Raw genomic sequence first — 57,671 nt, 5'->3', positions numbered from 1 at the left:
TCAACGGTGACCGGTACGAGGAGATCGTCGATCTGGCCTACGGAGCGGACGACTCGAACTGGGTCGCCACGACGCTTCCGGCTCAGCGCCAGCAGTTGGCCGCCTTCATCGACTTCGAGCAGAACGCGTCGAAGATTCTCGAAGTGTCGCCGATGCTGATTCCCGGACTGCTCCAGACAAACGACTACATCCGCGCGGTCATGACGGACGCACGCGTTCCAGTCGGTGAGCTGGCCACGCGGATAGCCGTTCGGATCGGGCGCCGCGATGTGATAACGCGCGATCGACCCACTCAGTTCACCGCACTGGTCGGCGAAGCCGCCCTCCGGCAGGTGCTCGGCGGCCGAAAAGTGATGATCGAGCAGCTCAGGTACCTACTCGAGATGGCCCGACGACCCAACATCGAACTGCGGGTCTTCCGTTTCGGCACCGGCTGGCACCCGGCACTCGAAGGACAATTCCACCTCATAGAGACCGGTGATGGCACGGTCGTGCACCTGGAGAACCTCAAGTCCGCGTTGTTCTTGCATGAAGACTCCGACGTGCGCACCTACCAGCAAGCGGCAGAGAAGGTTCTTGACGTGGCTATGAACCAGGCCGAGTCTGCCAAGCTGATCAGGTACATCGCCAACAGCATGGAGAAGGGCAATGAACGCTAAAACGACCTGGCGCAAATCCAGCTACAGCGCCAACGCCGGTACCTGCGTCGAGCTCGCGAGCTCCTTAGACCGAATCCGCGACTCCAAGGACCCGCAGGGCCCCACGCTGCGGGTCGACGTCGCCGGATTCGTGCAGGCCGTCAAGGGCGGCCGGTTCGACCGCTGACGACTCGGGTCGGACCTAGTCGTAGCTGACCGTGAGTGGTTGGGGCGCCATAGCACCCCAACCACTCACGGAACGCCTTTACTCCTTCAGCTCGCAGAGCGTGGTGCCCTGGGACACCGAGTCGCCCGGCTGCGCCGACAGGCCCGTCACCGTGCCCGCCTTGTGGGCCGTCACCGGGTTCTCCATCTTCATCGCTTCCAGGACCGCGATCAGGTCGCCCGCCGCGACCTCCTGGCCGTCGGTCACCGCGACCTTCACGATCGTGCCCTGCATCGGCGCGGTCACCGCGTCGCCGGACACCGCCGCACCGGCCTTGCCCGCGGAACGCTTGCGCGGCTTCGCCTTCGCTGCCGGGGCCGCCGACGAGACCGCCAGCTCCGCTGGCAGCGAGACCTCCAGGCGGCGGCCGCCGACCTCGACGGTGATCGTCTGCCGCGCCTCCGGCTCCTCCGCCTCTACGCCGCCGGTGAACGGCTCGATGTTGTTGTCGAACTCCGTCTCGATCCACCGGGTGTGCACGGTGAAGCCGTCGGCCCCGACGAACGCCGGGTCGCGGACGATCTCGCGGTGGAACGGCAGCACCGTGGCCATGCCCTCCACGACCATCTCGTCCAGCACCCGCCGCGAGCGCTCCAGCGCCTGCTGCCGGTCCGCGCCGGTGACGATCACCTTCGCCAGCAGCGAGTCGAACTGGCCGCCGATCACGCTGCCCGACTCGACGCCGGCGTCCACCCGGACGCCCGGGCCGTGCGGCGCGACGAAGCTGGTCACGGTGCCAGGCGCGGGCAGGAAGTTGCGGCCCGCGTCCTCGCCGTTGATCCGGAACTCGATGGAGTGGCCGCGCGGCTCGGGGTCGGCCGTGACCCGCAGCTTCTCGCCGGCGGCGATGCGGAACTGCTCGCGCACCAGGTCCAGGCCCGTGGTCTCCTCCGACACCGGGTGCTCCACCTGCAGGCGGGTGTTGACCTCCAGGAACGAGATCGTCCCGTCCAGGCCCACCAGGAACTCCACGGTGCCCGCGCCGTAGTAGCCGGCCTCGGCGCAGATGGCGCGCGCCGCCTCGTGGATGGTGCGGTGCTGGTCGTCGCTGAGGAACGGCGCCGGGGCCTCCTCGACGAGCTTCTGGTGCCGCCGCTGCAGGGAGCAGTCGCGGGTGCCCACGACCACCACGTTGCCGTGCTGGTCGGCGAGGACCTGCGCCTCGACGTGCCGCGGCCGGTCCAGGTAGCGCTCCACGAAGCACTCGCCGCGGCCGAACGCCGTCTCGGCCTCGCGCACCGCCGAGGCGTACAGCTCGGGGATCTCCTCCAGCGTCCGGGCGACCTTCAGGCCCCGGCCGCCGCCGCCGAACGCGGCCTTGATGGCCACCGGCAGCCCGTGCTCCTCGGCGAAGGCGACGACCTCGTCGGCGCCGTTGACCGGGTCCTTAGTCCCCGGCACCAGCGGCGCGCCCGCGCGGGTCGCGATGTGCCGGGCGGTGACCTTGTCGCCGAGGTCGCGGATCGCCTGCGGCGACGGCCCGATCCAGATCAGGCCCGCGTCGAGCACCGCCTGGGCGAACTCGGCGTTCTCCGACAGGAAGCCGTAGCCGGGGTGCACGGCGTCGGCCTCGGCGCGCTTGGCGACGTCGATGATCTTGTCGATGTTCAGGTACGACTCGCCGGGCGTCGAGCCGCCCAGCGCGAAGGCCTCGTCGGCCAGCCGCACGAACACCGCGTCGGCGTCGGGCTCGGCGTACACGGCGACGGAGGCGATGCCCTCGTCCTTGCAGGCGCGGATCACCCGCACCGCGATCTCACCGCGGTTGGCGACCAGGACCTTGCTGATCGGCGTCACGTCCACAGTGGTCAACTCCTCATTTCCCGGCGCGACGCCGGACGGCTGGCGAAAATCTTGTTGGCGGGCAACGACATCAGCCCGGGAGGGCCGACGCGCGCCAAGCGTGCGGGCCGGGGCGCAGCGGCCGGCGGCCCGCCGGGTGGCGCAGCGCGGCGGCCCGGTCGCCCCACAGCGACATCGGCCGCTGCTCCGGCGCGGCCGCGGCGCTAGCGGCGGCCAGGCCGCTCAGCACCGCGGTCAGCGCGGCGATCTCGGCGTCGTCGGGATCGCCGCGCACGATGCGCAGCACCGGACGCTCCTCCGGCGTCACGTCCTGGCTCATCGGGCACCTCCTCGCGGGTGGGACGAAGTCACAGCGGGATGTTGCCGTGCTTCTTCGCGGGCAGGCTGGCGCGCTTGTCCTGCAGCATCCGCAGCGACCGCGCCACGTACCCGCGGGTGAAGGACGGCGGGATCACCGAGTCGACGTAGCCGCGTTCGGCGGCCACGTACGGGTTGCAGAGGGTGTCCTCGTACTCCTGCTGCAGCTGTGCCCGCGTGGCCTCGACGTCCTCGCCGTTCTCGGCCGCTTCGGCGAGCTGCCGCCGGTAGAGGATGTTCACCGCGCCCTGCGCGCCCATGACCGCGATCTGCGCGGTCGGCCACGCCAGGTTGACGTCCGCGCCCAGGTGCTTGGAGCCCATCACGTCGTAGGCGCCGCCGTAGGCCTTGCGGGTGATCACGGTGACCAGCGGGACGGTGGCCTCGGCGTAGGCGTACAGCAGCTTCGCGCCGCGCCGGATGATGCCGTTCCACTCCTGGTCGGTGCCCGGCAGGAAGCCCGGGACGTCCACGAAGGTCAGCACCGGGATGTTGAAGGCGTCGCAGGTGCGGACGAACCGCGCGGCCTTCTCGCTGGCGTCGATGTCCAGGGTGCCGGCGAACTGGGTGGGCTGGTTGGCGACCACGCCCACCGGGCGGCCCTCGATGCGCCCGTAGCCGGTGATGATGTTCGGCGCGAACAGCGCCCCGACCTCCAGGAACTCCTCGTCATCGACGACGCGGGAGATGACCTCGAGCATGTCGTAGGGCTGGTTCGGCGAGTCCGGGACCAGCACGTCCAGCTCGCGGTCGGCGTCGGTGATCGATTCGGCGATCGACCCGGCTCCTGTATCGGGGCCGTCGAACACCGGCGCCTCGGCCAGGTTGTTGCTGGGCAGGTACGACAGCAGCTCCTTGACGTAGGCGATGGCGTCCGCCTCGTCGGTGGCCAGGTAGTGCGCGTTGCCGGAGCGCGAGTTGTGGGTGCGCGCGCCGCCGAGCTCCTCGAAGGTCACGTCCTCGCCGGTGACCGTCTTGATGACGTCGGGGCCGGTGATGAACATGTGCGAGGTCTGGTCGACCATCACGGTGAAGTCGGTGATCGCCGGCGAGTACACCGCGCCGCCCGCGCACGGGCCCATGATCAGCGAGATCTGCGGGATCACGCCGGAGGCGTGGGTGTTGCGCTTGAAGATCTCGGCGTACAGGCCGAGCGCCGCCACACCCTCCTGGATGCGCGCGCCGCCGGAGTCGTTGATGCCGATCAGCGGGCAGCCGGTCTTCAGCGCCAGGTCCATGACCTTGACGATCTTCTCGCCGAACACCTCGCCCAGCGACCCGCCGAAGACGGTGAAGTCCTGCGAGAACACGCACACCTTGCGGCCGTCGACGGTGCCGTAGCCGGTCACCACGCCGTCGCCGTAGGGGCGGTTCGCGTCCATGCCGAAGTTCGTGGAGCGGTGCCGCGCGTGCTCGTCGAGCTCCACGAACGAACCCGGGTCCAGCAGCATGTCGATGCGCTCGCGGGCGGTGTTCTTGCCCTTCGCGTGCTGCTTGGCCACCGCGCGCGCCGAGCCGGCGTGCACCGCCTCGTCATTCCGCCGGTACAGATCCGCCAGCTTGCCGGCGGTCGTGTGGATGTCCGGCACGTCCACCGGCGGCTGACCGACCGGCTCCGTCGCGCTGCTCATGCAACCAACCTGTCCTCGTTACCTGCTCGGCTCCAGTGTCTGCCGCCCACCAGCGGCGTTCCAGGCCCGGAGCTGGTGACACACCTCGGCGCGTGCAGCCGGTTCGTCACTCTGATTCCGGGCGCGGCGTTCGTGCCAGCAGACCTGGTCATCGCGGAGCCTAATCCGGGGCGGCGACCGAAGTCAATTTCGAAGTGAGCTGCCCCTAGTTCACCCAAGGTAGGCAATCGAGCATTCTCCTGCGGGGATGACGCTTAAGTGAATATCTAGTAGTAGTCATCCACAGTCTGCTTGTGGCCTGTCACACGGTCTCCACGGGAGTGCCCAGCATCAGCGCCGAGCCGATCCGCGACAGCGCCTCGACGTCGCGAACCGAGCCGGTGCGCACCATGTCGTTGGCGACCGTCAACGCCGCCTGCACCAGGATCCGGGCGCGCACCGGGTCGAGCCCCGGCCGCGCCTCGCACAGCAGCCCGACCCACTCGGCCACGTAGGCGTGCTGGGTCTGCCGCGCCCGGTGCCGCTCCGCGTCCGGCAGGTGGTTGACCTCGCTGACCAGGATGTCGATGAACCGGCCGTGGTCGAAGGCGAAGCCGATGTAGGAGCCCAGCAGCTCGCGCAGCGCGTCGTCGGCGGCCGGCGTGCTGGCCAGAGTCCGTTCGAGCTCGACCTCCAGCCACGCGTTGCCGCGGGTGATCACGGCGCCGAGCAGCTCCTGCTTGCTGGCGAAGTAGTTGTACAGGCTGGGGCCGGCGATGCCGGCCGCCGCGCCGACGTCCTCGGTGGTCACCTCGGTGTAGCCAGCGTCGGAGAACAGCCGCATCGCCGCCGCCAGCAGCAGCCGCCGCCGGGAAGCGCGTCCAGCGAACAGCGCGGCCCGCTGGTCGGCGTCGGGCTCGTGGCGATCGGCGAACCGCTGCGGCGGCTGGCTCCCTATGACGACCACCATGGCCCGCAGCAGCTGCTCGAACTGGCGCCGCGACAGGTCCACCTGGTGGTAGGACGGGCTGGTCAGGACGCTGAACATGCACCAGGCGCGGAACCGGGCGTCCTCGCCGGTCAGCTCGGGCCGGAAGGCACGCGCCACCTCGGCGAGCCCGGTGGCCACACCGCGCAGCTCCTCGCGCAGCGCATCGCGCTGTTCCGCGGGCAGGTGCCGGGCTTCGCGCTGCCAGAGCACGCCGAGCTGGCGGTGGTCCAGCGCGGCGGCGGCGAGCTGCGCGACCACGTCGTCCAGGTCCCGGTCGGCCACCTGCGCGGCGATCGCGTTGAACGGCTGGAGCTCGTCGAGCACGACCCGGGTCAGCAGCTGCTGCTTGCCCGCGAAGTGCCGGTACAGCGCCGACGAGCCGACCCCGACCGCCTCGGCGATGTCGCTCATCCCGACCCGGGCGTAGCCGAGCCGGTAGAACAGGTCCGCGGCGGCGGCGGTGATCAGCGCCCGGCGGTTGCGCGGCCGCGTGTTGCGGGCAGGTGGATTCGTCACGTCAGCCATCGCCGCCTCCCCTGCTCACCCGGCACAGCGAGCATACTTGCGCGCCATGCCGGGCGACGTGGCCGAGGACCCTCCACATGAGATCGTCGGCAGCGATAGGTTCTACGCGCTCATCAGCGCCAGGTGGCCGTGACCAACCAACCGGAGGTCTTCACCACGACGAAGCCACCTCGCTCCAGGGTCCGCAGCGCGGCCGTGGCCTCCTCGCGCGCCCGGCCGACGGACGCGGAGTCGGCTTCGGACATCCAGAACCGGGTCGGGCCCCAGCCGAAGATGAACCCGACGGCGTCGGCCGCGTTCTCGCCCAGCACCATCTCGGACTCGACTTCCCGGAGGACGACGCCCTCGAAGCCGGCACCGGTCAAGATCTCGCGGATGCGTCCGGGATCGGTGAACGTGGCCGGGCCGGGCGCGGTGTCCTCGGCCGGATCGGGCAGGGCGACGTGCGCGCCGATCGCCGCCCACACCGCGCCGAAGTCGGCGTCGGAGGCGTCCCGGCCGCACCCGAAGACCAGCCGACCGCCCGGCTTCAGGGCCGCGCCGATGTTGGCGAACGCGGCCATCGGATCGGCGAAGTACATGATCCCGCCGCGGCTGATGGCCACGTCGAACCGGGCGGCGGGAAGGTCGTGGACCTGCGCGTCGCCCTGCTCGAACGACACGTTGTCGATGCCTTCGGCCACGGCCGTGCGCCGGGCGCGTTCGAGCATCGGCCCGGACAGGTCGATGCCGAGGACGTGCCCGCCGGTCGCCTTGCGCGCGGCGGTCCTGGTCGTCTGCCCGTTGCCGCACCCGATGTCGAGCACGTGGTGGTCGCGCTCGATGCCCGCCGCCTCGAACAGCGAAACGTCGTTGCGGCCGCCGCGCCCGCCGACCATCACTTCGTACCGCTCCTGGTTCTCCGCCCAGTGCGTGCCTTCGTAGCCGTTCCAGGCTTCCGCCTGATGAGTGTTGACGATCTTCATGTGGCCAACTCTGGCCCGCCGCGCTCACAACTCCCTCGCAGAACGCACACACCCCACCTGCCGGTGGCGGTCACCAGCACCAGCGGGTTCGGGCGGCGAGCTGCTCAGGCGTGGCGTCCGCGCATCGCTGCGCTTCGGCCCTGCGAACCGTGAGCATCGCGTCGTGCAGTTCCTTGCCCAGGGCGTCGGCCAGCACCTCGGATGCCTCCAGCGCATCAGCCGCCTCATCCGCGTTCGTGGGCAGTCGGCGGATTCCCGCCGCCGCGCGCTCGTCGTCGGTCAGCGCCGCCGGGTCGCCGGTGATCTCCGCGGGCAGCCGCAGCTCCTCGCGCACGCCCGCGAGGCCCGCCGCCAGCACCGCGCCGACCGCCAGGTACGGGTTCGCGGTGGCGTCGAAGCACTTCACCTCGGCGTTGGCGGCCCACCGCTCGGTGCCCGTCGTGCCGGTGATCAGCCGCATCGCGGCCTCCCGCGCTTCCCGGCCCCACACCTGCCACACCCCGGCCCACCGGGACGGCTCCAGCCGCAGGAAGCTCGCCGGGTTGCCGCCGCCGATCGCTTGCAGCGCGGGAAGTTCTCGCAACACACCGGCCAGGAAAGCCTCGCCGGGAGGCTGCAAGCCGTAGCGTCCCGGGCCGTCCGCGAACAGGTTTCCGCCAGAGTCGTGCACGGACAGGTGCAGGTGCCCACCCGAGCCCGCGCCGCCGGGCACGAGGCAGGGCGCGAAGCTGGCCCGGCAGCCGCGGCGGCGCGAGACCGCGCGCACGGTGTGCCGCACCAGCAGGGCGTCGTCGGCCGCGCCGAGCGGATCCTTCGCGGCCACCGACAGTTCGACCTGCCCGAGCGCGTATTCGGGGTGGAACTGCTGCACTTCGAGCCCCTGCTCGCGCAGCGCGGAGACGAGTTCGAGCGCGTAGTCCGCCGTCGCCTCCAGGCGCACCTGGCCGTAGGCGGGGCCGGTGAACGCCGGGACGAACTCGTCGGTACCGGGCTCTCCCAGCGCCCATTCGTGTTCGAAGGCGGCGAGGACGGTCAGCCCCGCGTCGGCGGCGGCCTGCGCCTGGCGCGCGGCGAACGCGCGCTGGCAGGCGACGAACCGCTGCCCGTCCTGGCCGAACTTGTCGGCGGGCGCCCACGCCCAGCCCGGCAGCGCCGCCAGGCGCACCAACCGGCCGAGGTCGGGCACCAGCCGCAGGTCGCCGTCCGGCCCGCCGAGGTAGCGGCCCGGCACCATCACGTCGTCGAAGGTGAACGTCTCGAAGCACGGCGAGGCCCCGACGCCGAACCGAGCCGCGGCCGGCAACCGCTCCAATGGAACCGTTTTCACCCGAACGATCCCAGCGTTGTCCACAAAGGACATCTCGACCAGCTCGACGCCCTCGTCGCGCAACCGTGCGATGACATCGACCGAACCGGCCGGATCGTCCCGGGGAATCCGCTCGCTCATACCCGCCACGCTATCCGGCGGCGCAAGCGGAAGCGCTTCACGTCGTTCAGCCGTACATGTGGGCGCGATGAGTTTCGGCCGCCCGGCGAGTCGGCCCACGGCGCAGTGGTCCCGCCTCGCCGCGGGCCGATCCGACGACCTCTCCGGCTAGTTCTCACCTCACCGGCATCCGGGACAGTGAGGGCCCCGACCGTTCTGCCGGTCGGGGTGCCCTACCACTCGGAAAGGTCAGTTCCGGTTCTGGGACAGGAGTTGTTCGAAGGGGACCGGTTCTTCGAACGCGTCGGCGCGGGCTGGTGCCGGACGGTGGTCGACGAGGGCCGCGAACTCGCCCGCCGCGCGGTCGACGCGGTCGGCCAGCGCCGCGCCGTCGCCCGCCGAACCCCAGTCCTCTGACGCCGCGTACACCGCGGTCGGCACCACTACCGCCCGCAGGTAGCTGAACATCGGGCGCATCGCGTGTTCCAACGCCAGCGAGTGGCGCGACGATCCGCCGGTGGCACCGATCAGCACCGGCTTGCCGACCAGCGAATCGGTCTCCACCACGTCGAAGAACGACTTGAACAGCCCGCTGTAGGACGCCTGGAAGATCGGCGTCACCGCGATCAGGCCGTCGGCCGCGGCCACCCGGTCGAGCACCTTCCGCAGCTCCGCGCCTGGGAAGCCGGTGACCAGGTTGTTCGCCACCTCCTTGGCGTGGTCGCGCAGCTCGACCACCTCGATGTTCGGCGACTGCGCCAACGCGCGGCCGGTCGCCGCGGCGAGCTGGTCGGCCAGCAGCCGGGTCGACGACGGCTGGCTCAGGCCCGCCGAGATCACGACCAGGTTCCGCTCGGTCACTTCGCCACCTCCGCCTTTTGCGCTTCCTTCGCTTCCTTCGCGGCCAGCAGCGACGCGTGCGTCGGGGCGTCCGGCACGTGCGCGGGCCGCATCGACTCGAACTCCTTGCGCAGCACCGGGACGACCTCCTCGCCGAGCAGGTCGAGCTGCTCCAGGACGGTCTTCAGCGGCAGCCCCGCGTGGTCCATCAGGAACAGCTGGCGCTGGTAGTCGCCGATGTAGTCGCGGAAGCCCAGCGTCCGGTCGATGACCTCCTGCGGGCTGCCGACCGTCAGCGGCGTCTGCTCGGTGAACTCCTCCAGCGTCGGCCCGCCGCCGTACACCGGCGCGTGGTCGAAGTACGGCCGGAACTCGCGCACCGCGTCCTGGGAGTTCTTGCGCATGAACACCTGCCCACCGAGGCCGACGATCGCCTGGTCCGCCGAGCCGTGCCCGTAGTGCTCGAACCGCCGCCGGTACAGGTCGACCATCCGCTGGGTGTGCTCCTTGGGCCAGAAGATGTGGTTGTGGAAGAAGCCGTCGCCGTAGTAGGCGGCCTGCTCGGCGATCTCCGGGCTGCGGATGGAGCCGTGCCAGACGAACGGCGGCACGTCGTCCAGCGGCCGCGGGGTCGAGGTGAACGACTGCAACGGCGTGCGGAACTTGCCCTCCCAGTCGACCACGTCCTCCCGCCACAGCCGGTGCAGCAGGTGGTAGTTCTCGATGGCCAGCGGGATGCCTTGCCGGATGTCCTGGCCGAACCACGGGTACACCGGGCCGGTGTTGCCGCGGCCCATCATCAGGTCGACACGGCCGTCGGCGATGTGCTGCAGCATCGCGAAGTCCTCGGCGATCTTCACCGGGTCGTTCGTGGTGATCAGCGTGGTCGAGGTGGACAGGATCAGCCGCTCGGTCCGGGCCGCGACATAGCCGAGCATCGTCGTCGGTGAGGACGGCACGAAGGGCGGGTTGTGGTGTTCGCCGGTGGCGAAGACGTCTAGTCCGACCTCCTCGGCCTTGAGCGCGATCCGCACCATGGCCTTGATCCGCTCGGCCTCGGAGGGCGTGCGGCCGTTGGTCGGGTCGGTGGTGACGTCACCGACCGAGAAGATCCCGAACTGCATGTGAACTCCCTCGCTGGCCAGATCCCGATCATTTAGTACGAGATTCAACTATTTCCACGAACGATTCTGCCCTGCGAATTGTTCCCGCCGAAGACCCGCCCGCTCCGACGGGACGCACATCACAGGCGGCCCGACACACCGCCGCATGTCGAAACGCAGGGGCCCGGGCCCCGTCGTGGGTGCTGCTAGAACTGGCTCGGCTTTGTCCTTGAAGCGGCGCAGCCGCTTAGGCCACCTACGCCGCTTGCACCGCCGCGGGTTCTCAGGGGTCTTCTCGCGAGGACAGCCCCGACGTGGTGAATTGGTCATTCATGAGGTCGGGGATCCCACAGCGAGAAGACGCCTGAGGTTCCGCCACCCGCACCGCCCAGCAAAACGAGTCGGAGACAGGATCTAAGATGCGCGCCGTGGCTTCCCCCGGTCTTGAGGTGTCCGACGCCCAGCAGGTTTTGCAGCGCGTTTTCGGTTACGACTCCTTCCGCGGTTCCCAGCAGGAGATCGTCGACCACGTGATCGGCGGCGGCGATGCGCTGGTGCTGATGCCCACCGGCGGCGGCAAGTCGCTCTGCTACCAGATCCCGTCGCTGGTGCGGCCGGGCGTGGGCGTCGTCGTGTCGCCGCTCATCGCGCTGATGCAGGACCAGGTGGACGCGCTCAACGAGCTCGGCGTGCGGGCGGGCTTCCTCAACTCGACGCAGAACTACGAGCAGCGCCGCCAGACCGAGGCCGCGTTCGTCTCCGGCGAGCTCGACCTGCTCTACCTGGCTCCGGAGCGGCTGCGGCTGGATTCGACGCTGGACCTGCTCGACCGCAGCGAGGTCTCGGTGTTCGCCATCGACGAGGCGCACTGCGTGGCGCAGTGGGGCCACGACTTCCGACCCGACTACCTGGCGCTTTCGGTGCTGCACGAGCGCTGGCCCGCGGTGCCGCGCATCGCGCTGACCGCCACCGCCACCCAGGCGACCCGCCGCGAGATCGCCACCCGGCTGCAGCTGACCGAGGCCCGGCACTTCGTCTCCGACTTCGACCGCCCGAACATCCAGTACCGGATCGCGCCGAAGAACGATCCGCGGAAGCAGCTGCTGCAGCTGCTGCGCACCGAGCACGCCGGGGACGCAGGCATCGTGTACCGGCTCTCCCGCGCCGAGGTGGAGCGGACCGCGGAGTTCCTGGTGGCCAACGGGATCGACGCGCTGCCCTACCACGCCGGCCTGGACAAGGAGGTCCGCGCCAGGCACCAGTCCCGGTTCCTGCGCGAGGACGGCCTGGTCATGGTCGCCACCATCGCCTTCGGCATGGGCATCGACAAGCCCGACGTGCGCTTCGTCGCGCACCTCGACCTGCCGAAGTCGGTCGAGGGCTACTACCAGGAGACCGGCCGCGCGGGCCGCGACGGGCAGCCGTCGACCGCCTGGATGGCCTACGGCCTGCAGGACGTGGTGCAGCAGCGCAAGCTGATCGAGCTCTCCGAGGGCGACGACGCACACCGGCGCACGCTGTCCCGGCACCTGGACGCGATGCTGGCGTTGTGCGAGACCGTCGAGTGCCGCCGCACGCAGCTGCTCGCCTACTTCGGCCAGGACGCCGCGATGGCCTGCCAGAACTGCGACACGTGCCTGGCCCCGCCGGAGTCGTGGGACGGCACGGTCGCCGCGCAGAAGCTGCTGTCGACCGTGGTGCGGCTGGACCGCGAGCGCAACCAGAAGTTCGGCGCGGGCCAGATCATCGACATCCTGCGCGGCAAGAAGACCGCGAAGATCGAGCAGTTCCGGCACGACTCGCTGAGCGTGTTCGGCGTCGGCGCCGACCTGAGCGACAACGAGTGGCGCGGCGTGATCCGCCAGCTGCTGGCCCAGCGCCTGCTCTCCGTGGAAGGCGACTACGGCACGCTGGTGCTCACCGAGTCCAGCGGCGAGGTCCTGCGCCGCGAGGACCCGCGGCAGGTGCTGCTGCGCACCGAGCCCAAGCGCGCCGCCGCGTCGACCACCAAGTCCAAAACCGCCAAGCAGGCCGCGCAGGACATGCCGCCGGAGGCGGAGCCGGTCTTCCAGCAGCTGCGGGCCTGGCGCGCGGTCACCGCCCGCGAGGAGAACAAAGCGCCGTTCATCATCTTCCACGACTCGACGCTCCGCCAGATCGCGGCGGCCCAACCGTCCACTCTGGACGAACTGGCCGGTATCAGCGGGGTCGGCGAGCAGAAGCTCGCCAAGTACGGCCAGGCCGTCCTCGACGCCCTGGCCGACGAGCAATCCTCAGGAAGCGAGATGCTCCAGGAGTAGGACCTGGGCTTCGCCGACCGCGAAGCCCAGGGCTGCTCCGGTGGCGCGACCGCCCGCTCCGTCACGGCCGTCCCGTCCTGGCCCGGTCGCGGAGGACGTTCTTCTGCAGCTTGCCGGTGGACGTCTTGGGGAGGTCGCCGAAGACGATCCGCTTCGGCGCCTTGAAGCGGGCGATGCGGGCGCGGACGAAGTCGATCAGGTCGGCCTCCGCGGCGGTCGCCGCGTCGCGCAGGGTCACGTAGGCGACGGGGACTTCGCCCCACTTCGGGTCCGGGGCGCCGACGACGGCCGCTTCGAGGACGTCCGGGTGCGCGGTGAGCGCGTTCTCCACCTCGATCGACGTGATGTTCTCGCCGCCGGAGATGATCACGTCCTTGATCCGGTCGCGCAGCTCGACGTAGCCGTCCGGGTGCCGGACGCCGAGGTCGCCGCTGCGGAACCAGCCGTCCAGCGCGGCCGCGGCGGTCGCCGCCTCGTCGCGGTAGTAGCCGAGCATGACATCGTTGCCACGCAACAGGATCTCGCCGGTCGTCAGCCCGTCGGCGGGCACGTCGCGCCCCTCGGCATCGACCACCCGCAGCGGCTCGGCGATCACGTTCGCGATGCCCTGCCGCGCGACCAGCCGGGCCCGTTCGTCGCCGGCCAGCCCCTCCCACTCCGGCTGCCACTCGCACACCACCGCCGGGCCGAAGGTCTCGGTCAGGCCGTAGAGGTGCCGGATGTCGATGCCGAGCTCGGTCATCCGCTCCAGCAGCCCGGGCCACGGCGGGGCGCCGCCGGCGAACACCCGCACCGGCCGGGGCGCCGGAAGCGCGGCCTCGGGATGGTCGGCCAGCATCGCCAGCACGGTCGGCGCGGCGCAGAAGTGCGTGACGCCGTCGGCTCGGATCGCGCGCCAGATCTCGGCGGCATCGGCCCTGCGCAGGCAGTGGTGCACGCCCCCGGCCGCCGTCACCGCCCACGGGAAGCACCAGCCGTTGGTGTGGAACATCGGCAGCGTCCACAGGTAGCGCGAGGACGTGTCGAGCTGCGCGTGGTAGGCCATTGCCAGCGCCTGCAGGTAGGCGCCGCGGTGGTGGTACATCACGCCCTTCGGGCGGCCGGTCGTCCCGCTGGTGTAGTTGATCGACAGCAGCGACCGCTCGTCGGCGACCTCGACCCGGTGCGGCTCGGCGGCGTCGCGGAGCTCGTCGTACCGATCGGAGTCGATCACCGCGAGGTCCGCGCCGGATTCGTCGAGCACCTGCCGGTACTCGGAGTCCACAATGGCCAGCCGCGCGCCGCTGTGCTCCAGGATGTAGCCGATCTCGGACGCGGCCAGGCGGGTGTTCAGCGCGACCAGCACCGCACCGGCCAGCGGCACCCCGTAGTGCGCCTCCAGCAGCACGTGCGTGTTGGGCGACAGGACCGCGACGCGGTCGCCCGGCCGAATTCCTTGCGCGGCAAGCATTCCCGCGAGCCGTTGGGCCCGGTCCCAGAACTGCGCGTAGGTGTAGCGCCGCGTTCCGTCGACGACCGCCGGGCGATCGGCGAACACCGCCGCCGCTCGCTCCAAAAAGGACACCGGTGACAGTTCCCGAAACGCGATACCGCCCACCACGCGCCCCTCCCGCCCCGTTCCCGGAACACTCGGCACCGGGCCATGATCCCGGCGCTGGGTGACCGGAGCATAACCACATCGCCCCGGCAAAAGCGAGAGTCCGCGCACCTCACCCGGCCCGCCGGGCGCCCGGTGGACTCAGAAGGCGAAGCCGCCGGGCTTGCCGTTGCGGTCGGCCAGCAGGCCCGCGAGGGTCGCGATGGCGATCTCCGGCGGCGTGCGGGAGCCGATGTTCAGGCCGATCGGCCGGTGCACCCGGTCGATCTCGGCATCCGGGACGCCGAGCTCCCGGAGCGCGGCCACGTGCGGCCCGGCGTGGCGCGGGTTGCCCATGATGCCCACCCAGCGGACGTCGTGCTTGAGCACGTCGCGCAGCAGCGGGCCGAGTTCCGGGCGGTGGTGGTCGGTCACCACGACGTCCGCCTCCGGGCCCAGCACCGGCACCGCCGGGACCGCGTCGGCCCCGGCCCGCCCGGTGTCCGGCTCGACCAGGATCGCCCGGAAGCCGAGGTCCCGGCCGTAGCGCAGCAGGAATTCCGCCACCGGCGAGGCGAACACCGCCACCAGCACGCGGCCACCGGACGACGCCGACGGGACTTCACCGTGCGCCACCGCGCACGCAGCATCCTCGGTCATCCGCCCAGTGTGCCAGCCGAACCCGGCCGGGACCACACCCCCAGTTAGTCCAATGTGGACTTCAGAGGCGGGTGGCGGTGGCCAGCCAGGCCGCCAGGTCGACGAGCGCGCCGTCCTCGACGCCGAGCGCCTCGGCCCGCTCGCCCAGCGCGACGCCGCGGTAGCGGCTCAGCCGGACCTCCTCCAACCGCCACCCCTCGGCCGCGAAGGCCTCGCGGATCGCGGACTCGGGGATGCGCGGGCCGAAGCCGGGCTCGACGTCGGCCAGCGCCAGGACGTGCACGGTCGCCCCCGGTCGGCACACGCCGTGCAGGCTGCGCACGTACTTCGCGCGGTCCTCCGGACCGAACACGTGGAACAGCGCGCTGTCCACGACGGTGTCGTACGGGCCGCCGGTCAGCTGCAGCGCATCGGCGACGTCGAAGCGGGCGGCGACGTGCTGCGCGGCGGCGTTGGCCCGGGCGTGCTCGATCGCCGGGCGCGAGAAGTCCACGCCGCGGACGTCGTAGCCCAGCTTGGCGAGCAGGATCGTGTGCTCACCCGCGCCGCATCCGGGATCGAGTACCGCGCCGCGGATGCGACCGGCCTGCTCCAGCCCGACGATGGCCGGCTGCGGCTCGCCGATCACCCACGGAGCGCTGTTCTCCTCGTAGGCGGAGTCGAACACAGTGCGTTCCACCGAAGTCTCCATTCCACACCCCTTCGAAGCCGTCGATCTGCTGAAGACAGCTTCGAACTTCGACGTAACTGGAAGTCAATCCCCCGTCGCGGGAACCCCACCACTGACGCCTTGCCAGGCGAGGCGAACGGACCGTTCACCTCGCCTAATGGAGCAAACAGACCGTTCACCTCAGACCAGCCTGCTCAGTCCGCCTCCGCGCTCTGGCGCTTGACGCCGGTCCCGGCGCGCCGCGAGGGCTCCGACGGCTCCGCGCGCGGCAGGGCGACGAGCAGCGCCGCGACCAGCAGCGTCGCCACGCCCGCGACCACCAGGCTCAGGTGCAGGCCGGCGGTGAAACCGGCGCCGAACAGGCCATCGGCGCCGCCACTGGCCATGACCCGCCGCGCGGCCGGCGCGCCGATGTCGTCGGCCAGCACTGCGGCGCCCCGGATGGTGACGAGCATGCCGAGCACCGCGATACCGAGGGCGGCGCCCACCTGGCGCAGCGCGTTGACCGTCGCCGCCGCGATGCCCGAGCGGTGCCGGGCCACGGCCGACATGGCGGCCGCGTTGGTCGCGGCGATCGCCAGGCCCATCCCGCTGCCCAGCACCGCGAACAGCAGCCCGACGACCAGGTACGACGTGTCCGGGCGGAAGAGCAGCATCGCCAGCAGCGCGGCCCCGGTCACGACGTAGCCGGCGATCATGGGAACCCGGTGCCCGCGCCGGCCGGCCCATCTGCCGGACACGACCGTGGCCAGCGCGATCGCCAGCGAGTACGGCACGAACTGCAGCCCGGCCTCGGCCGCGCCCGCACCGCGCACCTGCTGCAGGAACAGGGAGAAGAGGTAGAAGCAGCCGTAGGACCCGAAGCCCAGGACGAACGACGCGGCGGTGGTGGCTGCGAACTGCCGCTGCCGGAACAGTCCGACCGGCAGCATCGGATTCGGGCTGCGGAACTCCACGACGAGGAACACCGCGAGGCAGCCGAGCCCCAGCAGCAGCGGCAGCAGGACCCCGGCCGAACTCCAGGGCGCTTGCGCGCTCTCGATCACCGCATACGTCAGCCCCGCGAGGCCGAGCACGGCCAGGACCTGGCCGAGCGGATCGGTGGCCGCGTGCTCGGGACAGGCCGACTCCCGGATGCCGCGCAGGCCCAGCACCAGCGCGACCGCGCCCAGCGGCAGGTTGATCAGGAACAGCGCGGGCCAGCCGAAGCGCTCGGTGAGCAGCCCGCCCACCAGCGGACCCAGCACCGTCGCGGAACTGCCGAAACCGCCCCAGATCCCGATCATCCGCGCCCGCGCGGCCGGGTCCGGGTAGGCGTGGGTCAGCAGCGACAGCGCGCCCGGCGTCAGCACCGAGGCACCCGCGCCCTGCACCAGTCGGCCCGCGATCAGCAGCTCGACCGTCGGGGCGAGCGCGCACCAGGCCGAGCCGGCCGTGAAGACGGCCAAGCCGACGACGAAGACCTTCTTGCGACCGAACCTGTCCCCCAGCGAGCCGCCGGTGAGCATGAACGCCGACAGGCACAGGGTGTAGCCGTCGACGACCCACTGGGCGCCGCTCGCCGTCGCACCCAGGTCCGCCTGGATCGCGGGCAGCGCGACGTTGACGATGCTCATGTCGAGCAGGGCCATGAACGTCGCGAGGAAAACCGACCCGAGCACTCCGGAACCTCCCTCGATCGGCGGGCGCGCGCCCGCCTGGAAGATCACGATGCGTGCTCAAGTCGGCTTGAGGTCAAATGGTCGGGTGAGCGAGGACCTGATCCCCATCGGGGTGGCCGCGCAGCGGTGCGGGCTGGCGGTGTCGGCGCTGCGGTATTGGGAGGAGCGCGGCCTGATCCGGTCGGTGCGCAACGGTTCCGGGCACCGCTGCTACGACCCGGGCCAGCTGCGGCGCATCGCGCTGGTGCGGATCCTGCGGGACACCTGCATGTTCCGGCTCGACGAGATCGCGGTGGTCCTGCGCGGGGACGCGCCCGGGCAGCGCTGGATGGACGTCGTGGAGCAGCGGCTGGCCGCGATCCGCGCGGAGCAGGAGCGGCTGGCCAGGGCCGAGCGGTGCCTGGGGCCGTTCCTGACCTGCACCCGGGATCATCCGGCCGAGGAATGCCCGTGCCTGCGCGACGAGATCGACCGGCAGCTCGACGAGGGCGCCTGGACTTCCGATCCGCTGTGGACCGAGATCGCCTAGGCCTCCGTTCGCCGTCGGAAAGCCGACCAGCCAGCCCGAGCGCATATTTCTCTCTGTGAATATTACCCAAGAGACATGTTGGCGCGCCCAATGCGACAAGAGGTGACGTGCGCCACTTGTGGGGCTGGTTGGAATTACCCGGACCAGACTGACGTTGGTTGACAGCAACGGACTCAAGTAGCTGGCGGCGGATGCCAGCAACACCGTCGCGAGGAGGTTAGGAATGGCGACGTTCTTCGGACCGGCAGGCGGCCCGTTCGACGAGTACTTCGCGCGCTTCTTCGGTGCCGACGACGCTGCGCCCGGCTCGCGCCGGATCGACATCACCGAGCTGATGACCGAGCAGGCGCAACAGCTGGTCAGCGGGGCCGCGCGCTTCGCCCGCGACCGCGGGCAGACCGACCTGGACGCACTGCACCTGCTGTGGTCGGCCGCGCACGAGACCCCGACGCGCGAGCAGCTGGCGCAGCTCGGCGTGGACACCGACGCCTTCGCCGCGCAGATCGAGGAGCACCTGCCAGCGGCCGGCGAGGCGGCCGGTGACCGGCCGGTGACGCTGACGCTGGCGGCCCGGACGGTGCTCGCCGACTCGCACCGGGTGGCCCGCGCACTCGGCTCCACCTACATCGGCCCGCACCACGTCCTGCTCGCCATGTCGGCGAGCCCGGACTCCGAGACCGGGCGGCTGCTCGGTTCGGCAGGCGCCGGGCCCGAGCAGTTGCGCGCCGCGAGCCAGCGCCCCCGCGCCGAGCAGGAAGCGCCGCGCAAGGACAGCGACACGCCCACGCTCGACCAGTACGGCCGGGACCTCACCGCCCGCGCCCGCGACGGCGAGCTGGACCCGGTGATCGGCCGCGCCGACGAGATCGAGCAGACCGTCGAGATCCTGTCGCGGCGCACCAAGAACAACCCGGTCCTCATCGGCGAGGCAGGTGTCGGCAAGACCGCGATCGTGGAGGGCCTGGCCCAGCGCATCGCGGCCGGGAACGTGCCGCGGGTGCTGACCGGCAAGCGCGTAATCCAGCTGGACCTGTCCGGGATGCTGGCCGGCACCCGGTACCGCGGCGACTTCGAGGAGCGGATGACCAAGGTCATCGACGAGATCTCGGAGCACCGCGGCGAGCTGATCGTGTTCATCGACGAGCTGCACACCGTCGTCGGCGCCGGCGGCGCCGAGGGCGCGATGGACGCGGGCAACATGCTCAAGCCCCGGCTGGCCCGCGGCGAACTGCACGTGGTCGGCGCGACGACGCTGGACGAGTACCGCAAGCACATCGAGAAGGACCCGGCCCTGGAACGCCGCTTCCAGCCGGTCCAGGTGCCGGAGCCGAGCGTGCCGGACACCGTCTCGATCCTGCAGGGCCTGCGCGAGCACTACGAGGCGCACCACCAGGTCCGCTACACCGAGGACGCAGTGGAAGCCGCGGCCCGGCTGTCCGACCAGTACATCAACGACCGGTTCCTGCCGGACAAGGCGATCGACCTGATCGACCAGGCCGGCGCGCGCAAGCGGCTGTCGGCGGCGCCGGACGGCGCCGAGCTGCGCAGCCGCATCGAGCGGCTGGAGCAGGAGAAGGACGCGGCGGTCGCCGCGGAGGACTACGAGCGGGCGTCGGCGTTGCGCGACGAGATCGGCACGGTGCAGGGCGAGCTCGGCGACGCCGGCGAGGTCGCCGTCCTGGAGGTCACGGCCGAGGACATCGCCGAGGTCGTCGCGCGGGCGACCGGGGTGCCGGTCAGCCGCCTGACCGCCGCCGAGAAGGTCCGGCTGCAGGGGCTGGAGCAGGAGCTGCACCAGCGCGTGGTCGGCCAGGACGACGCGGTGCGGGCGCTGGCCCGCGCGGTGCGGCGGTCGCGCAGCGGGCTGGGCGACCCGAACCGCCCGGTCGGCAGCTTCCTGTTCCTCGGCCCGACCGGCGTCGGCAAGACCGAGCTGGCCAAGGCGCTGGCCGAATCGCTGTTCGGTGACGAGCAGCGGATGGTGCGGCTGGACATGAGCGAGTTCCAGGAGCGGCACACCGCCAGCCGGCTCGTCGGCGCGCCCCCCGGCTACGTCGGGCACGGCGAGGCCGGTGAGCTGACCGAGGCGGTGCGGCGGCACCCGTACTCGGTGATCCTGCTGGACGAGGTCGAGAAGGCGCACCCGGACGTGTTCAACACGCTGCTGCAGGTGCTCGACGACGGCCGGCTGACCGATGGCCAGGGCCGCACCGTCGACTTCACCAACACGGTGCTGATCATGACCAGCAACCTCGGCTCGGAGGTCGTCTCCAGCGCCGGCGGCAAGATCGGCTTCACCGCCGGGGACGCCGACCCGGCACTGGACGAGCGGATCATGCCGCGGCTGCGGGAGGCGTTCCGGCCGGAATTCCTCAACCGCATCAACGAGATCGTGGTCTTCAAGCGGCTCGACGGCGAGCAGCTGCACACGATCACCCGGATGCTGCTGGAGCAGACCGTGCGCCGGCTGCAGGCGATGGGCATCGGCGTCGAGTTCGACGAGGCGGCGGTGGCCTGGATCGCCGAGCGCGGCTACCGGCCCGAGTTCGGGGCCCGGCCGTTGCGGCGGGCGATCGAGCGGGAGGTCGACGACCGGATCAGCGACCTGATCCTGGACGGCGAACTGGCCGAGGGAGCCCGGCTGCGGGTGTCCGCGGCCGACGGCGAACTGGCCCTGCAGGTCGACGAGCCGGCCGCGACGGCGGCCTGATCGGGCGAAGCGGGGGCGGGCGCGACGAGCGCCCGCCCCCGCTTTCGTGTCCGCTGAAGGCGTCCGGCGGGAAGGACCAACGTCCTCCCCTGTCGGTCAGTGGTTTTCCGGCAGCACCGATCGCACGGCTTCCGGGGTCCGGCCGACGACCGTGGTGCCGTCGTCGGCCGTGATGATCGGGCGCTGAATGAGCTTCGGGTTCGCCACCAGCGCCTCGATCCACCGGTCCCGGTCCGCCGGCTCCCGGCCCCAGGTCTTCAGCCCGAGCTCCTTCGCCACCGGCTCGGCCGTCCGGGCGATGTCCCACGGCTCCAGCCCGAGCCGGTCCAGCACCTCGGCCAGCTCCGCGGCCGTCGGCGGCTCGTCGAGGTACCGGCGCACGGTGTACTCCGCGCCCGCCTCGTCCAGCAGCGACACCGCCGAACGACATTTCGAACATGCCGGGTTGACCCAGATTTCCATCGGAAGCTCCCTGCCGCGACGACTGCGGACACAGGCTAGCCGCCGGGACCGGCAACCGTGCCAATGGACCCTTCACAGCGGAGGGCATCGTTGCAATACTTGTTCAACGAGGCGGATGGACCGTGGGAGGTGGCCATGCTACCGAGGGACGAGCGGCGCCGCCTGAGGGAGATCGAGCAGCAGCTCATCGGCGACGACCCCAAGTTGGCCCGCCGCCTGACCGAGACCAGCACGTGGCGGCGGATCTGGGCCCTGATGTCGCCGCGGATGACGCTGGCGGTGTTCGCGGCGCTCGTCGCCGTGGTGTGCCTCTTCCTCGGCGAGGGCGGCGGCGTGCTCGCCGCCGGGACGCTGGCCGCGGTCGTGTTCTTCTCCCGCGACTGGCACATACGCCTCGAATGAGCGACTGACTCCGATAACCGTCCACAATGGTCGAATACTGATCTCCCGAGGACGCCCGCGCGAGCCGGGCGTTCTCGATCTGTGGGAGCCTCCCGCTCGCCGTTGACGCCTCCGCCTCGTGGCTGGAAGCATCGTTGCCATGCCCGGACGCTTCGCGTTGACCTGGCGCCTGCACGTCGATCTGCGACGGCAGGCCAGTTCCGCATGTCGTTCCTGCTGACCTCTTCGCGCTGATCCCCGCCCTCGCTGGGCTGCTTCGCGCTGCCCGCAGTCGGCGTGCCACTCCCCTCGCAACGATGGAGCAACCGACCGTGCGTCGTCGTGAATTCCTTGCTGCCCTTGCTCTTTCCGCCACCTCCGCCGGGCTGCTCAGCGCCTGCGCGAGCGGCCGCGGCGATCCGACCCAGGCGCCGGTGCCCGCGCCGGTCGACGCCGGGCAGCTGGCGCGGGTGACCCTGCGCGTCGGCGACCAGAAGGGCAATTCCCGTTCCCTGCTGCGGTCGGCCGGCCTGGACGACTTCCCGTACACCGTGCAGTGGGCGACCTTCCCGTCCGGCCCGCCGCTGCTGGAAGCCGTGTCCGCGGACGCCATCGACCTCGGCGGCGTCGGCAACACGCCGCCGCTGTTCGCCGCCGCGGCCGGGGCGAAGATCAAGATCATCGCCTCGTCGAAGGGCAACGTCGAGCGATGCCCTGGTGGTGCTGCCGGACTCGCCGCTGCGGGGCCGCGATCAGCTCCGCGGCCGCAAGATCGCGGTCGCCAAGGGAAGTTCCGCGCACGGCCAGATCCTCCTGACGCTGCGCACCGCCGGGCTCACGCCCGACGACGTCGAACTGGTCTTCCTGCAGCCCTCCGATGCGCTCGGTGCGTTCAAGCAGGGCGCCGTGGACGCGTGGGCGATCTGGGACCCGTACTTCTCGCAGATCCAGCTGGAATCGGGTGCCCGGGCGATCGCCGACGGGCAGGGCACCGCCAACGGCCTGAGCTTCCAGGTCGCCGGAACGGCCGCGCTGGCCGATGCGGGCCGCAACACCGCCATCGGCGACTACCTGGTGCGACTGGCCAAGGCGCAGCGCTTCGCCGACGGCAACCGGGAGCAGCGCGCGCAGTCCTGGTCCGCAGACACCGGGCTGCCGATCGAGGTGACGCGGCGCGCCACCGAGCTCGGCCCGGACCTACCGGTCGCGCTGGACGACGCGGTGATCCGCTCGGAACAGGAACTCGCGGACGCGTTCGTGGCGGCCAAGGAAATCCCGCGCCGCTTCGAATTCGCCGAATTCGTCGACCCCCGATTCGCCGCCCAGCTCGCCACCGCCTGACCCACCGGGAGAACAACGCATGAGTAGCCCTGTGTCAACCCGAGTCTCCTCAACCGCGCCTCAGGGGAACGTGACGCAAACCAGCCACAAGAAACTGCGAAACGCGAGACTGAGCCGGACACAGCCACAACTGTGAATCGCGGAGAGGCGGAACTGGCATGAGCGTCACCACGCACTGGTTCCTGCCCACCCACGGCGACGGCCGGTCCATCGTGGACCGTCCGCACGTCACCCCGACCGGGGCCGACACGCCGCGCCAGCCGGACATCGACTACCTGGCACAGGTCGCGCAGGCCGCCGAGCACCTCGGGTTCACCGGGATGCTCACCCCCACCGGCAGCTGGTGCCAGGACGCCTGGGTCACCACCGCGGCGCTGCTCGCCCGCACCCGGCGCATCAAGTTCCTGGTCGCGTTCCGGCCCGGCGCGCTGACCCCGACCCTGGCGGCCCAGCTCGCCACCACCTACCAGCGGGTCTCCGGCGGGCGGCTGCTGCTGAACATCGTGACCGGCGGCGAATCCGTCGAGCAGCAGCGCTTCGGCGACTGGCTGGACCACGACCAGCGGTACGCGCGCACCGACGAGTTCCTCGCCGTGCTGCGCGGCATCTTCGCCGGTGAGCCGTTCGACTTCGACGGCGAGCACTACCAGATCCGCGGCGCCGTCGCGTTCGAGAAGCCGGACCCACAGCCACCGCTGTACTTCGGCGGTTCCTCCGACGCCGCCCTTCCGGTGGCCGCACGCCGCGCGGACGTGCACCTGACCTGGGGCGAGCCGCCGGGTGCGGTGGCCCAGAAGGTGCGGCGGTTGCGCGAGCTCGCCGCCGAGGAGGGCCGAACCCTGCGCTTCGGCATCCGCGCGCACATCATCACCCGGGACACCAGCGCCGAGGCCTGGGCCACCGCACAGAAGTTCGTCGACCAGATGGACCCCGCCGACGTGGCCGCCTCGCAGGCGAAGTTCGCGGCCACCGAATCCACCGGCCAGCGCAACATGGCTGCGCTGCACGGCGGCGTGCTGCGCAGCGACGCGCGGGAACTGGAGATCCACCCGGGGCTGTGGGCGGGCGTGGGGCTGCTGCGCGGCGGCGCGGGCACCGCGTTCGTCGGCAGCCACGCCGAGGTCGCGGACCTGATCGAGGAGTACCACGCGGTGGGCATCGAGGAGTTCGTGCTCTCCGGCTACCCGCACCTGGAGGAGGCCTACTGGTTCGGCGAAGGGGTGCACCCGGAGCTGGCCCGCCGCGGCCTGCTCGCGCCGGTCGGAGCCCCGGCACCCGATCCGGTGGCCGCGGGCCGGTGGTGAGCGCCGCGCCGATCAGCGCCGATCACCGGCGGCCGGTGCCTTGCGCGGCCGGGGCGGGGCGGGTCATCATGGCCGGGTGATTTTGGACCGAAGCGGTCCGAAATGATCCGGGCGCCGCGCAGAGGAGGCAGCGTTGACGGGCTCCGCAGGACGCCGGCCGGTGATCGCCGGGCTGGGCATGACCGAACTGGGCAAGGTCTACGGCCGCACCGCGGGGCAGTTCGCCGCCGACGCCGTTCGCCTCGCGGTCGCCGACGCCGGCCTCGAACTGTCCGATGTGGACGGCATCCTCGCGAACTCCGGGGTCTCCGGCGGCGTCGACATCTGGACGCTGCAGCAGGAGCTCCAGGTCCGCGACCTCCGGCTGCTGACCGAGATGCAGGCGTTCGGCTCCTCGGCCGGCTCGATGCTCGCCTACGCCTCGATGGCCGTGCAGTCCGGCATGGCCGACAACGTGGTGTGCGTGTTCGCCGACGCGCCCCGCCGGCCCGACAAGGGCAGCGCCGCGGCCTACACCGGGCGGCGCAAGGCCACCGGCTTCGAAGGCCTCCTCGGCGCCAGCGGGCTGACCAGCGTGAACGCCATGTACGCGCAGGCCGCCCGGCGGCACATGAACGCCTACGGCACCACCTCCGAGCAGCTCGGCGCGATCGCCGTGGCGCAGCGGGCGTGGGCCGCCCGGAACCCGCTGGCGCAGCTGCGGGACCCGATCGCGCTCGCCGACCACCAGGAATCGCGGATGATCGCCGATCCGCTGCGGCTGCTGGACTGCTGCCTGGTCAGCAACGGCGGCATCGCGATCCTCGTGACCTCCGCCGACCGCGCCGCCGACCTGCGGCAACCGCCCGTGCACGTGCTCGGCTTCGCGCAGTCGCATCCCAACTACCCGGCCGCGCGCGGCAGCGAGTTCGGCCTGCGCAGCGGCGCGGCGCAGGCCGGCCCGGCCGCGCTGAAGATGGCCGGTGCGTCCATCGCCGACGTCGACGTCCTCGAGCTCTACGACTGCTACACCTTCACCGTGCTGATCACCTTGGAGGACTACGGTTTCTGCGCCAAGGGCGAGGGCGGCGAGTTCGTCGCCTCCGGCGCGCTGGCGCCCGGTGGCACGCTGCCCGTCAACACCGGCGGCGGCCAGCTGTCCGCCTACTACATGTGGGGCATGACGCCGCTGTCCGAGGCGGTGATCCAGGCGCGCGGCCACGGCGGCGAGCGGCAGGCGCCGCGCAACGACGTGATCATGGTCAGCGGCAACGGCGGCATCCTGGCGCACCACTCCACGACCGTGCTCAGCCCGAACGCCCCCAGCTGATCCATGGAGGAACCGTGATCTCCGTTGCCCGCAACGAGGCGTCCGCCGAGTTCTTCGACGGCACCGCCCGCGGCGAACTGCTCGTCCGGCGCTGCCCGCGGTGCTCGCCGCTCATCGCGCCGAACGTGCCGCAGTGCCCGGCCTGCGGCTCCACCGAACTCACCTGGGTACCGGCGAGCGGCCGCGCCACCCTGGTGACCTGGACCGTGGTGCCCGTTCCCGGCGGCGGCCACGTCGTCGCCGGTATCGTCGAGCTCGCCGAGGGCCCCTGGCTGCACGCGCGGATCCGCGGCGTCGCGCCCGAGGACCTCGCCGAAGGCATCGCCCTCGGCGTGGGCTTCGAGCGGCATGAGGACGGCGAAGCCGTGCCGGTTTTCCACGCCTGAAGGACGAGCATGCGCACCGAACTGCTGGCCGATCTGCGCGCCGAGAACGCCGACCTGGATTCGCTCGTCGCGGACCTGGACGCGGCGGGCTGGGCGACGCCCACCCCCGCGCCGGGCTGGACCATCGCCCACCAGATCGCGCACCTGGCCTGGACCGACGACCGGTCCAACCTGGCCATCGACGATCCCGACGAGTTCGTCCGGCAGCGCCGGGAATCCGAGGACATCGGGGTCGACGCCGGAGCCGCCGAAGGCGCGCGGGCGAAGCCCGGCGAGCTGCTCGCGCGCTGGCGCGCGGGCCGCGACCGGCTGCAGGCCGCGCTGGCCGCCGCCCCGGCCGACGGCCGCCTGGTCTGGTACGGGCCGCCGATGAAGCCCGCGTCGATGGCGACCGCGCGGATCATGGAGACCTGGGCGCACGGCCAGGACGTGGCCGACGCCCTCGGCGTCGAGCGCGAGCCCACCGCGCGGCTGCGCCACATCGCGCACCTGGGCGTGCGCACCTTCGGTTTCTCCTTCGCCGTCAACGAATTGCCCGTCCCGGACGTCCCGCTGCGCGTCGAGCTCCGTGCCCCGGACGGCGGGGAATGGGCCTGGGGACCGGAGAACGCCGCCGACCGGGTCAGCGGCCCGGCGCTGGACTTCTGCCTGCTGGTCACGCAGCGCCGGCACCGCGACGACCTGGCGATCACCGCCGTCGGCGACGACGCGCGCCGGTGGCTGACGATCGCGCAGGCCTTCGCCGGCGCTCCCGGCTCCGGGCGCAGCCCTCAGGCCTGAGCCGCCAGCGCGATGTCGTCCGGGCGCACCGGGACCCGGCCGAGAGCCAGGCCGGTCGCGTCGCGCAGGGCGTTGACGATCGCCGGGGTGGACGACAGGGTGGGCGGCTCGCCGACGCCGTTGAGGCCGTACGGCGAATCCGGGTGCGGGAACTCGAACACCGAGATCGGCATCGGCGGCACGTCCAGGATGGTCGGGATCAGGTAGTCGGTGAACGACGGGTTGCGCACCCGGCCCTGCTCGTCGAGCAGGATCTCCTCCATCAGCGCCAGGCCGAGGCCCTGCGCGCTGCCGCCCTCGATCTGCCCCTCGACCGACAGCGGGTTCATCGCCCTGCCGACGTCCTGCGCGGTGGCCAGCTCCACCACCTTGACCAGGCCGAGCTCGACGTCGACGTCCACCACGGCGCGGTGCGCGGCGAACGCGAAGGCGATGTGCGCGTCGCCCTGGCCGGTCTCGGGGTCGATGGTCTCGGTCTTGCGGTGGTGGTACTCGAAGACCCGCTCCAGCACGTCGTCCCCGACGAGGTCCGAAATGGACACCAGCGGCGAACCGCCGGGATCCACCACGTGGTCGTCCAGCAGCGCCAGGGATTCCGCCGGCCTGCCGGTGCGTTCGGCCGCACGGCGCCGCAGCTCCCGCGCGAGCTCGCGGCAGGCGCCCTGCACCGCGCCGCTGGACATCCACGTCAACCGGGATGCCGAGGCCGAGCCCGCGTCGCCGATCCTGGTGTCCGCGGGCAGCACCACCACCCGCGAGACGCCCAGCTCGGTGGCGGCGATCTGGGACTGCACCGTGGTGATGCCCTGCCCGCACTCGGCCGCCGCGGTGTGCACCGCCACCGAGGTCCGGCCCCCGGTGACCGACACCGCCACCCGCGCCGTCGAGATGTCGTCCACGCCGCCGGAGTAGCCGATCGCCTTGACGCCGATCGCGTAGCCGACTCCCCGGCGCACGCCCTCGCCCCGGGTGGTGTTGGACAGCCCGCCCGGCAGCAGGTCCGCCCCGGCGGGCGGTAGCGGCCGGTTCCGCAGGTCCGCGAGCAGTTCGGCGACCGGCGCCGGGCCGTCCACGGCCTGCCCGGTCGGCAGCACGGTGCCGGTGGTCATCGCGTTGCGCAGCCGGAGTTCCAGCGGATCCATGCCCAGTTCGCGGGCGAGCTTGTCCATGTTGGACTCGCAGCCGTAGGCGGACTGGACCGCGCCGAAGCCGCGCATCGCGCCGCAGGGCGGGTTGTTGCTGAACACCGCGAAACCGTCGATCTCGGCGTGCGGGACCTCGTAGGCGCCGGTGACGAAGTAGCAGGCGTTGGCGATCACGACCGGCGAGGTGGAGGTGTACGCGCCGCCGTCCATGACGAGCTTCGCCTTGACGTAGACCAGCTTCCCGTCGCGCGTGGCGCCGTGCTCGTAGTGCATCTTCGCCGGGTGGCGGTGCACGTGGCCGAAGAACGACTCCTCGCGGTTGTAGACCATCTTCACCGGCTTGCCCAGCCGCAGCGCGAGCATGCAGGCGTGCACGTGCACGGACAGGTCCTCGCGGCCGCCGAACGCGCCACCGACCCCGGCCAGCGTGAGGCGGACCTTGTCGGCGGGCAGCCCCAGGCACGGCGCGATCTGCTCCAGATCCTTGTGCAGCCACTGCGACGACACGTACAGCTCGACGCCGCCGTCCTCGGCCGGCAGCGCCAGGCCCGACTCCGGGCCGAGGAACGCCTGGTCCTGCATGCCGACCTCGTACTCGCCGGTCACCACCACGTCTGCCCGCTCGCGCGCGGCCGCGAGATCGCCGTGGCGGATCTTGACGTGCCGGACCAGGTTGCCGCCAGGGTGCACGTCGCGCGCGGTGCCCTCCAGCGCGCGCTGCGGGTCGGTCACCGGCTCCAGGAGTTCGTAGTCGACCTGCACCAGCTTCGCCGCCCGCCGCGCCGTCTCCGGATCATCGGCGGCGATCAGCGCGACCGGCTCGCCCTGGTAGCGGACCTCGTCGATGGCCAGCACCGGCTGGTCGGCCACCTTCATCCCGTAGGTCTTCGCGCCCGGCACGTCCTCGTGGGTGAGCACGGCGTGCACCCCGTCCAGCGCCAGGGCCTTCCGCGCGTCGATGGACCGGATGCGCGCCGAGGCGTGCGGGCTGCGCAGCGTCGTCGCCCACACCATGCCCGACACCCACAGGTCCGAGGAGTAGGCGAACTGGCCGGTCACCTTCAGCGCGCCGTCCGGGCACGGCGTGCTCCGGCCAATCCCGGCGGCACGTTCCGTCTCGGCGCTGGGGTGCGGGGCCCGCACGTCGCCGGCCGCGGCCCGGGTGTCCGGTCGGTGCAGTGACTTGTCGCGCATGCCGCCTCCATGGGCTCAGGTGACACCGGCATCGCACAGCTCGTGTGCCGCCACGGCATGTCGGGACTCGTACCCGGCGTTGTTCCGCAAGGGTTTTCGGGCTCGCGCGACCGAAAACCCTTGGCCGCAGAGAGTGAACCCAGCCGATCGCGGGCTGTCAAGAGCGACCGCCCGGCCCGCGGCGCCACGCCGACCGGGTGTCCGGGGCGAGCGGGCCGGATAATTGCATGTAATATCGAGCCGTCCCGCTTATCGAGTGAGGTTCCCGCGATGCCCCCGGCACCCCGTCTCGCGCCGCTGACCGGCGAAGGCCTGCTGGCCGACCGCACGTACGCCGCGCTGAAGAAAGCCATCCTGGACAACACGCTGCCGCCCGGCACCGCGCTGAGCGTGCCGGAGCTGGCCCGCCAGCTCGACGTCAGCCGCAGCCCGGTCCGCGAGGCCGTGCAGCGACTGATCCACGACGGCCTGGCCACCCACACCCCGCACCGGGGCGCCGAGGTCAGCCGGGTGGACATCGACGACCTGCGCCAGCTCTACGTGGTGCGCGAGCAACTGGAGGGCCTCGCGGCGCGGCTAGCCACCGAGCACCTCGACGGCGACGGGCTGGCGCAGCTGCGCGGGATCATCGCCGAGCACGAGGCGGCGCTGGCCGCCGACGCCGACAACGCCGCGCAGATCGAGCTGGACATGCGCTTCCACCGGGCGGTCCGGGAATTCGCCGAGAACCCGCACCTGCTGGCGGCGCTGGAACCGATCGCCGGCCGCTCGCACTTCGCGCTGCACTCGCTGTGGCGCGGCGCGGAAGCCCCGCGGCTCGCGCTGGACGAGCACCGCGCGGTGGTGGACGCGATGGCCACCGGCGACCCGGAGATGGCCGAGGCGGCCGCCCGCCGCCACATCTCCCGCCTGCGGGTCCGCCTCGGCCAGGCCACGGCCCGCGAAGCCACCCCCCGCCGCCTCCGCGCGGAGCAGTAGTTCCTTCGGGTTGTTTGAACAGCTGTTTTGGCAGTTACCCGGTTTTTGCTTGAAGCGGCACAGCCGCTTAGCCCACCTACGCAGCTTGCACCGCCGCGGGTTCACGGCGCCCACCCCTCCGGGGTTCTCCCAGCGAGGACAGCCCCGACGTGGTGAATTGGTCATTCATGATGTCGGGGATCCCACAGCGAGAAGGCCTCTGTAACTCCCGCAGGGGGCCGCCACCCGCACCGCCACGCAAAACGAGCCTGGAAACAGTCCTTTCAGCTGGCCGGGTCGAGTTCGCCCTCTTCGAGCCAGGAGTCCGGGGTGTAGCCCGCGTACGTCTCGGCGTGGGAGTTCGTCGCCGACGCCTGCGCCACCTCTCCTCGCAGGTAGGCCTCGGCCTGCGCCTTGTCCTTCGGCGGCGGCGTCGGCTGCAGGCCGAGCAGCTTCGCCATGTTGTTGCCGAGGTAGCCCTCCAGGTCGTCCTCGGAGAGGTTCAGGCCCTGCGGCGGTTCGTGGCACAGCACCTCCAGCTCGCGCGCCCACATGCCGGGCTCGTTCGGCGGCGAATCGGTGCCGTAGACCATCTTGGTCTTCTTCATCTCCTTGGCGAACTCCACGATCCGCGACTGCAGCAGCCAGCCGGACTCGCCGATGACGTTGTGCGAGTCCTGGATCATCCAGAACGCTTCGAAGCAGTACACGCCGCCGGTCTGGATGCCGAAGTGGCCGAGGATGAACGTGACGCCGGGGAACTCCCGGATGATCGGGTAGAACTGCGTCGGGATGGAGTACGGGCCGTCACCGGTGTGGATCAGCACGATCACGCCGAGCCGGTCGCAGACCCGCATCACCGGCCGCAGCCAGTCCAGCGCCCGGTCCGGCCGGTAGGCGTGCATGTTGGCGTGCAGCTTGAGCATCCGGTAGCCGTGCTCCTTGATGTGGAACTCCAGCTCCTTGGCGCCGTTCTCCGGCCCGAACCGCGGGTTGTAGATGAAGTTGCCGATGAAGCGGTCCGGATAGCGCTGCACCAGTTCGGTCACGTAGGCCTGGTAGTCGCGGATGCCTTCGCGGCCACCCCGGTTGCCCTCCCGCCAGGCGGTGTTGCCCGGCGGCGGCATGATGCAGCTGATGTCGACCCGGCGCGGCTTGCCGTTGATCCACATCGGACCGTCCATCATCTTCAGGGTCCGCTCGCCGGTGAACGGCTCACCGGTGTGCCGCCAGGCCTCGTCTACCAGGTTCGTCGGGTGCACGTGCGTGTCGATGATCAACGGATCTCTCCTGTAATGATCGGTCGCACCCCGGCCGCGATTCACCGCACCTACGGGTCGCCGCACTTCGACAGCGGCGCGTTCGAGTGCAACACCGGTCTCGGCGCCGTGTCAACAAGTTGCATGTAATTTCCCCGAAACCCGAGTTCCAGGCCGGTAAAGGCGCCCCCGGTTGACCAGCAAGGTCGCCCGAAAGGGTTGACATGACACATGCATCCTGTTTTACATGTTATCCGCGAACGGGCCTCCTCCTGACGGCACCGCCGTTCGCTCCAGCGCCGGTGACCTCCCCGACCTCCTCGTCGTGGGCCAACCGTTCGGCGAATCCCTCCTCAGGATGGGGGCGGTCGCGCACCGCCCAGGAAGCGAGGCGGCATGCCTCCGACCGACCAGAAGCACTGCGACCTGCTGCTCACCGGGGCGACGGTGCTCACCGTCGACGACCACCGCACCATCCACCGCCCAGGCGCCGTCGCCGTGACCGGCAACCGGATCGCGGCGGTCGGGCCGCAGTCCGAAATGGCGTCCTGGCGGGCCGAAGCGGTGCTCGACTGCACCGGTCAGGCCGTGCTGCCCGGCCTCGTCGACGGCCACAACCACCTTTACCAAGCGCTGGCAAGGGGTTTGGGCGAGGGCATGTCGATCGTGCCGTGGCTGTGCGACTTCATGTGGCCGTATTCCATCGCGGTCGACGGCGAGGACGCGGTGGCCGCCGCCCGCCTCGCGGCGGCCGAAGCGCTGCGGCACGGCACGACGACGGTGGTGGACAACCACTACGCGCCCACCGACCTGGCGACCACCCTCGCCATCGCCGACGTCATCGAGCAGGCCGGGCTGCGCGGCGCGGTGGCGCGCGGAATCGTCGGTCCCCGCACCGAGATCGCCGCGCGGCGCGGCCAGCCCGAGGCCCTGTTCCGGTACTCCGCGGCCGACGAGATCGCCATCACCCGCGAGGCGATGCAGCACCGGCCGGCGGGATCGCGGGTCGAGATCTGGCCCGCGCCGCTCAACCTCACCTACGTCGACCAGGACCTGGTCCGGCGCAGCGTCGAGCTCGCCGGCGAGCTCGGCACCAGCTGGCACGCGCACTGCTGCGAAGGCAAATCCGATCCGCAGAGCTACCTGGACGCCTACCAGGCGCGTCCGGTGCAGTGGCTGGCGAAGGCCGGGCTGCTCGACGAGCGCGCCACGCTGGCGCACGCGATCTGGCTCGACGAAGCCGAATTCGACGCGGTCGCCGCCGCCGGCGCGCGCATCGCGCACAATCCCACGTCCAACGCCTACCTGGCGTCCGGCACCCTGCCGCTGGCCGGACTGCGGGCCCGCGGGGTCGCCGTCGCGCTGGGCACCGACGGGCCGAGCTGCGGGCACCGGCAAGACCTGTTCGAGGGCATGAAGCAGTCCATCTTCGCCCAGCGGCTGGCCACCCTCGACCCGGCCGCGATGCGCGCGCAGGACGCGCTGGACCTGGCGACCCGCGACGGCGCCCGCTACGCCGGGATCGACGCCGGGGTGCTCGAACCCGGCCGCCTGGCCGATCTGATCGTGGTCGATCTCGACCGGCCGCACCTGCAACCGCTGCACGACGTGGTGAGCTCGCTGGTCTACGCGGCCCGCGGCACCGACGTAGTGGCCACCGTCGTCGACGGCGAAATCGTCCAGCGGCACGGGCATTGCCTGCGCGTCGACGAGCAGTCCGCCGTCCGGCGGTTCTTCCCGCCGATCGTGACCGGCACGATCATCGCGATCATCGGCTTCTCGCTGCTGCCCTCCACGTCGAAGCTGATCGCGGGCACCGACCCGGCCGCCGCCGACTTCGCCTCGGCGACGCGGCTGTTGATGGCCCTGGCCACGATCGCGCTGGTGGTGCTGGTGGAGGCGTTCGCGCCGGCGGCCGTGGCCCGGTTCGCGATCCTGATCGCCCTGGTCACCGGCACGCTGGTGGCGCTGCCGCTGGGCCTGACCGACTTCTCCGCGGTGGGCGAGGCGTCCTGGTTCGGCGCGGTGCAGCCGTTCGCGTTCGGACTGCCCGAGTTCACCGTCGCGGCGATCCTGCCGGTGATCATCATCCAGCTGGTCAACATGGTGGAGTCCACCGGGGACACCATCGCCATCGGGCAGATCGCGGGCCGCGACATCGGCCCCGACGAGCTGGCCCGCGCGCTGCGCGCCGACGGCGTGGGCACCGCGTTCGCCGGGTTCTTCAACTCCTTCACCATCGTCACCTTCGGCGAGAACGTCGGGCTGGTCAGCATGACCCGCGTGCTCAGCCGGTTCGTGGTCGCCACCGCGGGCGCGCTGCTGGTGCTGATCGGCCTGCTGCCGAAGCTCGGCGCCGCCGTCGCTTCGCTGCCAGGGCCGGTGCTCGGCAGCGTGGGGGTCGTCATGTTCGGCACCGTCGGCGCGGTCGGCGTGAAGATCATGGCGCAGGCCGATCTCGGCCAGGCGCGCAACATCCTGATCGTCGCCGTCTCCTTCGGCTTCGGGCTGCTGCCGGTGGGCGCGCCCGAGTTCTACGCGAACCTGCCCGGCGTGCTGCAGCCGGTGCTCTCCAGCGGCATCGCGGCCGGTGGCATCGCCGCGTTCCTGCTCAACCTGGTGCTGAATCGGAACGCGCCGGCGGCCGCCACCGCCGGGCCGCGGTGAGGACGGTCGGACATGGTGCGCAACGAACCGGATCAGTCCACATCGGACATGGGGGTCGACGACCGGCCGCCGTGGGGGCACACGATCCTGCTGGGCCTACAGCACGTGCTGGTGATGTACGCCGGGGTGGTCGTGGTGCCGATGGTCGTCGGCACCGCGCTCGGCCTGGGGCAGGACGAGATCGCCACCCTGGTGTGCATCGACCTGGTGCTGGCCGGGATCGGCACCGTGCTGCAGTCGCTGGGCCTGTGGAAGTTCGGCATCCGGATGCCGCTGGTCGTCGGCGCCGCCTCCAACGGCATCGTGCCGATGATCCTGATCGGCCAGACCAAGGGACTGCCGACGGTCTACGGGTCGCTGCTGGTGGCCGGGATCCTGTGGGTGCTGCTGGCGCCGTTCTTCGGCAGCCTGCTGCGGCTGTTCCCGGCCGTGGTGACCGGCACCGTCATCACGCTGATCGGCCTGACGCTGATCCCGGTCGGGCTGCGGCTGATCGCAGGCAAGGATCCCGACGCGCCCGGCTACGGCGCGCCGGGCAACCTGCTGCTCGCCGGGTTCACGGTGCTGCTGGTGGTGCTGTTCTCCCGGTTCCTGAAGGGTTTGCTCGGTCAGATCTCGCTGCTGCTGGCGCTGGTGGTCGCGGCGGCCGCCGGCTGGCTGTTCGGGGCCGGGAGCCTGGCCGAGGTCGGTGCCGGCCCGGTGATCGGCGTGCCGCTGCCGTTCCACTACGGCCCGCTGCAGTTCGACATCCCGTCGATCCTGCTGTTCCTGATCGTCGTGCTGGTGCTGACCGTGGAGGCGTCCGGGCAAGGCCTGGCCGTCGGCCAGGTGGTCGGCCGCGAGGTCGGGCCCGCCGAGGTCAGCCGGCTGCTGCGGGTGGACGGGCTGATGACCGCGCTCAGCGGCATCTTCAGCGGCTTCGCCTACACCACCTTCGGCCAGAACATCGGCCTGATCGCCCTGACGAAGGTGCGCAGCCGGTACCCGGTCGCCGTGGGCGGCGTGATCCTGGTGCTGCTGGGCGTGATCCAGCCGATCGGCCGGCTGGTCGCGGCGATCCCGCAGCCGGTGATCGGCGCCGTCGCGGTGGTCACCTTCGCCGCGCTGACCGTGTCCGGCATCGAACTCCTGTCCAAAGTGGACTTCAAGCGATCGGGGAACCTGATCGTCGTGATGGTGTCGCTGGGCATCGGCCTGGTGCCCACCGGCGCGCCGGAGTTCTACCACCAGCTGCCGTTCGTCGCGCAGGTCTTCCTGCACAGCGGCGTGGCCACCGGAACGGTGCTCGCGGTGGTGCTCAACGCCCTGTTCCACCTCCGGGAAGGCAAGCATGCGTGACCGACTCGTCGTGGGCGTGACCGGCGCCAGCGCGCCGCAGCTGGCGATCCACCTGCTCACCAGCCTGCGGAAGCTCGGCGCGGTCGAGACACACCTGGTCGTCTCGCGCGCCGCGCACCGCACCATCGAACTGGAGACCGGGCTGCGGCCCGCCGACGTCGCCGCGCTGGCCGACGTGTGCCACCAGCGCGGCGACATCGCCGACAGCATCGCCTCCGGCTCCTTCCCCACCATGGGCATGGTCGTGGTGCCGTGCTCGATGAAGACGCTGGCCGGCATCGCGCACGGCTACAGCGACGACCTGCTGACCCGCGCCGCCGACGTGTGCCTGAAGGAGCGCCGCCGCCTGGTGCTGGTCACCCGCGAGACGCCGCTGAGCCTGGTGCACCTGCGCAACATGGTCGCGGCGACCGAGGCGGGCGCGGTGGTGCTGCCGCCGATGCCCGCGTTCTACCACCGGCCCAGCTCCGTCGACGACCTGCTGGCGCACATCACCGGCAAGATCCTCGACCAGTTCGGCATCGACCACAACCTCTTCCCCCGCTGGCAAGGACCCGCCAACAGCTAGGAGCCCTCCGGTGAACCTCTCCCCGCGCCAGGACGCGCACGCCTTCCTCGCGGACTACCGCCGCGCGCATCCCGACGACGTCCTCGTCATCGACGAGCCGGTGTCCGCCGAGGAGGGCGTCACCGGGCTGATCTACGAGCTCATCGCGCGCGGCCGCGATGAAATGCTGGTGTGCAACAAGGTCGACGGCGTGGAAACGCCGGTGGTGAGCAACGTCTTCGCCTCGCGGCGGCGGATCTCCCGCATCCTCGGCGTCGAGCCCGGCGGGCTGCACGAGGCGTACCAGTCACGCGCCTCCCGGCCGCTGGCGCCGCGCGTCGTGAACGCCGGTCCGGTCACCGAGATCGAATCGTCCGATGTGGACCTCTCGGCGGTCCCGATGCTCCGGCACTTCGCCTCCGACCGCGCGCCCTACATCACCAGCGGCATCGTGATCGCCGAGGACCCGGACACCGGGGTCGGCAACATGAGCTACCACCGGTCGATGGTGCACTCCCCCACCGAGCTCGCCACCAGCCTGCACTCCCGCGGCGACCTGTGGCGGCTGCTGGCCAAGTACGCCGCGCTCGGCAGGCCGATGCCGGTCGCGATGGTCATCGGCGGGCACCCGCTGTTCATGCTCGCCGCCTCCGCCCGCGTTCCGTCCGATGTGGACGAACGCGCGGTGGCGGGCGGGCTGTTCGGCGAGCCGCTGGAGGTGGTGCGCACCCCTCGGCACGGCATCGGCGTCCCGGTGTGGGCGGACTTCGTGCTGGAGGGCACCATCGACCCGCAGCAGCACGCCGAAGAAGGCCCGTTCGGCGAGTTCTCCGGCTATTCCTCGCACCGCTCCACCAACAACGTGCTGCGCGTGGAGACCGTGCTGCGCCGCCGGGACGCGATGCTCGTCGACGTCGAGGGCGGCAACACCGCGGACCACCTGAACCTGGCGCGCATCCCGCGCGAATCCGAACTCGCCGAGAAGCTCAAGGACCGCTTCCCCGACGTCACCGCCGTGCACTACCCGACCTCGGGCACGCACTTCCACTGCTACGTCGCCCTGCGCCCGTCGCGCCCCGGCCAGGCCCGGCAGGTGCTGCTCGGGCTGCTCGGCTGGGACCCGTACGTGAAGACGGCCGTCGCCGTGGACGCCGACGTGGACGTCACCTCCGACGCCGACGTGCTCTGGGCGTTGGCCACGCACTTCCAACCGCACCGCGACGTGTTCGTGGTGGACGGACTTCCGGGATCGCCGCTGGATCCCTCGTCGGACCCCAGCGGCACCACCTCCCGGATGGGGCTGGACGCGACCCGCGGCCCCGACTTCGCCGGCGACCGCATCGTGGTCTCCGAATCCGCCCGCACCAACGCCCGCCGACTGCTGGGCACCACAGGAGGAGCGCAATGAGCAAGATTCCCGTGACCGTGCTGACCGGCTTCCTCGGCGCCGGGAAGACGACGCTGGTCAACCACATCCTCACCGCCGACCACGGGCACCGCATCGCGATCATCGAGAACGAGTTCGGCGAGATCCCGATCGACGACGCGCTGGTGCTGCGCTCCGACGAGCAGTTCTTCGAGCTCAGCAACGGCTGCTGCATCTGCTGCACGGCCCGCACGGATCTCGTCGAGACGCTGCGGAAGCTGGTGGAGCGCAAGGAGAAGATCGACCGGGTGCTGATCGAGACGACCGGCCTGGCCGATCCGAACCCGGTGGCGCAGACCTTCTACGTCGACGACGAGATCGGCGAGCACTTCGCGCTGGACGCGATCGTGACGCTGGTCGACGCCAAGCACATCGACCGGCACCTAGACGAGGCCGGGCCGGACGGCGTCGGCCACCAGGCGGTCGACCAGATCGCGTTCGCCGACCGGCTGGTGCTCAACAAGGTCGACCTGGTCGACGAGGCCGGCGTGGCGGCGCTGCGGGAGCGGCTGCGCGGCATCAACGCGACCGCCGAGATCATCACGTCCAGCTATTCGCGGGTCGACCTCGACGACATCCTCGGCGTCGGCGCGTTCAACCGCATCGTGCACCCGGCCTGGCTGGACGAGCAGGAGCACTTCCACGACCCGGCGGTGACCTCGGTCGGCGTGGAGCTGGCGGAGGACTTCGACGAGGCCTCCCTGCGCGCCTGGCTGGCCGAGCTGACGGCCGAGCACGGCGACGACCTGTACCGGCTCAAGGGCGTCGTCGCGGTCCGCGGCGACGCGCGGCGCCACGTCCTGCAAGGCATCCACCGGATCTTCGAGCTCCGCGCGGCAGACCCGTGGGGCCGGGACGCGCGAGGCAGCAAGGTCGTGTTCATCGGCCGCAACCTCGACCACGAAATGCTCACCGAGGGCCTCCGGGCCTGCACCCGCCCGGTTCCCGCTGAGGTCTCGTAGCTCAGCCCAGGCGGGTGGAGATCCAGGGCAGGGCCTTGGCGAACGCCGTGCGCCAGACGTCGAAGGTGTGCTCGCCGCCGGGAATCACCAGCAGTTCGGTGTCGATCCCGGCCAGGCGGGACAGCTCGGCGAGCCGGAGCACGGCCGCTCGCGGTTCCGGGTCGTCGTCGCCGACCGCGAAGAAGCCGCGCAGCCCGGGGAACCTGCCGTGGGTCAGCAGCCAGGACGGCTCGTGGGCGTCGAACTCCTGCTGCGAGCCGCCGAACAGCGCGGCCGCGGTGCCTGCGGGATCGTTGGCGTCGCCGTCGCGCGGGCCGAGCAGCCCGCCGAAGTCCGCGAACGTCCCGAACAGCCCGGGATGGCGCAACGCGAGCATGATCGCGCAGCTGCCGCCTTCGCTGAGCCCGGCCACCGCCCAGTCCGGCCCGGGATCCCGGGCGAGGAACCGGCTGCGGACGAAGCGGGGCACGTCGGTGGTGAGGTAGGTCTCGGCGTTGCCGCGGGCGCCGTCGACGCATTCGGTGTCGTCGAAGGCGCCGCCGTTGACGTCCGGGATCACCACGATCGGCGCTGTGCCGCCGTGCTGGGCCGCCCAGCGGTCGGCGGTCTGCTGCGCCTCGCCGCCGTCCAGCCAGTCCGCCGGGCTGCCGGGGGTGCCGTGCAGCAGGACGATCACCGGCAGCCTCGGCCGGGGCCGGGCGAACCACGCGGGCGGCAGGTACACGTTCGCCGGGCGCGCCTGGAATCCGGAGGCTCGCCCGGGGATGTCGATGGTGACGACCATGCCGGACTCCGGCGGTGTCACCTGGGCGTTGAGCATCGCCAGCGAGCCCTGGCCCTCGCCTGCCACGCCGAGCGCCTGGGAGAGCGTCAGGTAGTACCCGAAGTACGCGTTCACCCCGATCAGGGCGTTCACCGCGAACAACGCCACCACGAGCGGGATGAGCACCGCGCGCATCGCCCGGTCGCGGAACCGCCACCCCAGCATCACGAGCAACAGCAGCGCCGCGCCGAGCAGCAGCGCGCGCAGGGGCCACCAGTCGACGAGCGAGAGATCCGCGCAGAAATCGGCAATCCACCGCATTCCCGGCAACCTCCCAGAAAACCGACACCGACCGAAGTGGACGCTCGCCAGCGTACCGGGATTTTCCCGGCACGAAACGCAAAAACCGGACCATAGGGCCGAAAACGCCGATCAGCGCGGTGATTTCGCCCGGTGGGTAATAATCGAACCCGTGCGCGTGGCATTGACTAGTGGCATAGGCCCGGGACCGCAGCTGCCCGCTTCGGTCACCGAACAGGCGGGCGGGCGCAGCCCGCTGGAATCCGTGGTGCTGGTGGTGGCGCTCGCGCTGCTGACCGTCGGCGCGATCGTGGTCGTCAAGCGGTGGCGAATGCGCCGGATCGCCGTGCTCGTCCCGGTTCTGCTCGCGGTGCTGACGTGCGCGGCGGGCGTCAACAGCTACGTCGGCTACGTTCGGTCGTTCGACGACTTCGGACGGTTGCTGATGCTCGCCAGCGGCGGCAACGGCGACGCCGAACCGGCCGCGCCGGCGGAGCCGGATCCGGTGCCCGGTGGCGTGCGGGTCGCCGACGTCTCGCTGCCCGATCCCGGGCTCGGCGTGCCGACCGGCCGGACCAGGGTGCTGCTGCCGCCGGGCTACGACGATCCGGCGCACGCCGGCGAGCGGTATCCGGTGGTGTACCTCGTGCACGGCTATCCCAGCGGCGGCCCGGACGACTGGCTGGGCCCCGGTGGCGCGGTGCAGACCCTGCAGGCGCTGGCGGACGCGCACGCCACGCGGCCGATGATCGTCGTCGCGGTGGACGCCACCGCGGGCACCGGCACCGACTGGGAGTGCCTGAACGTGCCGGGCGGCCCGCAGCTGGAGTCCTACCTCACGACGACCGTGCCGCGGGAGATCGACGCCCGGTTCCGCACCCTGCCCGACCGGGGCGACCGGGCGATCGGCGGCATGAGCGGCGGCGCGTTCTGCGCCCTGAACCTGGGGCTGCGCAACCAGAACACCTACTCGGTGGTCCTCGCGAGCGAACCCTACGACGATCCCGGCACGACGCTGCTCGACGGCCATCCCGACCTGCTGCGGGCGAACACGCCGCGCGAGTACCTGCCGACGCTGCAGGTGACGCAGCCGCTCGCGGTGATGCTGCACGCCGGCGTCGTCGCGCACTCCGACGTCGACCTCGCCAACCGGCTCGGCGACCAGCTCGCCGCGCGCGGCGCGACGGTCGCGGTGCGCGCCGAACCGGGCGAATGGCACACCTGGCGCACGGCCCGCATCGGCCTGCCCTACCTGCTGGCCTTCGCCGCCGAGAACTTCACCGCCGGCCCGCGAAATCCGTCCTGACCAGCGGGAAGGCCAGGGTTTCCCGGATCGAGCCGCCGGTGAGCAGCATGATCAGCCGGTCCACGCCCAGCCCCAGGCCACCGGTGGGCGGCATCGCGTACTCGAGGGCCGCGAGGAAGTCCTCGTCCAGTTCCATCGCCTCCGGGTCGCCGCCCGCGGCGTGCAGCGACTGCTCGGTGAGCCGGCGGCGCTGCTCGATCGGGTCGACCAGCTCCGAGTAGCCGGTGCCGAGTTCGGTGCCGAACGCGACCAGGTCCCAGCGCTCCGCCAGCCGCGGGTCGTCCCGGTGCGGCCGGGTCAGCGGCGACACGTCGGCCGGGAAGTCGGTGTAGAAGGTGGGTTCGGCGGTGCGCGACTCCACCAGCCGCTCGTACATCTCCAGCAGCACCGCACCGCGCTCCCAGTGCTCCTCGTACGGCACCGACGCCGCGTCGCAGAGCTCCTGCAGGCGCGGTAGCCCGGTGTCGGCGGTGATCTCCTCGCCGAGCGCCGCCGAGACGGCGTCGTTGACCGGCACGACCGGCCAGTCGCCGTCGAGGCCGAATTCGCCGTCCGGGCCGATCGCCGTGGGCGCCCCGCGCGCGGCGGTGGCCGCGGCGAGCACCAGGTTCCGGCACAGCTCGCGCATCGTCGTGTAGTCGCCGAAGGCCTGGTACGCCTCCAGCATCGTGAACTCGGGGTTGTGCTTGTGCGACACGCCTTCGTTGCGGAAGTTGCGGCCGATCTCGAACAGCCGCTCCACGCCGCCCACGCACAGCCGCTTCAGGTACAATTCGGGCGCGATCCGCAGGTACAGGCGCATGTCGTAGGCGTTGCTGTGGGTGGTGAACGGCCGCGCGTTCGCGCCGCCGTGCACCGGCTGCAGCATCGGCGTCTCGACTTCGAGGAAGTCCGATCGCACCAGCGTTTCCCGCAGCGCGTGCACCGCAGCGCCGCGGGAGCGCAGGGCGTCGCGGGCGCCCGGCCGCATGATCAGGTCCACGTGGCGCTGCCGGACCCGGGCCTCGGGATCGACCAGGCCGCGGTGCTTGTCCGGCAGCGGGTGCAGGCACTTCGCCGCCAGCCGCCAGTCGGCCGCCAGCACCGACAGCTCGCCGCGCCGCGACGCGACCACCTCGCCGGTCACCGACACCTGGTCGCCGATGTCCACCTGCTGCCGCCACGCCTGCTGCAGCTCGGCCCCGGACTCCTTGGTGGTGAGCATGATCTGCAGGTCGCCGGAGAAGTCCCGCAGCGTCGCGAAGCACACGCCGCCGTGGTCGCGCAGCAGCACCACCCGCCCGGCGACCGAGACCTGCTCGCCCGTCCTGGCGTCCGGCAGGAGATCCTGGTGGCGGGCGGTGACGGCCCGGCAGCGCTCGGTGCGCGGCACCGCCACCGGATACGGCTCGACGCCGGCGGCGCGCAGGGCGTCCAGCTTGTCCCGCCGGACCTGCTGCTGTTGCGACCCGATGCGCTGCGCCTCCTCGCTTTCCGCTTCCAGCGCCGGAACTTCCACCAATTCGTCCGATGTGGACTCCCGACGCGGCGCGGGCAGGAAGCCCTCCGCGATCGCCGAGGCGATGCCGACGCGCGCCAGATCGCGCCGTTCGGCGAACGCCACGTAGCGCGGGAACCAGTGCGGCCGGTACTTGACGTTCGACCGGTACAGCGACTCCAGCTGCCACCACCGGGAGAAGAACAGCAGCAGGCCCCGCCAGGCCCGCAGCACCGGCCCCGCGCCGATGCGCGCGCCCTCCTCGAAGGCGGCGCGGAACATCGCGAAGTTCAGCGAGATCCGCTCCACCCCGAGCCGCGGCGCGGCCTGCACCAGCGAGCTGACCATGAACTCGACGACGCCGTTGTCCGCGTCGCGGTCGCGGCGCATGAGGTCCAGCGACAGCCCGTTGCGGCCCCACGGCACCAGCGACAGCAGCGCCACCGGTTCACCGCGGTCGCTCACCGCCTCGACCAGCACGCAGTCGCCGTCCTGCGGGTCGCCGAGCCGCCCCAGCGCCATCGAGAAGCCGCGTTCGCTCTCGGTGTCGCGCCAGGCCTCGGCCAGCCGCGCGATCTCGGCCATCTCCGCCGCGGGCACCTCCCGGTGCCGCCGGACGCGCGCGGTGTGCCCGGCCCGTTCGACCCGGCTCACCGCCTGCCGCACCGGGCGCATGTCCCGGCCGTCCAGGCCGAACTCCGCGACGTACACCACCGCCTCGTCGCCGAGCTGCAGCACCTTCATCCCGGCGCGGGCGTACGCCGTGGCACCGGGTTCGCTGACGCCCATCACCGCCGGCGTCCAGGTGTACTCCCGGCACATCGCCAGCCACTTCTCGATCGCCGGCCGCCAGGCCTCCGCGTCGCCCAGCGGATCGCCGCTGGCCAGGCAGACGCCCGCGACGACCCGGTAGGTGACCGCGGCCTTGCCGCTGTCGGAGAACAGCACCGCCTTGTCGCGGCGGGTGGCGAAGTAGCCCAGCGAATCGCGTTCGCCGTGCTCGGCGATCAGCCGCCGGACCTGTCGCTCCTCCTCGGGCCGCAGGGCGGCGGCGAGCCGCTGCGCGCGCAGCAGCAGGAACAGCGCGGTGAACAGGGCGGCCGTGCCGAACAGGCCGAGGACGAAGTTGACCCAGCCCGGCGCGTGCCCGAACCCGGTGACGTTGAAGTCGATCGCGCCGCCCAGCACCCGCTCGACGGTCCACGTCAGCCGCGCCTGCGCGCCCCGCAGCGAACCCGGGAACAGCGAGACCAGGACGTATCCGAGGCCCACGAACACGGCGATGAGCAGCACGAACACCACCGCCGCCTGGTAGCCGCTGCCGCGTTTGGCGCGGCCGTAGAACTCGCCGCGCGACAGCCACAGCGGCACGAACGCCAGCGCCGAGACGACGATGTTGGTGCTGAAGAACCACACGTGGTCGACCGGCACGTGGTAGCGGGCGCCCAGCTCGTCCATCCACAGCGCCTCGATGTGGTCGCCCAGCACCACGAGCACCACGATGTCGCCGATCACCTGCAGGGCCAGGATGCCGATCAGGATCCACAGCGCGAGCCGCTTGCGGCGCTTCAGCGCGGCCGCCAGCACCGCCAGGAACGCGCCGTACGCGATGTTCGGCGGCGCCGGGAACAGCACGTTGTCGACGAACCTGCGCACCGGTTGCACGTTCCCGAAAAGCGCCAGGCCGACCGCCGAGCTCACGCACAGCACCGCCACCACGAGCACTGCGCCGGCGGTGATGCTCGGCATCCTGCTGCGCCACCGGCGCTGCGCGGTCTCCTCCTGCTGGACCACCGTGTTCCTCCCCGGCCGTGGATCGGCATCGCGGCCCATCGGGGCCCGCTCGCCGACACCCAATCTACGACCGGAGCGGCACCGCGCGCCGCCACCCCGTCCGCACGTCGGTGGAATTTCCGTGATCTTGCTACCCATTTCGGCGATGTCCGCCCACAGAGGACCAAACGGCCGATTCGGATCCGCCGGTCAATTCCCGGCTTCGGCGAGCAGGCTCGCCAGCTGCTCCGGCCGGTTCGCACCGCCCTGCGCGAGCACCACGCCCGATCCGGTGGTGACGACGGCGTACGGCGGGCCCGGGACGTTGTTGGCGTCGAACACGTCCGGCCCGGTCACCAGCGGCAGCGAGACGCCCTGCCGGTCCAGGTAGTCGCGGACCTCATCCGGCGCACCGTTGCTCAGCAGCACCACGGGCAACTTCCGCGCCGCAGCACCGAACTCCGGCAGCATCAGCCGGCAATGCCCGCAAAGCGGGGAGATGTAGGCGAAGAGGACGCGGTCGCCGCCATCGGCGAACGCGGCGACATCGGCGCCGATCGCCAGCACGGCACCCCGCGCCGGGCCGGGCGACGGGGCCTTCAGCAATCCGGACAACCCGAACACCGCGGCCACCAGCACCGCCCCCACCAACACGTGCACCGGCCCGACCGGGGCGTCACCCGCGAGGCAGGCGAGCACGGCCAGCACGAACAGCAGCGCGGTCCGTGCGACCGAGCCCACACCGATCGCTTCGCCCGCCTGGAAGCAGCCGCAGTCCACCCGCATCCCGCGCCGCAGCACGCTGATCATGCCGATCAGGAAAGCGGCGAACAGCCCGGCGGCCAGCACCGCGCCCCACAACCGCAGCGGCGGAAGGAGCAGCAGGACGGCGCTCAGCAGCTCGGCCGCGATCACTACGCGCGCCAGCACCGGGGCCAGCCGGTCCGGGAAGATCCGGTACCCGGCGATGGACCGGGCGAACCCGCCAACGCTGCGCAGCTTGCCGATCGCGGCGAACGCCAGCACGCCGCACACCGCCAGCGCCGCCGAACCGAACCAGTGCATCCAGCCACCTCTTGTCTTTGCAGCAGGGGGCCGCCACGCAGAACGAGCCTGCCTTACGCAGAGCTGGGTTGTTCCGCTCGGTAGGCGGCCGCCTGGAGTTCGTAGAGCTGCGCGTAGCGGCCGTTCAGCGACATCAGCTCCGGGTGCGTGCCCTGCTCGACGACCTTCCCCCGGTCCAGCACGTAGATCCGGTCCGCGTAGCGCACGCTGGAGAGCCGGTGCGAGATCAGCACGACCGTGCGGCCCTCGGCGTGCTCGCGGATGCGTTCGAACAACGCGTGCTCCGCGCGCGGGTCCAGCGCCGAGGTCGGCTCATCGAAGATCATCAGGTCCGCGTCGCGATAGAAGGCGCGGGCGATCGCGATCCGCTGCCACTGCCCGCCGGAGAGGTCGTGCCCGCCGTGGAACCGGCGGTCCAGCAGGGTGTCGTAGCCGTGGACGAGCCGGGCGACGACCTCGTCCGCCCCGGCGGCGCGGGCCGCCTCGGCCAGCTTCTCGTCGTCGCGCTCCCGGCCCATGACGATGTTCTGCTCGGCGGTCAGCGGCCAGCGGGTGTGGTCCTGCGCGATGACCGAGATCCGCTCCCGCAGCACCTCGCCGGCGATCGCGGTGATGTCCGCAGCGTTCCAGCGGATCGTGCCGGAGTCCGGTGTGTACAGTCCGGCCAGCAGCTTGGCCAGCGTGGTCTTGCCGGAACCGTTCTCCCCCACCAGCGCGACTACCTCGCCGCGCTCGACCGCGACGCTCACCCCGGACAGCGCGGGCGAATCCGCGCCCGGATACCCGAAATGCACGGAATCCGCCGCTATGCGACGGAATTCGCCAGGTTCCGCCGAGGTGCGCTCGGGCGGCACCCGCCGCTCGGCCAGCTCGCAGAACTCCAGGTAGTCACCGAAGTAGAGCCCGGCCTCGTAGAGCTTGTTCACCGACTGCACCAGGCTCGTCAGCGACGACTGGCTGGCCCGGATCGCCAGCACGGCGGTGCCGACCACCGCGAGCGGGATGAGTCCGAACGCGAGCATCGCGCCCAGCACCGCGTACACCGCGCCGAGCGCGACGCCGCCCATCAGGTCGCCGGACACCCTGGTGGTGGCGCGCTGCCAGGCGACGTCGAGCTCGATCCGCTGCTCGTAGTCGGCGATCCGGTCGTACTCGGCGAGCAGGAAGCGGCGCAGCGTGAAGGCCCGCACCTCGGCCGCGGGCGGCCGCTCGGCCATTAGGTCGGAGAGCATGAACTTGCGCCGCCGCGCGGTGGAGATCCGGCGGAACGCGGCGTAGCGCATCCGCGCCGAACGCAGCGCCGCCCAGCCGTCGGGCACCGCCGTGACCAGCAGCAGCGGCATCAGCGCGGGGTGCAGGAGGCCGAGCGTGATCGCGCCGGAGAGCACGCCGATCGCGCCGGTGAGGACGTTGACCGTCATTTCCACGACCGTCGCCGAGTCGGGCACGCCGTTGTCCCGCGCCCGCTGCATGGAGTTGTGGAACTCCTCGTCGTCGAACGCGGTCAGCTCCACCCGCGTGGTCAGCCGGAACAGCCGCGTCTCGGCCAGCCGCTCGACCTGCGGCTTCAACCGCTCCTGCGCCCAGCTCGCCACGGCCATCAGCCCCGCGCGCAGCCCGGCGGCCCCGGCCACCAGCAGCAGCGCCGGGATCGCCGCGGTGACCCGCTGCTCGGTCGGGCCCGCGGCGAACAACGACTCCAGCACATCGTTGGTCGCCAGCAGGCCGAACGCCGTGAAGAACCCGGCGACCACGTTCAGCCCGAGCGTCGTCGCCGTGTCGAGCCGGCTGGCCCGCCAGGCGACCGCGATCGCATTCCCCACCAAGCCGGGCAGCCGCCGCGCGATCGCGCCCAGCCCGGCGGACAGCATCTCCGAATCGTGCGCCTGCCAGTAGGGCGCGACGAGATCAACCGGTTCGGGTGTTTCCCGCCGCCACCACATCATCGGCGCCGACCGGCGCTCGAACGGCGTGCCGCACAACGACTTCGCCCCATCACGTTCGAGAAGTTAGACGAGCGGACACCGATCCGCAAACTTCCGTTGTTACCCCGTTTGGCTCTAGGTCTGCGAAGTGTCCTGTGCCAACAATTCTGAGGATTGCGCCGAGGGCGTCGACACCGGCGGATCTCGACCGTTCATCCACGCCTGAAGCGAACCCGTTGGCGCGCAACGACAATCCACCGTCGCGCCGGGAATCCTCAGAACGTACCGCCAGATCGGCGGACGAGTCAGGAGCGAACATGCCCACCTTGCTGCTGGAGCCCCGCGACGCGGGAACCGTTGAAATCGAAGACATTTCGGTCGACTTCGAGATCGACCTCAAGGAGGTCCTGCACGGACCGCAGGCGTGCGTGAACACCTGCAAGCGCACCGTCTGCAGCAGCTTCCCCTGCTGCCCGTCGATCATCTGACGTCTGCTGAAAAGCAACTCCGGGGGGGTGGTTTCCCGCTAACTGCGGGAAAAACGGTAATTCGGCGATCGCCGAAATCCGACAACCACGAAAGGAGTCAGGCTGATGCCCACGCTCGGACTGGAACCCCGGGACGCCGGAATCATCGAAATCGAGGGAATCTCGGTCGCCTTCGAAGGCGACATGAAGGTCCTGCACGGCGCACAGGGATGCGCGGACACCTGCAAGCGCACGGTGTGCACCTTGTGGCCCTGCTGCCAGACGCTCGTCTGAGCCTCGGTGAACAGGCGGCGGGAGGACCTCCGGGTTCTCCCGCCGCCGCGCAGATCGGATTCGACCAGGGAGCGGCACAGCATGGAGACGACGGCGACCGATTCGGACACCACCGTGCGGGATCGGCTGGCGGAGGCGGCGGAACGCGACGGCAGGGAGGTGGCCGTCGACGAAACCTGGGTGAGCGTGCGGAAACCCGGCATCGCGGTGCCGGACCAGGGCTGGAAGCTGCACATCTCCGCGCGCCCGGGCACGCTCGCCGAGACGCTCGACCGGGCGCTGCCGCTGCTGCTGGCCTGGGACTGCGACTTCAAGGTCGCGCGCTCCCGGCGGGTGCTGCACGAGCTCAACTCCGGCGACGTCGACCCGGCGACGGTCGGCAAGGCGATGACCGTCTACCCGCCGCAGGACACCCTGGTGCGGCTGGGAAACCTGCTGGCCGAGGCGCTCGCCGGGATGACCGGCCCGCGCATCACCAGCGACCGGCGCATCCGGCCGGACGCGCCGGTGTACTACCGCTTCGCGCCGTTCCGGCCGCAGTACCGCGTCGACGAGAACGGCGACTTCGAGCTCGTGGTGATCGGCCCGGACGGCGAGGTGGAGCCGGGCGCCGCGGGCGCCGAGTTCAGCTGCCCGCCGTGGGCTAGCGACCCGTTCCGCCCGGAGCCCGAACCGGAACCGGCCGCGCAGCCGGCGACAGAGCGGCCGAGCGTGCTCGGCGGGCGGTACACGCTCACCTCGGGAGTCCTGCGCGGACCGCGCGGAAACGTCTACCGCGCCGTGGATCCCGACGGCCGACCGGTGGTGGTCAAGGAAGCCCGCGCCTACGTCGGGGAGAACATCAACGGCATCGACCTGCGCATGCAGCTGCGCAACGAGCGGCGCATCCTGCAAGCCCTGGACGGGGTGGACGGCGTGCCCGGGCTGCTCGACCACTTCCGGCACGGCGAGGACGAGTACCTGGTCACCACCGACGCCGGCACCCTCGACCTGAACCGGTACGTCGGCGAACGGACCCGGTTCTTCGACGACGCCACCAGCGCGGACCGTGACCTGGGCGTGCTCGCCGCGCGGCTGGCCGAGATCCTCGCCGCCGTGCACGAGCGGGGCGTGGTGATCCGGGACCTGTCGCCGAAGAACGTGGTGCTCGACGACGACGGCCGCTGCACGCTCATCGACTTCGGCAACAGCTACTACGACGGTTTCCAGCTGCACGGCTGGACCCGCGGCTACAGCGTGCCGGATCAGCACACCGACCGGCAGGCGGAACCGGCGGACGACTACTTCTCCCTGGGCGCCACCCTGTTCTTCGCCGCCACCGGCATCAACCCGATCGGCGTCGACCAGGACCCGGCGCGGAACCTCGAACGCTCGCTGCTGTGCCTGGAACGCCTTTACCCGGGCGCGACGGGGGTGCGCGCCCTGCTGCCCGGGCTGATCAGCCTCGATCCGGCCGAGCGCACGGTGGCTTTCGCCGACCTCCGAGCCGGTCGCCGCACCCGGCGCGGTTCCCGCCACGTGGCGCCGAAACTCACCGGGGATCTGCTCGAATCGGTGCTGGAGCACACGATCCAGGAGTGCATCGACGCGGCGGAGCGAATGGCGGCGTCGCCGACCGACGTCGGCCGCTCGGGGCCGCCGAAGACGAACGTCTACAGCGGTTCCGCCGGCCTCGGCCTGGAGCTGCTACACCATCCGCGGGGCGTGGCCGCCGGGCTGGAGCTGGCGCGCTGGACGATCGCCGCGACGCCACCGGCGAAGCTGCCGGCCGCGATGTACTTCGGCCGCACTGGAACGGAGATCTTCCTGTCGACCGCCCGCCGGGCGGCACCGGATCTGCCGGTGTCCAAACCGATCGAGCTCGCCGCCGACGAGCGCGGCGACTACATCCACGGCGTCGCCGGAATCGGCTCGGGCCACCTGGTCTTGCACGCCCTGGAGCCGGACGCCGGACACCTGGCGCAGGTCGACGAATGCGTGCGGCGGCTGCTCGGCGGCGAGACTCGCGCCACCGAGGACGCGGTCCCGGCCGCGGCGGACACCGGTGTCGCGCTGGAAGCCGGATTCGCCCACGGCAGCGCGGGAATCGCGCAGTTCCTCCTCGCCCACCACCAGCACACCGGCCACCCGGAGGCGGAAGCCGAAGCGGCGCGGCGGTTCTCCTCGCTCGCGGACGAGGTGGCGGGCCTGATCGAGGTCCTGCGGCGCCCACCGGCGCGGCCGATGGCGGCGTCGTGGTGCCAGGGCATGTCGGGCGTCGTCTCGGCGCTCGTGTCGGCGGCGCAGCACTGGGACGACGACCGGTACTGGGCGCTGGCGAAGGAAGGCGCCCGAGCCTGCCTCGGCCTGGCACCGCAGGCGTGGGTGGTGTCGCAGTGCTGCGGCCTGGCCGGGATCGGCGAGGCGATGATCGACCTGGCGATCGCCACCGAGGACGAGGAATTCTGGCTAGGAGCAGAAGAAATCGCGGTGCACATGCTGGCCCGCAGCGGCGGGGACTTCAGCAAGCCCGACTTCCCGGACAACTCCCTGGAGGCGGCCAGCGCCCCGTGGTCGACCGGCACGTCGGGAGTCCTGTCGTTCCTGCGCCGCCTGCACCACCGCGAAGGAGCTCGCCTGTGGACCACGGCCTGGACCCCGCCGGTGTGATCGGGCGTCTGTTCCGCTCGGGGCTACGTACGTGCGTGCTTTGGGCTGCTGTATAGGCCGGGTTGGCGGGAAAGTACTGGTGCGCACGGACTCCAGCGGCGACACCCACGAGTTCATCCAGTGAGACGAACCGTTCATCGCAATACGGCTCGGCCAGCAGCGCTCCGGCAGTCCGTCCGGTCGCGCCCGGGCCAGCCGGGCTTCTCCGCCAGTCGGCGGATGCATAGCTGCGAGCGAACCGGCACATTCAGCCCAGTTCTTTGCCCCAACTGGAGGTGGCACGTGGATCAGGTACGCGTCGCGATTCGCACGGACGACGATCGGACGCGACCTGGCAGGCCCCAGCGGGGCGCGAGCGTGCCTGACGTGAACGCCTGATCGCACACGCCTGCCTCGCTGCTGGCCTCGGACGATGGCGGGCAGCCATCGCCGAGGTCATCCGGCAGGCGCAGCAGGAGGACGCGGTACGCGCGGACACAGCTGCGGACCTACGCGCCGAATTCATTCTGAACGCCCGGGAAGGCACGTTGATCAGCGCACGCGTCGATCGACACGACCAGGGTTTCACCGGGTTCTTCACAGTCAGGGTCGGGCAGCCCACCGGCAAGATGACCGGTCATTTCCAGCAACAGTCGGCAACGAAAACGGAGGAATGCATGAGCACCTATCGCGCCATCGAGGCGACCGCTGACGGTGGGTTCACCCTCAGCGAGCGAGAGCTCCGGGAGCCAGGGGCGGGAGAGGTCCGGATCGCCGTCGAGGCGTGCGGGGTCTGCAACGGCGACTCGATCGGAATCTTGAACCTGACCAGCACGCGGCCGACCGGCGTACCCGTCGTGCCTGGGCATGAGATCGTCGGCCGCATCGACGCCGTTGGTGATGATGTCTCCGGTTGGAGCATCGGGCAGCGGGTCGGGCTCAGCTACCTCGGCGGGCACTGCGGCGAGTGCCAGATGTGCCGCCGCGGAGACTTCGTCTACTGCACCGACCAGCCGGTGCTGGGCAACAGCCAGGACGGCGGATACGCCGAGTACGTCACCGCACGCGCCTCGGGTCTGGTCGCGGTGCCCGATGACGCACCCGCGGCCGAGCTGGCCCCGTTGATGTGCGCGGGCCTCACCGTCCACCACGCACTCCGGACGTCGGCCGCGCGCGCCGGCGACCTCGTCGCCGTCCAGGGCATCGGCGGTCTCGGACACCTCGGGATCCAGTACGCCCGCGCCATGGGCTTCCGGGTGGCCGCGATCTCCCGCGGGCAGGGGAAGAAGGATCTGGCGCTCGAACTCGGGGCGCACCACCACATCGACTCCGCCGAGGTCGACCCGGCGCAGGCGCTTCAGGCGCTGGGGGGTGCCAAGGTCATCCTTGCTACCGCCAGCCACGCCGGCTCCATGTCACCGCTGGTCGCGGGACTCGCTGTCCGCGGCCAGCTCGTGGTCGTCGGCGCCTCAATGGATCCGGTCGAGGTCCTGACCCCCACCCTCATCTTCGGTGGCCGCTCGATCGTCGGCTCGCTGACCGGCACTCCGAGCGACAACGAGGACAACGTCGCTTTCGCCCGCGCGCACGACATCCACTCGATGATCGAGACCGTTCCGCTGGAGAAGGCCGGGGATGCGTACGCGAAGATGATGGCCGGCGAGGCCCGCTTCCGCATGGTCCTTACGACCAGTACGAACCAGTAAACCCGGTGACAGGGCGTCAAAGCCGGCGAGTTCGACGCCCTCACCTGATCCCGATGATGTTGGGGTGAACGGCCTGTTCGCCTCACTAGACGAGGCGAACAGGCCGTTCACTCCACTCCGGCAAACCTTCCGGAGGCGTCAGCCGCCGATCGCGGCGAGGACGAGCTCGGTCTCCAGCGGCAGGTAGACGACGTTGGCCACCCACAGCCCGGGGCGCAGCAGCTCGGCGGGCACCGGCAGACCGGGGTGCGCAGCCATCCCGGTTGGCGTGGCGTGCACCTGGTCAGCATCGAGAACATCCACCGCGCCGAGCACCTCGCCAAGTCCGAGCTGCTGCCCGGCCTGGCGACCCCGGCGGTGGACGTGCTGGGCCGCATCCTGGAGCGCGGCCAGGCGGCCGGGCAGTTCCGCATGGACGCCGACCCCCTGGACGTGCACATGGTGATCAGCTCGTTCTGCGTCTTCCGCACCGCGAACCGCTACACGTTCCAGGCGATCTTCAAGCGCGACATGCTCGACCCGGCCCGCGGCGACCACTACCGCAAGATGCTCGGCGATCTGGTGCCCGACTACCTCACGACGCGCTGATCACCGCACCGAGAAGTTGCCCATCATCATCATGTCCTCGTGTTCGAGGTTGTGGCAGTGGAAGACGTACCGACCGCGGTGACCGTCGAACCTGGTGATGATCTGGGCCCTTTCGGCGGGCCTCAGGTCCAGCGTGTCCTTCCACCCGGCGTCGAACTGCCCCGGCCCGTCGTTGCCGCGCCCCAGCACCTGGAAGTGCACCAGATGCAGGTGCACGGGATGGTGGAAGTCGCCGTAGAGGTTCCAGATCTCCACGTCGCCGAACCGGGGTTCGGCGTGGTCGTGGTCCGGGGAGAACGGCTCGCCGTTGATGGTCCAGCCGTGCACCTGCCCGATGGCCTTCGACTGGAGCACCACGTCGCGCACGGTCTTGGCGGCCGCCGGGTCCAGCCGCGGGATCTCGCTCAGCCGGTCCGGCACGCGGCTGGGGTCGGCCGCGGTGCGTGCCACCCGGAACTCCATGACCTGGCCGGTGCTTCCGTCGCCGAAATCGTTGACCAGCCGCACCCGCTGCCCCACCGGGTAGGCGCCGAAGTCGACGACGATCTCGAAGCGCTCGGCCGGGGCCATGTCGAGGTGCTGGTGCGTCACCGGCCTTTCGAGCAGCCCACCATCGGAGCCGATCTGCACCAGCGGCGCAGGCGGGTCCAGGCGGAGCCGGTAGCGCCGGGCGTTGGAGGCGTTGAGCAGCCGGAAGCGGTAGCGGACGGCGTCCACTTCCATTGCCGGCCAGGGGATTCCGTTCACCAGCAGCACGTCACCAAGCACGCCCGCCTCGTACGGCGGATGCACCCCGGGCGGCGCGACCAACTCGGGATCGACGCTGGGATAGGCCAGTGAGCCGTCCGCCGCGAAGGACCGGTCGCAGATCATCAGCGGCACGTCGCGGTCGCCGTCGGGGAGTTCGAGCACGCGCTCCGCATCGTCGGCGACCAGGTGCAGACCGGCCAGCCCGCGCCAGACGTTCGGCGCGGTGAAGTCCATGCGGTGGTCGTGGTACCACAACGTCGCCGCGCGCTGGTCCGCGTCGTACTCGTAGGTCCGCTCGCCGACCCTCAGGTCGCCGCCGTGCTGTCCGTGGTGCTGCCAGCCGCGCGGCAGCACGAGATCTGTTGGGTAGCCGTCGTGTTCTGGTGCCGTACGCCCGCCGTGCAGGTGCACGACCGTCGGCACCGGTAGCTCGTTGCGGTGCCGCACGATCGTCTTCCGGCCGCGTCTGGAGATGACGGTCGGACCGGGGAAGATCCCTTCGTAGCCCCAGATCTGCGTGCGCACGCCGGGCAGGATCTCGACGTCCGCCACGCGCTGGGTCATCTCGTAGAAGTCTTCGCCGGCCGTCGAGCGCACCGGCTTGAGCACCGGGGGGACTACCAGCGGACGCTGGAACGGCGGCGGCAGCGGCAGTTCGCTGCGCAGCAGCGTTCCGGTCGAGCTGGAGCCGCCGATGCCCAGCCCCAAGGGCACCCCGACCCCACCGGCCAGCACGGCGGCCCCGGTGCCCAGCAGCAAGGACCGCCTGGAGATCCGCCCGCTCATGCGGCCGGAGCCCGCCACGCGAACACCGCCACGGCGACGGCGGCGACCGTGATCACCACGGCCAGCGGGATGTGCAGCGTCAGCAGCCGCGCCGCGCCGGTGGCCGTCTGCGCCTGCGCCGCGAGGAACAACCCGGCCGATGCCAGCAGCGGCCACCACTCCCCCTTGCCCGGCCAGCGCAGGAACACGGCGACCGCAATCGCACAGACCAGCAGAACGTCGGCGCCCGTAGCGGTGATCTGGTGCCAGCCCAGCGAGGCGTAGGTCCCGGAGAGGAACTGACCCGCCAGCACCGCCTGCAACACGTAAGCCGCGCTCGTCGCGGTAATCAGGACCCGGAATCCCCACCAGCGACCTGTTCGGTTCTTCATGTTCTACAGTGTAGACAGAATCTACATCGTAGACACGGGAGGTCTTCATGCCAGAAACGACGCAGATCAGCCGGGTTCCCGCGGCCGATTCCGTGCTGCACACCGAGCGCAGCGGGCACGGGCCGACGCTGGTGCTCGTCCCCGGCGGCGGCGGAGATGCCGAGATGTTCGAGGCCGTCGCCCCGCTGCTCGCCGAGCGGTACACCGTGATCACGCTCGACCGGCGCGGCAACTCGCGCAGCAGGTCCGAGACGCCGTTCTCGTTGACGCAGCAGGCGGCCGACGTCGTCACCGTGCTGGACCACCACGGCATCGACCGCGCCTACGTCTTCGGCACCAGCGCAAGCGGGATCATCGCCCTGGACCTCCTGGCCCACCACAGCGATCGGCTCCTCGGAGCCGTCGTGCACGAGCCGCCGATCATCCGCGTGCTCCCGGACTGGGCCGAGCAGGCCGCGAAGCTCCGGGAAGTCGGCCGGATCACCGACGAGGAAGGCGTCCTGCAGGGCTGGCTCCGCTTCGCCTCGATGATCATGCCCGGAACCGGGGCACGACTGTTCACCTCGCGAATCGGCCGAGCCCTGGTTGCAGCCCCGCTGCGGCCCGCGCTCGCACTGATCGAGGCGGTGCAGCACGGGCGCGGCCGCGAACCGGGAGGCATGCAGCGGATCATCGGCAACGCCGAGTGGCTCCTGAAGCACGAGATGCCGGTGGCGATCAACTACGAGCCCGACCTCGACGCGTTGCGCGGCACGAGCGCGCCGTGGTGCTTCGCGGTCGGCATCGGCAGCACGGGCGAGTTCTACGAACGCCCGGCGCGCGTGCTCGCCGAACAGCTCGGCGTCCGATGCGCGGAACTCCCCGGCGGTCACGCCGCGTACCAGCAGGAGCCGAGCGAGTTCGCCGCGCGGCTGACTGCGATCCTGGAGGAGTTCGCGGCCGCAGCAGGAGGAGGACGCCGCAGGTGAGCAAGACCGGAAACGCCAGGCCGACCCGGCCGACCCTGAGCCGCGACTACATCGCCGCCGTGGCGCTGGCACTGATCGACCGCAACGGACTGGACAAGTTCTCCATGCGCAAGCTCGGCGCCGAGCTCGGCGTGGATCCGATGGCGGTCTACCGGTACTTCACCGACCAGGAAGCGCTCTTCGACGGGATCGCCGAGGCGCTGTTCGACGAGCTGGACGTGAATGCGCTGCCGTGGCAGGGCCCGTGGCGCGAGCTCTGCGAGCAGTTCTCACGGCACATGCGGGACGTCCTGCTGGAACATCCACACGCCGTCTCGATCTTCGCCACCCGGCCGGTCCGCTCGGCCGCCTCGATCGACACCGGCGAGCGGATGATCATCATCCTGCGCGACGCGGGCTTCGCCCCCGAACTGGCCCTGCAGTTGATGCGTTGCCTGCGCGAATTCACCGTGGGGCACGCGCTCGGCATCGCCGTGGTCAAGCTCGGCGGGGCCCGGCGCAGCCGCAAGCCGGCCCCCGACTCGCCCGAGTACAACCTCCTCGCCAGCAGCGCGGACGGCGCGCGGATCGATGCACACTTCGATCTCGGGGTGACCGCACTGCTCGACGGCTTCGCCCGCCGCTGACCACGCGCCTCGTCGACCCTCGCCCGGCCGGTGGGCGCCTTCGTACTGGGCCACATCGGCGACGTCTTCGGCCGCAAGCGGGCGCTGGTCTCCACGGTGCTGCTGATGGGCGTGTCGACGGTGCCGGTCGGCTGCCTGCCGACGTACCACCAGATCGGCGTGGCCGCGCCCGCCCTGCTGGTGACGCTGCGCCTGATATAGGGCTTCTCGGCGGCCGGCGAACAAGCGGGCGCGAACTCGATGTCGCTGGAGCACGCGCCGTCGGACCGGCGAAGACGCCGATCCTGTGGGTCGGTGTGCCGGCCAACGTCGCGGCGCTGTTCGCCATCCCGCTGTGGGCGAAGCTGGCCGACCGGATTGGGCGCAAGCCGGTGCTCATCGGCGGGTCACTGGGATGCGCCGTGCTGATGGCGGCGTACCTGTGGTCGCTGTCGCTCGGCGACTACTGGCTGATCTTCGCGATCGGGATCCTGATGTTCGGCGTCGTTTACAGCGCTACCAACGGGATCTGGCCCGCGTTCTACGGGGAGATGTTCCCCGCTCGGGTTCGGCTGTCCGGCATGGCCATCGGCACGCAGATCGGGTTCGCACTGGCCGGGTTCGCGCCTAGCATCGCCGAGGCCATCGGTGGTGGCCGGGACGGGTGGGCGAACGTGGCGCTGTTCACCGGTGGGCTTTGCGTGCTGAACGCCGTTGCCGTCGCCACCGGGCGGGAGACCTATCGCGTTCCTACCGAGGATTTGGGGTTGGCTTCGGGTCGGCCGTCGGGGGTTGGGGTTGGGTGAGTGGGTTCTCTGGGTGGTTCTCGGGGGCTGTTCTTTTTGGGGTGGGGGTTGGGGCCTTTGGGGGTTCCGCATCTTTTGGGGCCATCCCCGCGATCAGTGGAGGGTGCGGGCTGCGTTCCGGAGGTCAAGCCCGGCCTTGCGGCCGCCCCTTCGGGGTTTCAGGCTTGACATCCGGAACGCAGCCCCGGTTCGGCTTTGTATCGCGGGGATGGCCCGGAGTGGGCTGGCTCGTTCGCGGCTTGCGTCGCGGGGTGGGGTTTTTCGGGTTGGCTGGGGCTGGTGGGGGTTCCGTTTCGGGTTGATCCGTTGGCGGGTTTCGTTCTTGGTCTCCTTTTCGCTTGCCGTGCAACCGGTTTTCACTCTCGTCCTGTGCTGTGATCGCATCCGTTGGGCATGTCTCCAACTCCCCTGGCAGCTGGCCGTTTGACTGTGGATGGGGTCGCCTTCGGCGTGTCGTGACCCTTTTCCTTGACATGGGGCGATATTTGCAGCCTTGGCCGTGGGTTTCACCTGATCAAGCGACCAAAAAAACGTGCGAACACAAGTTCGAGTTCGGGACAATTGTGGCATGACACCGCTACTGAACACCCAGGACTCGACCGTGCAGGCCACGCCGCCCGCACAGTCCGTGGTGTCATGCACCGATACTGAACTCGCGGCCCGCATCCACGAGCTGGAGAAGGAGATGCGGGTGCTGATGTGGGAACAGCTGCAATGCATCGCCGAAGCCGACCACCGCGCCATCCACACCGACACCACCGCCCGATCACTACAAGTCTGGCTGCAAGGACTACTCAACATCGACCCGCGTGACGCGAAAACCCGCGTGACAGTGGCCCGTAACGTCGAGGACCGGCGGAGCTTGTATGGCGAGACGATGCCGCCCGACATGCCCGACACCGCCGCCGCATTGTCTGAGGGCGCGATCGGGCTGGACCACGCGCGTGTCATCGTCAACGGCATCCGACGCCTACCCGACTACGCCCGCTGCCACCAAGTCGCCGAAGTCGAGGCAACTCTCGCCGGGTATGCGCGGACGATGTCA

The 57,671-nt window shown here is 71.0% G+C and carries 47 protein-coding genes and 2 pseudogenes (1 of these 49 running past the window's edge); 27 read left to right on the top strand and 22 right to left on the bottom strand.

Annotation, left to right across the window (positions count from 1 at the left end; translation table 11 throughout):
• Positions 1–659, top strand: the 3' portion of a protein-coding gene (locus BLW84_RS37380) for a helix-turn-helix domain-containing protein (protein WP_093275619.1). Its footprint begins 187 nt before the window's first position; only the last 659 of its 846 coding nucleotides appear in the window; its start codon lies beyond the left edge, outside the window; its stop codon occupies positions 657–659.
• Entirely contained in the window at positions 649–825 is a 177-nt protein-coding gene (locus BLW84_RS37375) for a DUF397 domain-containing protein (RefSeq protein WP_093275616.1), read from the top strand. The genes BLW84_RS37380 and BLW84_RS37375 overlap by 11 nt, the downstream gene beginning before the upstream one ends.
• 78 nt (positions 826–903) lie before the next feature.
• On the opposite strand, the gene BLW84_RS37370 is transcribed toward BLW84_RS37375, so the two are convergent.
• The 8 genes from BLW84_RS37370 to BLW84_RS37335 all read right to left on the bottom strand — a co-directional run bounded on the left by BLW84_RS37370 (position 904) and on the right by BLW84_RS37335 (position 10,505).
• Positions 904–2,667, bottom strand: a complete 1,764-nt coding sequence (locus tag BLW84_RS37370) for an acetyl/propionyl/methylcrotonyl-CoA carboxylase subunit alpha (RefSeq protein ID WP_093275614.1) — start codon at positions 2,665–2,667, stop codon at positions 904–906.
• Positions 2,668–2,737: 70 nt separating this feature from the next.
• On the bottom strand, positions 2,738–2,986 hold the full coding sequence (locus tag BLW84_RS37365) for an acyl-CoA carboxylase subunit epsilon (protein ID WP_093275612.1): 249 nt from the start codon (positions 2,984–2,986) through the stop codon (positions 2,738–2,740).
• 28 nt (positions 2,987–3,014) lie between these two features.
• Positions 3,015–4,655, bottom strand: coding sequence for an acyl-CoA carboxylase subunit beta (locus BLW84_RS37360; protein ID WP_093275608.1), 1,641 nt, complete (start codon positions 4,653–4,655; stop codon positions 3,015–3,017).
• A gap of 301 nt (positions 4,656–4,956) precedes the next feature.
• On the bottom strand, positions 4,957–6,150 hold the full coding sequence (locus BLW84_RS37355; RefSeq protein WP_093275605.1) for a TetR/AcrR family transcriptional regulator: 1,194 nt from the start codon (positions 6,148–6,150) through the stop codon (positions 4,957–4,959).
• Positions 6,151–6,263: 113 nt separating this feature from the next.
• Entirely contained in the window at positions 6,264–7,115 is an 852-nt protein-coding gene (locus tag BLW84_RS37350; RefSeq protein WP_093275602.1) for a class I SAM-dependent methyltransferase, read from the bottom strand.
• 70 nt (positions 7,116–7,185) lie between these two features.
• On the bottom strand, positions 7,186–8,562 hold the full coding sequence (locus BLW84_RS37345) for a type I glutamate--ammonia ligase (RefSeq protein WP_093275599.1): 1,377 nt from the start codon (positions 8,560–8,562) through the stop codon (positions 7,186–7,188).
• Positions 8,563–8,790: 228 nt separating this feature from the next.
• The gene (locus BLW84_RS37340; RefSeq protein WP_093275597.1) at positions 8,791–9,402 is read right to left on the bottom strand and encodes an FMN reductase; all 612 of its coding nucleotides are present in this window, start codon (positions 9,400–9,402) and stop codon (positions 8,791–8,793) included.
• Positions 9,399–10,505, bottom strand: a complete 1,107-nt coding sequence (locus BLW84_RS37335; RefSeq protein WP_093275594.1) for an LLM class flavin-dependent oxidoreductase — start codon at positions 10,503–10,505, stop codon at positions 9,399–9,401. Before BLW84_RS37335 ends, BLW84_RS37340 begins: the two co-directional genes overlap by 4 nt.
• Positions 10,506–10,903: 398 nt before the next feature.
• Between BLW84_RS37335 and recQ the strand changes: the two genes are divergently transcribed.
• A complete protein-coding gene (recQ, locus tag BLW84_RS37330) occupies positions 10,904–12,784 on the top strand; it encodes a DNA helicase RecQ (RefSeq protein ID WP_093275592.1) in 1,881 nt (626 codons plus the stop codon).
• 61 nt (positions 12,785–12,845) lie between these two features.
• Here the strand turns inward: recQ and BLW84_RS37325 are convergent, their stop codons facing one another.
• The 4 genes from BLW84_RS37325 to BLW84_RS37310 form a co-directional block, all read right to left on the bottom strand.
• Positions 12,846–14,381 carry an AMP-binding protein gene (locus BLW84_RS37325; protein ID WP_093275664.1) on the bottom strand — a complete coding sequence of 512 codons (1,536 nt, stop codon included), beginning with the start codon at positions 14,379–14,381 and terminating at the stop codon, positions 12,846–12,848.
• Positions 14,382–14,522: 141 nt separating this feature from the next.
• The gene (locus BLW84_RS37320) at positions 14,523–15,020 is read right to left on the bottom strand and encodes an XdhC family protein (protein WP_093275660.1); all 498 of its coding nucleotides are present in this window, start codon (positions 15,018–15,020) and stop codon (positions 14,523–14,525) included.
• 61 nt (positions 15,021–15,081) lie between these two features.
• Complete coding sequence (locus BLW84_RS37315; protein WP_093275590.1) at positions 15,082–15,711, bottom strand: class I SAM-dependent methyltransferase; 630 nt, start codon at positions 15,709–15,711, stop codon at positions 15,082–15,084.
• Positions 15,712–15,884: 173 nt separating this feature from the next.
• Positions 15,885–17,351, bottom strand: a complete 1,467-nt coding sequence (locus BLW84_RS37310; RefSeq protein ID WP_143061235.1) for an MFS transporter — start codon at positions 17,349–17,351, stop codon at positions 15,885–15,887.
• A gap of 85 nt (positions 17,352–17,436) precedes the next feature.
• On the opposite strand from BLW84_RS37310, the gene BLW84_RS37305 reads away from it, so the two are divergent.
• Together BLW84_RS37305 and BLW84_RS37300 are read left to right on the top strand one after the other, a co-directional pair.
• Positions 17,437–17,880: a MerR family transcriptional regulator gene (locus BLW84_RS37305; protein WP_245761657.1), complete on the top strand. Its 444-nt coding sequence runs from the start codon at positions 17,437–17,439 to the stop codon at positions 17,878–17,880.
• A gap of 223 nt (positions 17,881–18,103) precedes the next feature.
• Positions 18,104–20,590 (top strand): ATP-dependent Clp protease ATP-binding subunit, encoded by a 2,487-nt coding sequence (locus BLW84_RS37300; protein WP_093275585.1) that lies wholly within the window; start codon positions 18,104–18,106, stop codon positions 20,588–20,590.
• A 96-nt stretch (positions 20,591–20,686) separates the two neighbouring features.
• On the opposite strand, the gene BLW84_RS37295 is transcribed toward BLW84_RS37300, so the two are convergent.
• A complete protein-coding gene (locus BLW84_RS37295; RefSeq protein WP_093275584.1) occupies positions 20,687–21,052 on the bottom strand; it encodes an arsenate reductase family protein in 366 nt (121 codons plus the stop codon).
• A gap of 135 nt (positions 21,053–21,187) precedes the next feature.
• Between BLW84_RS37295 and BLW84_RS37290 the strand changes: the two genes are divergently transcribed.
• From BLW84_RS37290 to BLW84_RS37265, 6 genes are all read left to right on the top strand, one after another.
• A complete protein-coding gene (locus BLW84_RS37290; protein ID WP_093275655.1) occupies positions 21,188–21,454 on the top strand; it encodes a DUF3040 domain-containing protein in 267 nt (88 codons plus the stop codon).
• Between the two features lie 696 nt (positions 21,455–22,150).
• Complete coding sequence (locus BLW84_RS50195) at positions 22,151–22,774, top strand: ABC transporter substrate-binding protein (RefSeq protein ID WP_342743213.1); 624 nt, start codon at positions 22,151–22,153, stop codon at positions 22,772–22,774.
• A gap of 158 nt (positions 22,775–22,932) precedes the next feature.
• Positions 22,933–24,078 (top strand): LLM class flavin-dependent oxidoreductase, encoded by a 1,146-nt coding sequence (locus BLW84_RS37280; RefSeq protein ID WP_093275582.1) that lies wholly within the window; start codon positions 22,933–22,935, stop codon positions 24,076–24,078.
• A 133-nt stretch (positions 24,079–24,211) separates the two neighbouring features.
• Positions 24,212–25,387, top strand: a complete 1,176-nt coding sequence (locus BLW84_RS37275) for a thiolase family protein (protein ID WP_342743212.1) — start codon at positions 24,212–24,214, stop codon at positions 25,385–25,387.
• 14 nt (positions 25,388–25,401) lie between these two features.
• On the top strand, positions 25,402–25,773 hold the full coding sequence (locus BLW84_RS37270; RefSeq protein ID WP_177226901.1) for a Zn-ribbon domain-containing OB-fold protein: 372 nt from the start codon (positions 25,402–25,404) through the stop codon (positions 25,771–25,773).
• Between the two features lie 9 nt (positions 25,774–25,782).
• Positions 25,783–26,553, top strand: a complete 771-nt coding sequence (locus BLW84_RS37265; protein ID WP_093275577.1) for a TIGR03084 family metal-binding protein — start codon at positions 25,783–25,785, stop codon at positions 26,551–26,553.
• Here BLW84_RS37265 and pucD read toward each other — a convergent pair.
• Positions 26,544–28,892, bottom strand: coding sequence for a xanthine dehydrogenase subunit D (gene pucD, locus BLW84_RS37260; protein ID WP_093275576.1), 2,349 nt, complete (start codon positions 28,890–28,892; stop codon positions 26,544–26,546). The two genes, BLW84_RS37265 and pucD, sit on opposite strands and share 10 nt — an antisense overlap.
• 270 nt (positions 28,893–29,162) lie before the next feature.
• On the opposite strand from pucD, the gene BLW84_RS37255 reads away from it, so the two are divergent.
• Entirely contained in the window at positions 29,163–29,870 is a 708-nt protein-coding gene (locus BLW84_RS37255; protein ID WP_177226900.1) for a GntR family transcriptional regulator, read from the top strand.
• A gap of 263 nt (positions 29,871–30,133) precedes the next feature.
• On the opposite strand, the gene BLW84_RS37250 is transcribed toward BLW84_RS37255, so the two are convergent.
• Entirely contained in the window at positions 30,134–31,129 is a 996-nt protein-coding gene (locus BLW84_RS37250; RefSeq protein ID WP_093275571.1) for an amidohydrolase family protein, read from the bottom strand.
• 375 nt (positions 31,130–31,504) lie between these two features.
• On the opposite strand from BLW84_RS37250, the gene BLW84_RS37245 reads away from it, so the two are divergent.
• The 5 genes from BLW84_RS37245 to BLW84_RS37225 are packed head-to-tail and all read left to right on the top strand — an operon-like array spanning position 31,505 to position 38,048.
• Positions 31,505–33,775, top strand: a complete 2,271-nt coding sequence (locus tag BLW84_RS37245) for a solute carrier family 23 protein (RefSeq protein WP_093275566.1) — start codon at positions 31,505–31,507, stop codon at positions 33,773–33,775.
• A 12-nt stretch (positions 33,776–33,787) separates the two neighbouring features.
• Positions 33,788–35,113 (top strand): nucleobase:cation symporter-2 family protein, encoded by a 1,326-nt coding sequence (locus tag BLW84_RS37240; protein WP_093275564.1) that lies wholly within the window; start codon positions 33,788–33,790, stop codon positions 35,111–35,113.
• The gene (locus BLW84_RS37235) at positions 35,106–35,681 is read left to right on the top strand and encodes a UbiX family flavin prenyltransferase (RefSeq protein WP_093275561.1); all 576 of its coding nucleotides are present in this window, start codon (positions 35,106–35,108) and stop codon (positions 35,679–35,681) included. The genes BLW84_RS37240 and BLW84_RS37235 overlap by 8 nt, the downstream gene beginning before the upstream one ends.
• 10 nt (positions 35,682–35,691) lie before the next feature.
• Positions 35,692–37,068, top strand: coding sequence for a UbiD family decarboxylase (locus BLW84_RS37230; protein ID WP_093275559.1), 1,377 nt, complete (start codon positions 35,692–35,694; stop codon positions 37,066–37,068).
• Positions 37,065–38,048, top strand: coding sequence for a CobW family GTP-binding protein (locus BLW84_RS37225; protein WP_093275557.1), 984 nt, complete (start codon positions 37,065–37,067; stop codon positions 38,046–38,048). The genes BLW84_RS37230 and BLW84_RS37225 overlap by 4 nt, the downstream gene beginning before the upstream one ends.
• A gap of 1 nt (position 38,049) precedes the next feature.
• On the opposite strand, the gene BLW84_RS37220 is transcribed toward BLW84_RS37225, so the two are convergent.
• Positions 38,050–39,132: an alpha/beta hydrolase gene (locus tag BLW84_RS37220; protein WP_093275555.1), complete on the bottom strand. Its 1,083-nt coding sequence runs from the start codon at positions 39,130–39,132 to the stop codon at positions 38,050–38,052.
• 157 nt (positions 39,133–39,289) lie between these two features.
• On the opposite strand from BLW84_RS37220, the gene BLW84_RS37215 reads away from it, so the two are divergent.
• The gene (locus BLW84_RS37215) at positions 39,290–40,417 is read left to right on the top strand and encodes an alpha/beta hydrolase (protein WP_245761656.1); all 1,128 of its coding nucleotides are present in this window, start codon (positions 39,290–39,292) and stop codon (positions 40,415–40,417) included.
• Here BLW84_RS37215 and lysX read toward each other — a convergent pair.
• The 3 genes from lysX to BLW84_RS37200 all read right to left on the bottom strand — a co-directional run bounded on the left by lysX (position 40,389) and on the right by BLW84_RS37200 (position 46,714).
• Positions 40,389–43,643, bottom strand: a complete 3,255-nt coding sequence (lysX, locus tag BLW84_RS37210; protein WP_425441811.1) for a bifunctional lysylphosphatidylglycerol synthetase/lysine--tRNA ligase LysX — start codon at positions 43,641–43,643, stop codon at positions 40,389–40,391. The genes BLW84_RS37215 and lysX overlap by 29 nt on opposite strands.
• A 234-nt stretch (positions 43,644–43,877) precedes the next feature.
• Positions 43,878–44,732, bottom strand: coding sequence for a MauE/DoxX family redox-associated membrane protein (locus tag BLW84_RS37205; RefSeq protein ID WP_093275551.1), 855 nt, complete (start codon positions 44,730–44,732; stop codon positions 43,878–43,880).
• Between the two features lie 53 nt (positions 44,733–44,785).
• Positions 44,786–46,714 carry an ABC transporter ATP-binding protein gene (locus BLW84_RS37200; RefSeq protein ID WP_245761655.1) on the bottom strand — a complete coding sequence of 643 codons (1,929 nt, stop codon included), beginning with the start codon at positions 46,712–46,714 and terminating at the stop codon, positions 44,786–44,788.
• Positions 46,715–46,974: 260 nt separating this feature from the next.
• Here BLW84_RS37200 and BLW84_RS48015 point away from each other — a divergent pair, with 260 nt between their 5' ends.
• The 4 genes from BLW84_RS48015 to BLW84_RS37190 all read left to right on the top strand — a co-directional run bounded on the left by BLW84_RS48015 (position 46,975) and on the right by BLW84_RS37190 (position 51,752).
• Entirely contained in the window at positions 46,975–47,145 is a 171-nt protein-coding gene (locus BLW84_RS48015; RefSeq protein ID WP_177226899.1) for an SflA family class IV lanthipeptide, read from the top strand.
• 105 nt (positions 47,146–47,250) lie between these two features.
• Positions 47,251–47,418 carry a hypothetical protein gene (locus BLW84_RS48010; RefSeq protein ID WP_165968589.1) on the top strand — a complete coding sequence of 56 codons (168 nt, stop codon included), beginning with the start codon at positions 47,251–47,253 and terminating at the stop codon, positions 47,416–47,418.
• Positions 47,419–47,499: 81 nt separating this feature from the next.
• Positions 47,500–50,067: a class IV lanthionine synthetase LanL gene (gene lanL / locus BLW84_RS37195; RefSeq protein ID WP_093275548.1), complete on the top strand. Its 2,568-nt coding sequence runs from the start codon at positions 47,500–47,502 to the stop codon at positions 50,065–50,067.
• A 656-nt stretch (positions 50,068–50,723) separates the two neighbouring features.
• Positions 50,724–51,752, top strand: coding sequence for an alcohol dehydrogenase catalytic domain-containing protein (locus BLW84_RS37190; RefSeq protein WP_093275643.1), 1,029 nt, complete (start codon positions 50,724–50,726; stop codon positions 51,750–51,752).
• Positions 51,753–51,890: 138 nt separating this feature from the next.
• On the opposite strand, the gene BLW84_RS37185 is transcribed toward BLW84_RS37190, so the two are convergent.
• Entirely contained in the window at positions 51,891–52,031 is a 141-nt protein-coding gene (locus BLW84_RS37185; RefSeq protein ID WP_425441810.1) for a hypothetical protein, read from the bottom strand.
• On the opposite strand from BLW84_RS37185, the pseudogene BLW84_RS37180 reads away from it, so the two are divergent.
• Positions 52,029–52,340, top strand: a pseudogene (locus BLW84_RS37180) (TetR/AcrR family transcriptional regulator); the annotation flags it as partial. The gene BLW84_RS37185 and the pseudogene BLW84_RS37180 overlap by 3 nt on opposite strands.
• Here the strand turns inward: BLW84_RS37180 and BLW84_RS37175 are convergent.
• Together BLW84_RS37175 and BLW84_RS37170 are read right to left on the bottom strand one after the other, a co-directional pair.
• Complete coding sequence (locus BLW84_RS37175) at positions 52,341–53,876, bottom strand: multicopper oxidase family protein (RefSeq protein ID WP_093275641.1); 1,536 nt, start codon at positions 53,874–53,876, stop codon at positions 52,341–52,343. It lies immediately after the preceding pseudogene.
• Complete coding sequence (locus BLW84_RS37170; RefSeq protein ID WP_143061234.1) at positions 53,873–54,247, bottom strand: hypothetical protein; 375 nt, start codon at positions 54,245–54,247, stop codon at positions 53,873–53,875. Before BLW84_RS37170 ends, BLW84_RS37175 begins: the two co-directional genes overlap by 4 nt.
• A gap of 47 nt (positions 54,248–54,294) precedes the next feature.
• Between BLW84_RS37170 and BLW84_RS37165 the strand changes: the two genes are divergently transcribed.
• The 4 genes and pseudogenes from BLW84_RS37165 to BLW84_RS37150 all read left to right on the top strand — a co-directional run.
• Positions 54,295–55,215 (top strand): alpha/beta fold hydrolase, encoded by a 921-nt coding sequence (locus BLW84_RS37165; protein WP_093275543.1) that lies wholly within the window; start codon positions 54,295–54,297, stop codon positions 55,213–55,215.
• Positions 55,212–55,841 (top strand): TetR/AcrR family transcriptional regulator, encoded by a 630-nt coding sequence (locus BLW84_RS37160; protein ID WP_177226897.1) that lies wholly within the window; start codon positions 55,212–55,214, stop codon positions 55,839–55,841. Before BLW84_RS37165 ends, BLW84_RS37160 begins: the two co-directional genes overlap by 4 nt.
• An 18-nt stretch (positions 55,842–55,859) precedes the next feature.
• Positions 55,860–56,626 (top strand): annotated as a pseudogene (locus BLW84_RS37155) (MFS transporter); the annotation flags it as partial.
• Between the two features lie 568 nt (positions 56,627–57,194).
• Positions 57,195–57,671: DUF222 domain-containing protein (locus BLW84_RS37150; RefSeq protein ID WP_143061233.1), on the top strand; the 477-nt coding region annotated here is incomplete at its 3' end.

Source organism: Saccharopolyspora shandongensis, from assembly GCF_900106995.1.
Lineage (GTDB): Bacteria > Actinomycetota > Actinomycetes > Mycobacteriales > Pseudonocardiaceae > Saccharopolyspora > Saccharopolyspora shandongensis.
Note: the sequence above shows the minus strand (reverse complement) of the source record. Positions and strands in the feature narration are given on the sequence as shown.

Coding starts and splice junctions, on each gene's coding strand:
- BLW84_RS37375 (WP_093275616.1), top strand. CDS start 649: ATGAACGCTAAAACGACCTGGCGCAAATCCAGCTACAGCGCCAACGCC.
- BLW84_RS37365 (WP_093275612.1), bottom strand. CDS start 2,986: ATGAGCCAGGACGTGACGCCGGAGGAGCGTCCGGTGCTGCGCATCGTG.
- BLW84_RS37360 (WP_093275608.1), bottom strand. CDS start 4,655: ATGAGCAGCGCGACGGAGCCGGTCGGTCAGCCGCCGGTGGACGTGCCG.
- BLW84_RS37355 (WP_093275605.1), bottom strand. CDS start 6,150: ATGGCTGACGTGACGAATCCACCTGCCCGCAACACGCGGCCGCGCAAC.
- BLW84_RS37350 (WP_093275602.1), bottom strand. CDS start 7,115: ATGAAGATCGTCAACACTCATCAGGCGGAAGCCTGGAACGGCTACGAA.
- BLW84_RS37345 (WP_093275599.1), bottom strand. CDS start 8,562: ATGAGCGAGCGGATTCCCCGGGACGATCCGGCCGGTTCGGTCGATGTC.
- BLW84_RS37335 (WP_093275594.1), bottom strand. CDS start 10,505: ATGCAGTTCGGGATCTTCTCGGTCGGTGACGTCACCACCGACCCGACC.
- recQ (WP_093275592.1), top strand. CDS start 10,904: ATGCGCGCCGTGGCTTCCCCCGGTCTTGAGGTGTCCGACGCCCAGCAG.
- BLW84_RS37320 (WP_093275660.1), bottom strand. CDS start 15,020: ATGACCGAGGATGCTGCGTGCGCGGTGGCGCACGGTGAAGTCCCGTCG.
- BLW84_RS37315 (WP_093275590.1), bottom strand. CDS start 15,711: ATGGAGACTTCGGTGGAACGCACTGTGTTCGACTCCGCCTACGAGGAG.
- BLW84_RS37300 (WP_093275585.1), top strand. CDS start 18,104: ATGGCGACGTTCTTCGGACCGGCAGGCGGCCCGTTCGACGAGTACTTC.
- BLW84_RS37295 (WP_093275584.1), bottom strand. CDS start 21,052: ATGGAAATCTGGGTCAACCCGGCATGTTCGAAATGTCGTTCGGCGGTG.
- BLW84_RS37290 (WP_093275655.1), top strand. CDS start 21,188: ATGCTACCGAGGGACGAGCGGCGCCGCCTGAGGGAGATCGAGCAGCAG.
- BLW84_RS37280 (WP_093275582.1), top strand. CDS start 22,933: ATGAGCGTCACCACGCACTGGTTCCTGCCCACCCACGGCGACGGCCGG.
- BLW84_RS37265 (WP_093275577.1), top strand. CDS start 25,783: ATGCGCACCGAACTGCTGGCCGATCTGCGCGCCGAGAACGCCGACCTG.
- pucD (WP_093275576.1), bottom strand. CDS start 28,892: ATGCGCGACAAGTCACTGCACCGACCGGACACCCGGGCCGCGGCCGGC.
- BLW84_RS37255 (WP_177226900.1), top strand. CDS start 29,163: ATGCCCCCGGCACCCCGTCTCGCGCCGCTGACCGGCGAAGGCCTGCTG.
- BLW84_RS37245 (WP_093275566.1), top strand. CDS start 31,505: ATGCCTCCGACCGACCAGAAGCACTGCGACCTGCTGCTCACCGGGGCG.
- BLW84_RS37240 (WP_093275564.1), top strand. CDS start 33,788: ATGGTGCGCAACGAACCGGATCAGTCCACATCGGACATGGGGGTCGAC.
- BLW84_RS37235 (WP_093275561.1), top strand. CDS start 35,106: ATGCGTGACCGACTCGTCGTGGGCGTGACCGGCGCCAGCGCGCCGCAG.
- BLW84_RS37225 (WP_093275557.1), top strand. CDS start 37,065: ATGAGCAAGATTCCCGTGACCGTGCTGACCGGCTTCCTCGGCGCCGGG.
- BLW84_RS37220 (WP_093275555.1), bottom strand. CDS start 39,132: ATGCGGTGGATTGCCGATTTCTGCGCGGATCTCTCGCTCGTCGACTGG.
- lysX (WP_425441811.1), bottom strand. CDS start 43,643: ATGCCGAGCATCACCGCCGGCGCAGTGCTCGTGGTGGCGGTGCTGTGC.
- BLW84_RS37205 (WP_093275551.1), bottom strand. CDS start 44,732: ATGCACTGGTTCGGTTCGGCGGCGCTGGCGGTGTGCGGCGTGCTGGCG.
- BLW84_RS48015 (WP_177226899.1), top strand. CDS start 46,975: ATGCCCACCTTGCTGCTGGAGCCCCGCGACGCGGGAACCGTTGAAATC.
- BLW84_RS48010 (WP_165968589.1), top strand. CDS start 47,251: ATGCCCACGCTCGGACTGGAACCCCGGGACGCCGGAATCATCGAAATC.
- lanL (WP_093275548.1), top strand. CDS start 47,500: ATGGAGACGACGGCGACCGATTCGGACACCACCGTGCGGGATCGGCTG.
- BLW84_RS37190 (WP_093275643.1), top strand. CDS start 50,724: ATGAGCACCTATCGCGCCATCGAGGCGACCGCTGACGGTGGGTTCACC.
- BLW84_RS37175 (WP_093275641.1), bottom strand. CDS start 53,876: ATGAGCGGGCGGATCTCCAGGCGGTCCTTGCTGCTGGGCACCGGGGCC.
- BLW84_RS37170 (WP_143061234.1), bottom strand. CDS start 54,247: ATGAAGAACCGAACAGGTCGCTGGTGGGGATTCCGGGTCCTGATTACC.
- BLW84_RS37165 (WP_093275543.1), top strand. CDS start 54,295: ATGCCAGAAACGACGCAGATCAGCCGGGTTCCCGCGGCCGATTCCGTG.